Annotated in this window: 49 protein-coding genes and 1 pseudogene (2 of these 50 cut by a window edge); 34 read left to right on the top strand and 16 right to left on the bottom strand. The window is 66.7% G+C overall.

Annotated elements, in window-relative coordinates:
- The 5 genes and pseudogenes from ACEN9N_RS08950 to fabG all read left to right on the top strand — a co-directional run.
- Positions 1–741, top strand: the final stretch of a protein-coding gene (locus ACEN9N_RS08950) for an MMPL family transporter (protein ID WP_495655880.1). The gene continues 1,653 nt to the left of window position 1, outside the view; 741 of the gene's 2,394 nt are visible here — the last part of the coding sequence; its start codon lies off the left edge, out of view; the stop codon is at positions 739–741.
- Positions 741–1,580 carry a polysaccharide deacetylase family protein gene (locus ACEN9N_RS08955; RefSeq protein WP_007837848.1) on the top strand — a complete coding sequence of 280 codons (840 nt, stop codon included), beginning with the start codon at positions 741–743 and terminating at the stop codon, positions 1,578–1,580. Before ACEN9N_RS08950 ends, ACEN9N_RS08955 begins: the two co-directional genes overlap by 1 nt.
- A pseudogene (locus tag ACEN9N_RS08960) lies at positions 1,577–2,318 on the top strand (class I SAM-dependent methyltransferase). Before ACEN9N_RS08955 ends, ACEN9N_RS08960 begins: the two are co-directional and overlap by 4 nt.
- Complete coding sequence (locus ACEN9N_RS08965; protein WP_007837846.1) at positions 2,315–2,788, top strand: hotdog family protein; 474 nt, start codon at positions 2,315–2,317, stop codon at positions 2,786–2,788. The pseudogene ACEN9N_RS08960 and the gene ACEN9N_RS08965 overlap by 4 nt, the downstream one beginning before the upstream one ends.
- Positions 2,785–3,516: a 3-oxoacyl-ACP reductase FabG gene (gene fabG / locus ACEN9N_RS08970; protein WP_130426171.1), complete on the top strand. Its 732-nt coding sequence runs from the start codon at positions 2,785–2,787 to the stop codon at positions 3,514–3,516. Before ACEN9N_RS08965 ends, fabG begins: the two co-directional genes overlap by 4 nt.
- Positions 3,517–3,538: 22 nt before the next feature.
- Here fabG and ACEN9N_RS08975 read toward each other — a convergent pair whose 3' ends face one another.
- From ACEN9N_RS08975 to ACEN9N_RS08990, 4 genes are all read right to left on the bottom strand, one after another.
- Positions 3,539–4,231, bottom strand: coding sequence for a P-loop NTPase family protein (locus ACEN9N_RS08975; protein ID WP_495655881.1), 693 nt, complete (start codon positions 4,229–4,231; stop codon positions 3,539–3,541).
- Positions 4,232–4,295: 64 nt separating this feature from the next.
- On the bottom strand, positions 4,296–5,588 hold the full coding sequence (locus ACEN9N_RS08980; protein WP_495655882.1) for a type II toxin-antitoxin system HipA family toxin: 1,293 nt from the start codon (positions 5,586–5,588) through the stop codon (positions 4,296–4,298).
- Positions 5,585–5,899, bottom strand: a complete 315-nt coding sequence (locus ACEN9N_RS08985; protein WP_495655883.1) for a helix-turn-helix domain-containing protein — start codon at positions 5,897–5,899, stop codon at positions 5,585–5,587. Before ACEN9N_RS08985 ends, ACEN9N_RS08980 begins: the two co-directional genes overlap by 4 nt.
- Before the next feature lie 73 nt (positions 5,900–5,972).
- Complete coding sequence (locus tag ACEN9N_RS08990) at positions 5,973–6,683, bottom strand: hypothetical protein (protein WP_495655884.1); 711 nt, start codon at positions 6,681–6,683, stop codon at positions 5,973–5,975.
- A gap of 173 nt (positions 6,684–6,856) precedes the next feature.
- Here ACEN9N_RS08990 and smc point away from each other — a divergent pair, with 173 nt between their 5' ends.
- The 5 genes from smc to def all read left to right on the top strand — a co-directional run bounded on the left by smc (position 6,857) and on the right by def (position 14,724).
- Complete coding sequence (smc, locus tag ACEN9N_RS08995) at positions 6,857–10,372, top strand: chromosome segregation protein SMC (protein ID WP_495655885.1); 3,516 nt, start codon at positions 6,857–6,859, stop codon at positions 10,370–10,372.
- 14 nt (positions 10,373–10,386) lie between these two features.
- Positions 10,387–11,490 carry a cell division protein ZipA C-terminal FtsZ-binding domain-containing protein gene (locus ACEN9N_RS09000; RefSeq protein ID WP_056590574.1) on the top strand — a complete coding sequence of 368 codons (1,104 nt, stop codon included), beginning with the start codon at positions 10,387–10,389 and terminating at the stop codon, positions 11,488–11,490.
- Between the two features lie 25 nt (positions 11,491–11,515).
- Positions 11,516–13,603, top strand: coding sequence for an NAD-dependent DNA ligase LigA (ligA, locus tag ACEN9N_RS09005; RefSeq protein ID WP_495655886.1), 2,088 nt, complete (start codon positions 11,516–11,518; stop codon positions 13,601–13,603).
- A 116-nt stretch (positions 13,604–13,719) separates the two neighbouring features.
- On the top strand, positions 13,720–14,148 hold the full coding sequence (locus tag ACEN9N_RS09010; protein WP_007837832.1) for a hypothetical protein: 429 nt from the start codon (positions 13,720–13,722) through the stop codon (positions 14,146–14,148).
- A 36-nt stretch (positions 14,149–14,184) separates the two neighbouring features.
- Positions 14,185–14,724 (top strand): peptide deformylase, encoded by a 540-nt coding sequence (gene def / locus ACEN9N_RS09015; RefSeq protein WP_056590568.1) that lies wholly within the window; start codon positions 14,185–14,187, stop codon positions 14,722–14,724.
- Positions 14,725–14,730: 6 nt separating this feature from the next.
- On the opposite strand, the gene ACEN9N_RS09020 is transcribed toward def, so the two are convergent.
- Positions 14,731–15,126 (bottom strand): DoxX family protein, encoded by a 396-nt coding sequence (locus tag ACEN9N_RS09020; protein ID WP_007837829.1) that lies wholly within the window; start codon positions 15,124–15,126, stop codon positions 14,731–14,733.
- 173 nt (positions 15,127–15,299) lie between these two features.
- Here ACEN9N_RS09020 and ACEN9N_RS09025 point away from each other — a divergent pair, with 173 nt between their 5' ends.
- The 4 genes from ACEN9N_RS09025 to ACEN9N_RS09040 all read left to right on the top strand — a co-directional run bounded on the left by ACEN9N_RS09025 (position 15,300) and on the right by ACEN9N_RS09040 (position 20,014).
- A complete protein-coding gene (locus tag ACEN9N_RS09025; RefSeq protein ID WP_007837828.1) occupies positions 15,300–16,334 on the top strand; it encodes an amino acid ABC transporter substrate-binding protein in 1,035 nt (344 codons plus the stop codon).
- Positions 16,331–17,329 carry an amino acid ABC transporter permease gene (locus ACEN9N_RS09030; RefSeq protein ID WP_495655887.1) on the top strand — a complete coding sequence of 333 codons (999 nt, stop codon included), beginning with the start codon at positions 16,331–16,333 and terminating at the stop codon, positions 17,327–17,329. Before ACEN9N_RS09025 ends, ACEN9N_RS09030 begins: the two co-directional genes overlap by 4 nt.
- The gene (locus ACEN9N_RS09035; RefSeq protein WP_413313546.1) at positions 17,326–18,381 is read left to right on the top strand and encodes an amino acid ABC transporter permease; all 1,056 of its coding nucleotides are present in this window, start codon (positions 17,326–17,328) and stop codon (positions 18,379–18,381) included. Before ACEN9N_RS09030 ends, ACEN9N_RS09035 begins: the two co-directional genes overlap by 4 nt.
- A 271-nt stretch (positions 18,382–18,652) precedes the next feature.
- On the top strand, positions 18,653–20,014 hold the full coding sequence (locus ACEN9N_RS09040) for a homoserine dehydrogenase (RefSeq protein ID WP_495655888.1): 1,362 nt from the start codon (positions 18,653–18,655) through the stop codon (positions 20,012–20,014).
- A 49-nt stretch (positions 20,015–20,063) separates the two neighbouring features.
- Here ACEN9N_RS09040 and pgm read toward each other — a convergent pair whose 3' ends face one another.
- Complete coding sequence (pgm, locus tag ACEN9N_RS09045; RefSeq protein ID WP_495655889.1) at positions 20,064–21,728, bottom strand: phosphoglucomutase (alpha-D-glucose-1,6-bisphosphate-dependent); 1,665 nt, start codon at positions 21,726–21,728, stop codon at positions 20,064–20,066.
- The gene (locus ACEN9N_RS09050; RefSeq protein WP_413313543.1) at positions 21,725–22,402 is read right to left on the bottom strand and encodes an HAD family hydrolase; all 678 of its coding nucleotides are present in this window, start codon (positions 22,400–22,402) and stop codon (positions 21,725–21,727) included. The genes pgm and ACEN9N_RS09050 overlap by 4 nt, the downstream gene beginning before the upstream one ends.
- Before the next feature lie 186 nt (positions 22,403–22,588).
- On the opposite strand from ACEN9N_RS09050, the gene ACEN9N_RS09055 reads away from it, so the two are divergent.
- Both ACEN9N_RS09055 and ACEN9N_RS09060 read left to right on the top strand, forming a co-directional pair.
- Entirely contained in the window at positions 22,589–22,933 is a 345-nt protein-coding gene (locus tag ACEN9N_RS09055; RefSeq protein WP_413313542.1) for a hypothetical protein, read from the top strand.
- 122 nt (positions 22,934–23,055) lie between these two features.
- A complete protein-coding gene (locus tag ACEN9N_RS09060; protein WP_413313541.1) occupies positions 23,056–24,405 on the top strand; it encodes a putative bifunctional diguanylate cyclase/phosphodiesterase in 1,350 nt (449 codons plus the stop codon).
- 19 nt (positions 24,406–24,424) lie between these two features.
- Here ACEN9N_RS09060 and ACEN9N_RS09065 read toward each other — a convergent pair whose 3' ends face one another.
- Genes ACEN9N_RS09065 through map form a run of 3 tightly spaced genes read right to left on the bottom strand, consistent with a single transcriptional unit; the run spans position 24,425 to position 28,959 of the window.
- A complete protein-coding gene (locus ACEN9N_RS09065; RefSeq protein WP_413313540.1) occupies positions 24,425–25,462 on the bottom strand; it encodes a sensor domain-containing diguanylate cyclase in 1,038 nt (345 codons plus the stop codon).
- A gap of 43 nt (positions 25,463–25,505) precedes the next feature.
- Positions 25,506–28,112 carry a [protein-PII] uridylyltransferase gene (locus ACEN9N_RS09070; RefSeq protein WP_413313539.1) on the bottom strand — a complete coding sequence of 869 codons (2,607 nt, stop codon included), beginning with the start codon at positions 28,110–28,112 and terminating at the stop codon, positions 25,506–25,508.
- 22 nt (positions 28,113–28,134) lie between these two features.
- Positions 28,135–28,959: a type I methionyl aminopeptidase gene (map, locus tag ACEN9N_RS09075; protein WP_007837809.1), complete on the bottom strand. Its 825-nt coding sequence runs from the start codon at positions 28,957–28,959 to the stop codon at positions 28,135–28,137.
- A gap of 156 nt (positions 28,960–29,115) precedes the next feature.
- On the opposite strand from map, the gene purL reads away from it, so the two are divergent.
- Positions 29,116–33,084: a phosphoribosylformylglycinamidine synthase gene (gene purL, locus ACEN9N_RS09080; RefSeq protein WP_495656363.1), complete on the top strand. Its 3,969-nt coding sequence runs from the start codon at positions 29,116–29,118 to the stop codon at positions 33,082–33,084.
- Between the two features lie 160 nt (positions 33,085–33,244).
- Here purL and ACEN9N_RS09085 read toward each other — a convergent pair whose 3' ends face one another.
- From ACEN9N_RS09085 to ACEN9N_RS09110, 6 genes are all read right to left on the bottom strand, one after another.
- A complete protein-coding gene (locus ACEN9N_RS09085; protein WP_413313534.1) occupies positions 33,245–34,030 on the bottom strand; it encodes a peptidylprolyl isomerase in 786 nt (261 codons plus the stop codon).
- Between the two features lie 71 nt (positions 34,031–34,101).
- Positions 34,102–34,374: a BolA family protein gene (locus ACEN9N_RS09090; protein ID WP_007837802.1), complete on the bottom strand. Its 273-nt coding sequence runs from the start codon at positions 34,372–34,374 to the stop codon at positions 34,102–34,104.
- Positions 34,374–34,916, bottom strand: a complete 543-nt coding sequence (locus tag ACEN9N_RS09095) for a septation protein A (protein ID WP_007837800.1) — start codon at positions 34,914–34,916, stop codon at positions 34,374–34,376. Before ACEN9N_RS09095 ends, ACEN9N_RS09090 begins: the two co-directional genes overlap by 1 nt.
- Positions 34,913–35,323 carry a peptide-methionine (R)-S-oxide reductase MsrB gene (gene msrB, locus ACEN9N_RS09100; RefSeq protein WP_007837799.1) on the bottom strand — a complete coding sequence of 137 codons (411 nt, stop codon included), beginning with the start codon at positions 35,321–35,323 and terminating at the stop codon, positions 34,913–34,915. The genes ACEN9N_RS09095 and msrB overlap by 4 nt, the downstream gene beginning before the upstream one ends.
- Complete coding sequence (locus ACEN9N_RS09105; RefSeq protein ID WP_413316121.1) at positions 35,320–36,801, bottom strand: protein adenylyltransferase SelO; 1,482 nt, start codon at positions 36,799–36,801, stop codon at positions 35,320–35,322. The genes msrB and ACEN9N_RS09105 overlap by 4 nt, the downstream gene beginning before the upstream one ends.
- 62 nt (positions 36,802–36,863) lie before the next feature.
- The gene (locus ACEN9N_RS09110) at positions 36,864–37,964 is read right to left on the bottom strand and encodes an AraC family transcriptional regulator (RefSeq protein WP_495655890.1); all 1,101 of its coding nucleotides are present in this window, start codon (positions 37,962–37,964) and stop codon (positions 36,864–36,866) included.
- Positions 37,965–38,177: 213 nt separating this feature from the next.
- Between ACEN9N_RS09110 and ACEN9N_RS09115 the strand changes: the two genes are divergently transcribed.
- The 17 genes from ACEN9N_RS09115 to ACEN9N_RS09195 form a co-directional block, all read left to right on the top strand.
- Positions 38,178–39,821, top strand: coding sequence for a 3-(methylthio)propionyl-CoA ligase (locus tag ACEN9N_RS09115; RefSeq protein ID WP_007837796.1), 1,644 nt, complete (start codon positions 38,178–38,180; stop codon positions 39,819–39,821).
- Positions 39,822–39,961: 140 nt separating this feature from the next.
- The gene (locus ACEN9N_RS09120; RefSeq protein WP_007837795.1) at positions 39,962–41,191 is read left to right on the top strand and encodes a branched-chain amino acid ABC transporter substrate-binding protein; all 1,230 of its coding nucleotides are present in this window, start codon (positions 39,962–39,964) and stop codon (positions 41,189–41,191) included.
- A gap of 199 nt (positions 41,192–41,390) precedes the next feature.
- Entirely contained in the window at positions 41,391–42,623 is a 1,233-nt protein-coding gene (locus ACEN9N_RS09125; protein ID WP_007837794.1) for a branched-chain amino acid ABC transporter substrate-binding protein, read from the top strand.
- A gap of 80 nt (positions 42,624–42,703) precedes the next feature.
- Positions 42,704–43,657: a branched-chain amino acid ABC transporter permease gene (locus tag ACEN9N_RS09130; protein WP_413316120.1), complete on the top strand. Its 954-nt coding sequence runs from the start codon at positions 42,704–42,706 to the stop codon at positions 43,655–43,657.
- 4 nt (positions 43,658–43,661) lie between these two features.
- Positions 43,662–44,999 carry a branched-chain amino acid ABC transporter permease gene (locus tag ACEN9N_RS09135; protein ID WP_413316119.1) on the top strand — a complete coding sequence of 446 codons (1,338 nt, stop codon included), beginning with the start codon at positions 43,662–43,664 and terminating at the stop codon, positions 44,997–44,999.
- Positions 44,996–45,766: an ABC transporter ATP-binding protein gene (locus ACEN9N_RS09140; protein WP_413316118.1), complete on the top strand. Its 771-nt coding sequence runs from the start codon at positions 44,996–44,998 to the stop codon at positions 45,764–45,766. The genes ACEN9N_RS09135 and ACEN9N_RS09140 overlap by 4 nt, the downstream gene beginning before the upstream one ends.
- Before the next feature lies 1 nt (position 45,767).
- Complete coding sequence (locus tag ACEN9N_RS09145) at positions 45,768–46,463, top strand: ABC transporter ATP-binding protein (protein WP_093240316.1); 696 nt, start codon at positions 45,768–45,770, stop codon at positions 46,461–46,463.
- 239 nt (positions 46,464–46,702) lie between these two features.
- Positions 46,703–48,811, top strand: coding sequence for a 3-hydroxyacyl-CoA dehydrogenase NAD-binding domain-containing protein (locus ACEN9N_RS09150; protein ID WP_413316117.1), 2,109 nt, complete (start codon positions 46,703–46,705; stop codon positions 48,809–48,811).
- A 24-nt stretch (positions 48,812–48,835) separates the two neighbouring features.
- Positions 48,836–50,311 (top strand): M20 family peptidase, encoded by a 1,476-nt coding sequence (locus ACEN9N_RS09155; protein WP_413316116.1) that lies wholly within the window; start codon positions 48,836–48,838, stop codon positions 50,309–50,311.
- A gap of 46 nt (positions 50,312–50,357) precedes the next feature.
- Entirely contained in the window at positions 50,358–51,533 is a 1,176-nt protein-coding gene (locus tag ACEN9N_RS09160; RefSeq protein WP_413316115.1) for an acetyl-CoA C-acyltransferase, read from the top strand.
- Positions 51,534–51,675: 142 nt separating this feature from the next.
- Entirely contained in the window at positions 51,676–53,529 is a 1,854-nt protein-coding gene (locus ACEN9N_RS09165; protein ID WP_495655891.1) for an acyl-CoA dehydrogenase, read from the top strand.
- Positions 53,529–53,795, top strand: a complete 267-nt coding sequence (locus ACEN9N_RS09170) for a hypothetical protein (RefSeq protein ID WP_413316113.1) — start codon at positions 53,529–53,531, stop codon at positions 53,793–53,795. The genes ACEN9N_RS09165 and ACEN9N_RS09170 overlap by 1 nt, the downstream gene beginning before the upstream one ends.
- Positions 53,796–53,806: 11 nt before the next feature.
- Complete coding sequence (locus tag ACEN9N_RS09175; RefSeq protein ID WP_007832728.1) at positions 53,807–54,109, top strand: Dabb family protein; 303 nt, start codon at positions 53,807–53,809, stop codon at positions 54,107–54,109.
- Positions 54,110–54,244: 135 nt separating this feature from the next.
- The gene (locus ACEN9N_RS09180; RefSeq protein ID WP_007832730.1) at positions 54,245–55,042 is read left to right on the top strand and encodes an SDR family oxidoreductase; all 798 of its coding nucleotides are present in this window, start codon (positions 54,245–54,247) and stop codon (positions 55,040–55,042) included.
- 1 nt (position 55,043) lies between these two features.
- Positions 55,044–55,511: a PaaI family thioesterase gene (locus tag ACEN9N_RS09185; protein WP_007832732.1), complete on the top strand. Its 468-nt coding sequence runs from the start codon at positions 55,044–55,046 to the stop codon at positions 55,509–55,511.
- A 28-nt stretch (positions 55,512–55,539) separates the two neighbouring features.
- On the top strand, positions 55,540–56,556 hold the full coding sequence (locus tag ACEN9N_RS09190; RefSeq protein WP_007832734.1) for an NADP-dependent oxidoreductase: 1,017 nt from the start codon (positions 55,540–55,542) through the stop codon (positions 56,554–56,556).
- A gap of 106 nt (positions 56,557–56,662) precedes the next feature.
- Positions 56,663–57,671 carry the 5' portion of an isovaleryl-CoA dehydrogenase gene (locus tag ACEN9N_RS09195; protein ID WP_495655892.1) on the top strand. 632 nt of this gene lie beyond the right edge of the window, so only the first 1,009 of its 1,641 coding nucleotides appear in the window; it begins with the start codon at positions 56,663–56,665; its stop codon lies beyond the right edge, outside the window.

A 57,671-nucleotide genomic window follows, 5' to 3' on the forward strand; every position in this document is an offset into this window, starting at 1 on the left:
GAGGCGACCAAGGGGATGCCGCTGCCGGCTTCGCGCCTGGGGCCGTTCCTGGCCGACATCGAGGCGGCACGCAAGCTGCCGCCGGTGGAGCGCGCCGAACTGGCCGGTGGGCCGCTCGGTTCGATCCTGAACACGCTCATGTATCAGCGTCCGGGCGGCGGATGGGGCACGCTGGTCGTGCTGCACCCCGGCGCCAAGTTCGACCAGGGCCGTCTCGAAGCAGCCTTGGCCGGCCTGCCCGAAGTGCAGGTGGTCGACGTCGGCCGCGAACTCGCGGGCCTGTACCAGCGCTACCTGCACGAGGCCTTCGTGCAGGTGCTGCTCGGCGCGCTGGCGGTGGTGGTGCTGCTCGGCATCTACCTGCGTTCGTGGCGCCGGCTGCTCGCCGTGTGCCAGCCGCTGCTGTTCGCGGTGGTGCTCACGCTCGGCGGCATGGCCTTGCTGCAGGCGGCGCTCGGCATCCTGCATCTGGTGGGGCTGCTGCTGATCGTGGCGGTGGGGTCGAACTACGCGCTGTTCTTCGACCAGCTGCGCACGACCGGGCGGGCCGACGAAGACACGCTGGCGTCCCTGATGCTGGCCAACCTGACGACGGTGGTGTCGTTCGGTCTGATCGCGATTTCGGACATCCCGGCGTTGTCGTCCATCGGTCGCGTGGTTGCGCCGGGCGCGCTGCTGGCGCTGCTGCTGTCGGCGGCGTTTGCGCGGAGTGTGGCGCCTGCGAAAGCGGCGCGCCCCTGATGGGAAAATCGGCCCCCATGTCTTCCGTTCCTGCGTCCAAAGAATCCTGGCCCTGGCCGCCGGCCATTCGCGCCAGCGCGGCATGGCACGTCGCGGCCATCGGCGCGGGCGTGCTGGTGCCGGGCGCGTTGCCGTGGGCCATCGGCGCGATCGTGCTGAACCATGCGCTGATCACCGGCGCCGGCCTCACGCCGCGCAGCAGCCTGCTCGGCCCCAACGTCACGCGGCTGCCCGAAGCAGCTGCCGCGCGCCGCGAAGTGGCGATCACCATCGACGACGGGCCGGAGCCCGAGGTGACACCGCAAGTGCTTGACCTGCTCGATGTGCACGGCCAGCGCGCCACGTTCTTCTGCATCGCCGAGCGGGTGCTGGCGCATCCCGAACTGGCGCGCGAGATCGTCGCGCGCGGCCACAGCATCCAGAACCACACGGCGCAGCACCGGCACAACTTCTCTTTTCTCGGGCCGCGCGGCTTTGCAGCCGAGATTGCGCGGGCGCAGGACATCCTCGCCGACACCGTCGGCCAGCGCCCGACCTGTTTCCGCGCGCCGGCCGGCCTGCGCAACCCCTTCCTCGAACCCGTGCTGCACCGCCTCGGCCTCTCGCTCGTGAGCTGGACGCGGCGCGGCTTCGACACGCGCGAAGGCGACGCCGCCAAGGTGATGGCGCGCCTGAGCCACAACCTGCAGGCGCGCGACATCCTGTTGCTGCACGACGGCAATGCCGCGCGCACCGCCAAAGGACAACCCGTTTTGCTGGAGGTATTGCCCTTGTTGCTCGAACGTCTGCGCGCCGATGGATTGCGCGCTGTTACCTTGCCCGAAGGGCTGAAAGCATGAGCGCGGTGATGCCCTCGTCGTCGACCGACAACGCCTGGCGCGAGCTGCACGAGGCCGCGACCGTTCCCTACCAGAAGGGCGGCAGCTTCGCCTGGCACTTCGCACGCGGCAAGCTGGGTCGCGATCCGGTGTTTCGCGGCTTGCTCGAACATCGGCTGGTCGGCGCGCAGCACAGCCGCGTGGTCGACATCGGCTGCGGCCAGGGCCTGTTCGCAAGCCTGCTGGCGTCGATGAGCACGATGCAGAAGCAGGGCCGCTGGCCGTCGTCATGGCACGCCACCACGCACGGCGCAGACTACACCGGCATCGAGCTGATGCCGAAGGACGTGGCGCGCGCCGAGGCCTCCATCGGCCATCTGCAGCCTGCGCCGAAGCTGGTCTGCGCCGACATGTGCTCGGCCGCCTTGCCGGACTGCGACCTTGTCGTGATCCTCGACGTGCTGCACTACGTGAACCTTGAAGCGCAGGAAGGCGTACTGCTGCGCGTGCGCGACGCGCTGCGACGTGGCGCCAACCCGCAGGCGCAGCAGCAGCCGCGGCTTCGCGATCAGCCAGTGGGTCGATCGCACCGTCACGCGCATCCGCGGCCACAAGGTCTCGCCGACCTGGGGCCGGCCGCTGGCCGACTGGACGGCGCTGCTGCGGCGCCTGGGCTTTCGCGTGCAAAGCATCCCGATGAGCGCGGGCACGCCCTTCGCCAACGTGCTGCTGGTGGCCGACCTGGAAGGGGCCGCATGACGGTGCCGCAGACGCTCGACCGTGCCGGCATTGCGCAGCGCATTCCGCACAGCGGCAGCATGTGCCTGCTGGAGCGGCTGGAGAGCTGGGACGCCGAGGCCATTCGCTGCAGCACCACCACGCACGCACAGGCCGACAACCCGCTGCGCACCGAGAGCGGACTGCTCGCGCCCAACGCCATCGAATACGCGGCGCAGGCCATGGCACTGCATGGCGGCCTGCTGGCTGCCGAGGGCAGCACGCCGTCGGCGGGTTTCCTGGCGAGCGCGCGCAACGTGAAGCTGGCGGTGGCGCGCCTCGACGACGTGCCCGGCGCGTTGCAGGTGGGAGCCCGGCGCCTGTCGGGCGACGACCGCCAGATCCTCTACGAATTCACGGTGAAGGCGGACGATGGCCGCATGCTGGCCGAAGGCCGCGCCGTGGTGGTCCTGAACACACCGCTTGCTGCAGAAAGCATGACATCGCCATGAGTCTCGAAGGAAAACGCGCGCTGATCACCGGCGCCAGCGGCGCACTTGGCGCCGCCATGGCCGAACGCCTTGCGCGGGACGGCGCCACGGTCCTGCTACACGCCAATTCGCGGCCCGAGGCGGTCGAGCAACTGGCCGCATCGATCACGGCGGCGGGCGGCAAGGCGGAGTGCCACGTGTTCGACCTGTGCAGCGACGAAGCCTCGGCGGCGGCGTGCGCGCGCATCCTGGAAGGCGGGCCGGTCCAGATCCTCGTCAACAACGCGGGCGTGCACGACGACGCCGTGCTGCCGGGCATGCGTGCCGAGCAGTGGCACAAGGTGATCGACGTATCGCTTAACGGTTTCTTCCGCGTCACGCAGCCGCTGCTTCTGCCCATGATGCGCACGCGGTGGGGGCGCATCCTGAATATCTCTTCCGTGGCCGCGATTGCGGGCAACCGGGGGCAGGTCAACTACGCCGCGGCCAAGGGCGCGCTGAACAGCGCGACCAAGGCGCTGTCGCTCGAAGTGGCATCGCGCGGCGTGACGGTGAACGCGATTGCACCCGGAATCATTGCATCGCCGATGGCGGATGCGGTGTTCGATCCCGCGGTCATCAACCAGATGGTGCCGGTGAAGCGCGCTGGGACGCCCCAGGAAGTGGCTGCGCTGGCCGCCTTCCTGGCGAGTGACGAGGCGGCCTACATCACGGGCCAGGTGATCTCGATCAACGGCGGGATGATCTGAAGATCTGCCGCCGGGATTTCTTTTACAGCGGCAAGGTGTCGAACGCCGCGTAGGCCGTAGCCAGCCAAGACTTCACGCGCTGCCGTTCCAGCAACCCCAGCGCATGCGGGCCTTCGCGGTCGTTCACGGCCTTCCAGAAGCTCGTGTTCTGCGCATCGATCTTGCGCATGCTCGCGTCGTGCAGGCGGGGCAGGGTGATCACGCGTGCGCCGTTCGCCGTCGCCTTCGAGAGCGATTGCGAGGCCAGCAGCATCCCGAAGTCGCTGCCGCGGCCGTAGTTCTGCACCACGATGTAGTTGGGCCGGTTGCCGAAGGTGTCGATGAGTGCGCCGAGCAGGTCGGTCGAGTCCTTGCCGTCGTCCAGCACGTGCCAGAAGTTGACGGTGACACCGATGTCGGCGAACACGTCGAACAGGTCCGACTCCTTGATCCAGCGCGACAGCGGTGCCAGCGTTTGCGCGGCAAGGTCGACGATCACGCTCTGCTGCGGGTTGGTCTCGAAGCCGTTGACGACCGTGTCGAGCCCTTCGAAGCTGTCGACCACCACCTGCGAGGCGAAGCCTTCGTAGAAGCGGGTGAACGAGCTGTGCGAGCGGTCGGTGTCGAAGCCCGTGAAAGGGTGGCTGTGGTCGATGAAATACTGCGCCAGCACGCGCGCCGTGACAGACTTGCCGACACCGCCTTTTTCGCCGCCGATGAAATTGATGGAGCTCATGAGTTGCTGCTGCCTCGAATGGGTTGAGGGGTGGAGGGCGGATTCATTCTAGGGGCCAGTTTTTCTACCGGCCGCGTTTTGCCATGGCTTGCAGCAAGGGATGTGCCTGCAAGCGCTGCTGCAGCCGCTTCTTCCACGGCGCCGGCAGCGCCGAGGCGTCGATCATTGCAGGCCATTTGTCGCGGGCCAGCCGCGCGGTGTCGGCGACGACACGGCGCACCAGCGGCTCGTGCAGTCCCGTCGAGAAGCAGAAGGCGCGTACGTTGGCGGGCGTGAACAGGGCGGTGCGCCGGGCCGGGACCGCCGGCTCAGGCAACAGCGGCAGCGCGTGGCCGCCGACACCCTGCAGTGCGGCGTACGCGACGATGTCGTAGGCCGGCGCGAATCGCGGTGCAACGCCGTCGGGGTACAGCACGCCGAAGTTCTTGAGATGCGCGTCGGGGTTGCCGAGCAGGTCGTTCACTGCAAGGCGCCGCAGGAGCTCGAGCACCGCTTCGTCGCCCAGCGACGGAAACGCGCGCATCGCGAGCGCCATTTCGAGGTAGCTGCCGCCGTACTTGCGCATCGGGTCGATCGCCAGCACCTGCGCGAAGTCTTCGAAATGGATGCGGCGTGCGCCGTCGCGGTCGAAGCGCGTGACCGCCAGGAATTCGGGCTCGTCGGGCAGCGCATAGCTGTGCTCCGCGGCAATGGCCGAGAGCGGGGCGAGTTCCGCATGGCAAACCTCGACGCCCGCCGCGCCGGCCATCTGCAGCGACAGCATCTCGAGCTGCGGCATGTGCGGTCGGCCGGCGACCGGCAGCTTGGCGATCACCCGGGTGCTTGCGCCGGCCCGCGTGCGGGCCACGTACCGCCCGCCCTGGCGGCGCAGGCCCAGCTTGGGCTGTACGCCCGAGACCGATATGCCTTGCGGCATCGGCAGTTCGACCACCGACATCTCCAGCGCATCCTGGTCCTGCGTGATGAGGCGCTGCAGCGTGCCGCGGTCCACCGACACGGGCCGGGCACTCACTGCGCCGGGCAGGTCGCCGCCGCAGGCAGCGAGCAGTTCGAAATGATCGTTCTCGCGGCAGCCGCGCAGCTGCGCGATATGGCTGCGCAGCACGCCTTCGGGCAGCAGGTTCTGGAAAAAGCCCGGCAGCTGGCCCCCCTGGGCGTTGAACAGCGGGTTCTTGACGTCGCTCCAGAGTGCCGACTGGGCCGCGGGGTCGCTCGCCACCATCGAGAGCGACAGCACCTCGGCTGGCGGATTGGCGACCAGCTCGGGCTCCGCGACGAAGCGGCACAGGTCGGCGTACTGGAACAGCTTGCCGAAGCGGCGTGTGCCGAGCGAAATCTCGAGGATCTTGACGTTCATGGCGGCGAACGGCGCTTGTTGATGGGCGCGCCGGGCGCCTGCGCCACTGCATGGCCTACGCGCGTGGCCACGGGGCGATAGCCGGGATCGGTGGCCGTGGTTTCGCCAAAGCCCTTGGGCGCAAGCTGCAGTTCGAGACCCAGCGCATCTACCAGCGCCAGCAGGGACGACAGCTGCGGGTTGCCCTGCAGGCTCAGGGCGTTGCGCACGGAGCGCTCGGTGAGTCCCGAGCGCAGAGCGATTTCAGCATTCGAGATGCCGGCGGCATCGCGGCGAGCGGCCAGGGCGATGATGAGTTCCTGTTTATTCACGGAAATATATTACCGCAAATGAGGATTTAGGAAACATCTTTCCTAAAAACCTTCGCCGCTTCTTCCGCCGCTTTCACTTGGGTATCAGCGTGAAGAAGGGCATGACCACGCCCATCACCCAGTTCTGGCCGAAGTCGAGCGCCGCCCGGCGGTATTTCTCGTCGGCCTGCGCAGCTAGCAGGTCGAGCCGCGCCACGACCTTCGACAGTTCGCGGTCGGCCACGAGGTTGCGGCCGCGGTCGCTGATTTCGGTGGCCAGCAGCAGTGGCTGGCCATCGGGGCCGGTCTTGGAGGAAATGAGCCAGAGCGATATCTCGAAGTTGCGCGCGGCCCTGAAGCTGTTCTCGGCATTGATGCCGTCGATCATGGTCTGGTCCCAGGTGTCGCCGTTGGCCTGCTTGAGCATGGTGGCCCAGCCGTACACCAGCGCCGCGACGCGGTCGCCCTGGTAGCCCTGCGGCCCGGTATCGAAGGCCAGGCGGATCGCATCGATGCCGGTGGCGCCCTTCAATTCGGGCAGGGGCGGGCCCTTGAGCACGGCGTCCCAGGCGCGCTGGGCGGCCTCGTCCATGCTGGCTGCCGACTTGCGCCATTCGCGCGGGTTGCGCTTGTAGAGTGTGCTTTGCACGCGACGCACCGACTGCAGGTTGTCGCGCAGCGACAGGTTGGCGATGCGGTTGGCGCCGGACTGCATCCATTCGTGGCTGCTGTAGGGCTCGGCGCGCTGGGTGTCGCGCGTCGACGAGCAGCCTGCAAGGCCAAGCAGAACAACCGTGCCCGCCAAGATGCCTCCAAGGAGGCAGGTACGTCGCATGGCGAGGGGAGAAACCAGGGAATCGCTCATGCCCTGACGTTATCATCCACGGCTGGGGCGGCGGCCTGCTGCAAGCTGCAGGCCCGTGCAATTTTCCTTACAAATCAATACCTTGGCGCTAGAGCCAAGCAGGCCGACAAGTCGTGCGTCTTAATTCCATCAAGCTTTCGGGCTTCAAGTCGTTCGCCGAACCCACCAACTTCCTGCTGCCGGGCCAATTGGTCGGCGTCGTCGGGCCGAACGGTTGCGGCAAGTCGAACATCATGGACGCGGTGCGCTGGGTGCTCGGCGAGTCGCGTGCGTCGGAGTTGCGCGGCGAGTCGATGCAGGACGTGATCTTCAACGGCACGACCACCCGCAAGCAGGCCAGCCGTTCGAGCGTGGAACTGGTGTTCGACAACGCCGACCACCGCGCCGGCGGCCAATGGAACCAGTTCGGCGAAATCGCCGTGCGCCGCGTGCTCACGCGCGACGGCACCAGCAGCTACTACATCAACAACCAGCCGGTGCGCCGCCGCGACGTGCAGGACGTGTTCCTGGGCACCGGCCTCGGGCCGCGTGCCTACGCCATCATCGGCCAGGGCACGATCAGCCGGATCATCGAATCGAAGCCCGAAGAGCTGCGCCTGTTCCTCGAAGAGGCTGCGGGCGTGTCCAAGTACAAGGAACGCCGCCGCGAAACCGAAAACCGCCTGGGCGATACGCGCGAGAACCTCACGCGGGTCGAGGACATTCTTCGCGAGCTCAACGCCAATCTCGAAAAGCTCGAGAAGCAGGCCGAGGTGGCTGCGCGCTACAACATGCTGCAAGGCGACGCCACGAAGAAGCAGCACCAGCTGTGGTTCTTGAAGCGCAGCGAAAGCAACGCCGACCAGGCCAGGATCAAGTTCGATTCCGAAAAGGCGATCAACGACCTCGAATCGCGCACGGCCGACCTGCGCCACATCGAGGCCGAACTTGAAACGGTGCGCCAGGCCCACTACGGCGCCGGCGACCAGGTCAACCAGGCGCAGGGCAAGCTCTACGAGGCGAGCGCCGAAGTCGGCCGGCTCGAGGGCGAGATTCGCTTCGTGGTCGAAGGCCGCCAGCGCGTCGAGCAGCGCCTGGTGCAACTGCGCGAGCAGATGGGCCAGTGGGGCCGCCGCCGCGAAGAGGCCGAGGCCGAGATCGAAACGCTGGCCGGTGCCGGCGTGGACGCCGAGGAGCAGGCCATTTTGCTGGCCGCCCAGCTCGAAGAGCACGACGCGCGCATGCCCGAGCTCGAGGAAGCGGTGCAGCGCGCCCAGGACGAGGCCAACACCCAGCGCACGACCGTGTCGCAGGTACAGCAGCAGATCCAGGTGCTGGCCGCCGACCAGCGCAACATCGAAGAGCAGAGCCGCCAGCTCACGCAGCGCAGCGAGCGCCTGCGCGCCGACCAGAACGCGCTGGCCGCGCCAGACGAAGCCCGCCTGCTCGAAATGCAGGAGCAGCACGCGATGGCGCAGGAGGCCGCGAGCGAAGCCGACGCCCGCCTGCATGAGCTGCAGGAAGCCGTGCCGCAACTCGACGACGACCGCCGTGCGAAGCAGCAGGCCGTCAACACCGAAGGCGCCCGCCATGCCGAGTTTTCGGCCCGCCTCGAAGCGCTGCGCGCGCTGCAGGAAAAGGTCAAGACCGACGGCAAGCTGGCGCCCTGGCTCGCCAAGCACGGCCTCGACGGCCTGCAGGGCCTGTGGAGCCGAATCCACGTCGAGCAGGGATGGGAAAACGCGCTCGAAGCCGCGCTGCGCGAACGCCTGGGTGCGCTCGAAGTCAGCCGCCTGGAGATGGTGCGCGCCTTCGGCAACGACGCGCCGCCCGCCAAGCTTGCCTTCTACAGCCCGCCCACAGCCGGAGCGCCCGAAGGCACGGCCGCGCTGCCGCGCCTGTCCAGCCTGCTTCGCCTGAACGATGCCGGCCAGCAAGCCCTGCTGAACGGCTGGCTGCATGGCTGCTATACCGCCGCGAGCTTCGAGGAAGCGCTGGCCCAGCGTGCTGCGCTGCAGCCTGGCGAAGTCATCTACGTGCAGAGCGGCCACGCCGTGTCCTCGCACAGCGTCAACTTCTACGCGCCCGACTCCGAACAGGCCGGCCTGCTGGCCCGCCAGCAGGAAATGGAAAACCTGGATCGCCAGCTGCGCGCCCAGACACTCATCAACGAAGAAGCGCGTACTGCCTTGGTCCGCGCCGAAGCCGCCTACGCCGATGCCGCACAGCGCCTCGTGACCGCACGTCGCGAAGCCGCCGAGACCCAGTCGCGCGCGCACGAACTGCAGGTCGAGACCCTGCGCATGACACAGCTCGCCGAGCAGACCCGCGCGCGCAGCCAGCAGCTGGCCGCCGACCTCGGCGAAGTCGATGCGCAGCTCGAAGAACTGCAGGAGAGGCGCATCGCCGCCGAAGGCCGGTTCGAAGAGCTCGACATGCAGCTGGCCGACAGCCAGGAGCGCCACGCGCAACTCGACGAGCGCGTGATCGAAGCCGGCCGCGCGCTGAGCGCGAGCCGCGAGCAGCACCGCAGCCTCGAGCGCCAGGCGCAGGAAGCGACCTTCTCGCAGCGCACGCTCGAAGCCCGCCGCGGGGAGCTCAACCGTTCCATCGAAACCGCGGCGCAGCAGATCGTGGCGCTGACCGACGAAGACGAGCGCGCCCGGGCCGAACTGGCCCGGCTGTCCGATGCCGCTGCGCAGGCCGGCCTGCAGGATGCCCTGTCGCTCAAGCTCGAACGCGAAGCCGCGCTGGGCTCGGCGCGCAGCCAGTACGACGACCTCACGCTCAAGCTGCGCGCGAGCGACGAGCGCCGCCTGCAGCTCGAACGCGAGCTCGATCCGCTGCGCCAGCGCATCACCGAGTTCCAGTTGAAGGAACAGGCCGCGCGCCTGGGTGTCGAGCAGTACCAGCAGCTGCTCGACGATGCCGGCGCCGACCTCGAAGCCATCGAGCAGTCGATCGAAACCGAAAAGGTCAAGCTCACGGGCCTGCAAGGCGAAATCGACCGCCTCAACCGCGAAGTGGTCGCGCTCGGCGCGGTGAACCTGGCGGCGCTCGACGAACTCGCCATCGCGAGCGAACGCAAGACCTTCCTCGACGCGCAGTCGGCCGACCTGAACGAGGCCATCGGCACGCTCGAAGACGCCATCCGCAAGATCGACGCCGAAACGCGCGACCTGCTGGGCGGCACCTTCAAGGTCGTCAACGAGCACTTCAGCCGCATGTTCCCCGAGCTGTTCGGCGGCGGCAATGCCAAGCTGATGATGACGGGCGACGAAATCCTCGACTCCGGTGTGCAGGTGATGGCGCAGCCCCCGGGCAAGAAGAACCAGACCATCCACCTGCTGTCGGGCGGCGAGAAGGCGCTCACGGCCATTGCGCTCGTGTTCGCCATCTTCCAGCTCAACCCGGCCCCTTTCTGCCTGCTCGACGAAGTGGACGCGCCGCTGGACGACGCGAACACCGAGCGCTATGCCAAACTCGTGACAGCCATGAGCCGCGAAACCCAGTTCCTCTTCATCAGCCACAACAAGATCGCCATGGAAATGGCCGAGCAGCTGATCGGCGTGACGATGCAGGAACAGGGCGTGTCGCGCATCGTTGCGGTCGACATGGAGTCGGCGGTCTCGATGGTCGAAGCCGCGTAAGCCGAGCGGCACCCATGAGCAGCCTCACTCTCGCCCTGACCATCCTCGGCGGCCTCGTTCTCGCGGCCGTCGTTGCCTACAACACGCTGATGTCGCGCCGCAATGCGCCGCGCCAGCCCGACGCGATCGACATTGCGCTCGATGAAGCCGAGCGCGCTTTGGCGGAGAGCGGCGGCGGCATGGAGCCGATGCTGCATGCCGATCCGCACCAGATACAGGGGGCAGACCGCCACGAGCCCCTGTTCGATCCCGACCTGCCGGCGCCCAGCGGCGTGCCCGTGGCGACCGGTGAACGCCGCGGCGGGCTCGACCCGCTGATCGACGTGATCGCACCGATCTCGCTCGACGGCCTCGCCTCGGGCGATGCCGCCATCGCCGCCATGCCGCCGACACGGCGCGCGGGCAGCAAGCCGGTGGCCATCGAAGGCCTGAACGAACACACTGGCCAGTGGGAGCCGCCCGTGGCCGGCCAGCGCTACAGCGCTTTCCAGGTCGGCGTGCAGCTGGCCAACCGCACGGGTGCGCTCAACGAGATCGAGTACTCCGAATTCGTGGTCAAGGCCCAGGCCTTCGCCGACGCCGTCAACGGCGCGCCCGAGTTTCCCGAGATGCTCGACGAAGTGGCGCGCGCCCGCGAGCTCGACCAGTTCGCCAGCGCGCACGATGCGCAGCTGGGTTTTGTCCTGCGCGCGTTGCATGCGGCCTGGAGTCCGGGCTATGTGCAGCAGAACGCGGCGCGGCTCGGCTTCGTGGCCGGCATCATCCCGGGGCGCATGGTGCTGCCCACCAGCGAAGCCGGCCTGCCGCCGATCCTCGGGCTGGCCTTCGACACGCAGGCGGCGCTGGCCGACGACCCGGCCCAGTCGGCCATCCGCGAACTCAGCCTGAGCCTCGATGTGCCGCAGGTCGACCGCGGCGAAGAGCCGTTCCGCCGCATGCGCGAAGCTGCCGCCACGCTGGCGCGCGAGATGGACGGCGTGGTCACCGACAGCGACGGCCAGCTGCTGCGCGACGAAACCATGGACGTGATCGGCGCCGACCTCGAGCAGCTCTACGACACGCTCGATGCGCGCGACCTCGCTGCGGGCTCGCCGCTGGCACGGCGCCTCTTCAGCTAACAACTCCGACCTCCGGGAGACACCCATGACGACGCGCGACGAAGCGGCACGCGAAGCCGCCGCACTGAGCGAACAGCTCCACCGCCACGCCCATCTCTACTACGTGCTCGACACGCCCGAACTGCCGGACGCCGAGTACGACAGGCTCTTCCAGCGCCTTCAGGCCATCGAAACCGAGTTTCCCGACCTGCGCACGCCCGATTCGCCGACACAGCGAGTGGGCGGCAAGGTGCTCGACGGTTTCGTCAAGGTGCGCCACAGGGTGCCGATGCTGTCGATCCGCACCGAGACCGACATCACGCCCGGCGGCGCGAGCGCCTTCGACGCGCGCGTGCGCAAGGAACTGGGTCTGCCCGAGGACGGACCGCAGGTCGCCTACGTCTGCGAGCTGAAGTTCGACGGCCTTGCCATGAACCTGCGCTACGAAAACGGTGTGCTGGTGCAGGCCGCCACGCGCGGCGACGGCGAGGTGGGCGAAGACGTCACGCAGAACATCCGCACCGTGCGCGAGATTCCGCTGCGCCTCAACGGTACGGCGCCGCCCGTGGTCGAGGTGCGCGGCGAGGTCTACATGAAGCGCGCCGATTTCGACGCGCTCAACGAGCGCCAGCGCCAGAAGATCGCGGATGGGCAAAAGAACGAGAAGGTGTTCGTCAACCCGCGCAATGCCGCCGCCGGCGCGGTGCGCCAACTCGACCCGGCGATTGCCGCGGCGCGGCCCCTGAGCTTCTTTGCCTACGGGCTGGGCGAGGTGACGCCAGCGGCCGAGGGCGGACCCGACTGCCCGACGCAATTCGACTGGCTGCAGCAGTTCGATGCCTGGGGCTTTCCTGTGGCCAGGCAGACGGCGCGCGCGACAGGTGCGATTGAACTTATAGCTTTCCACGAGAACATCGGCCGCCAGCGCGACGCCTTGCCCTATGACATCGACGGCGTCGTCTACAAGGTCGACAGCATCGAACTGCAGCGGCAACTGGGCTTTGTCTCGCGCGAGCCGCGCTGGGCCGTGGCCCACAAGTACCCGGCACAGGAGCAACTGACCGAGGTGGTCGGCATCGAGATCCAGGTCGGCCGCACCGGCAAGCTCACACCGGTCGCCAAGCTCGCGCCGGTGTTCGTCGGCGGCGTGACGGTGACGAATGCCACGCTGCACAACGAAGACGAGGCGCGCCGCAAGGATGTGCGCGTGGGCGACACGGTGATCGTGCGCCGTGCCGGCGACGTGATTCCCGAAGTGGTCGGCGTGGCACCGGACAGCCTGGCCAGGCCCGACGATCAGCGCGGCGCAGTCTTCACCATGCCGCACAAGTGCCCCGTGTGCGATTCGGAAGCCGTGCGCGAGGAGGGCGAGGTCGATTACCGCTGCAGCGGCGGCCTGTTCTGCGCGGCGCAGCGCAAGGAAGCCATCCTGCACTTCGCGGCGCGGCGTGCGGTGGATGTCGACGGACTGGGCGACAAGCTGGTCGAGCAACTGGTCGATGCCAACCTGATCCGCACCTTGCCTGATCTCTACAAGCTGGGTTTCACCACGCTGGCCGGGCTGGATCGCATGGCCGAGAAGTCGGCGAAGAACCTCGTCGACGCGCTCGAGGCCTCGAAGAAGACCACGCTGCCGCGCTTCCTGTTCGGCCTTGGCATCCGCCACGTGGGCGAAACCACCGCGAAGGACCTGGCCAAGCACTTCGGCAAGCTCGACGCGATCATGGACGCGAGCGAGGAGCAACTGCTCGAAGTGAACGACGTGGGTCCGGTGGTGGCGCAAAGCCTGCGCACCTTCTTCGATCAGCCGCACAACCGCGAAGTGGTCGAGCAATTGCGCGCCTGCGGACTGAGCTGGGAGGAGGGCGAGCCCGCCGCCAGGGCGCCGAAGCCTTTGGCGGGTCTGACCTTCGTCATCACCGGCACGCTTCCTACGCTGAGCCGCGACGAAGCGAAGGATAAATTGGAGGCAGCCGGAGCCAAGGTTTCCGGCTCGGTCAGCAAGAAGACCCATTACCTCGTGGCCGGCGAAGAGGCCGGGAGCAAGCTCGACAAGGCGCGTGAAAACGGCGTCGAGATCATCGATGAGGCGCGTATGCTGGAGATACTCGCCAACGGTGTTCCGACGGAGTAAGCCGCAGAGGTGCCGGACAGGCCCTTTACCGGCCGTTACGCGACTTCATCTGAGCGCAGTCAACAGGGTCTACAACCTGGCGTTGAAAACTAATCGAAGGCCACAAGGAGTCCCTCATGCAAAAAATTCGTGTTCTTGGTGCTTGCGCCGCGCTCGGCGGCGTTGCGTTGCTGAGCGGCTGCGTGGGCGTGCCCGCCGATCCCTACTATGGTGGCTACTCGTCGGGGCCTTACTACAGCGAGCCCGCGCCCGTGGTCGTTTCGCCCGCGCCGGTCTACATCCAGGGTGGCGGCTACTACGAGCAGCGGCGTCCGTACTACTACGACCGTCCGTACTACGGCCGTCCGGGCTATCCGGCCGTGCGCCCTGTCTATCCGAGTCCCGGCGTGGTCGGACGACCGTCAGGCAACTGGGGCGGTGGCCACCCGGGCGTCGCACCGCGCCCGCCCATTGCCGGTGGAGGACCGGGCTCCATCCCGACGCCGCCGCGCGGCAATGCGCGCCTGTGGACTTCGCCGGACTCCAAGACCCAGACCCCTCCCTGATCGCGGCGGCTGCGGGCCTGTCGCGATAATCCCGCCATGGCCATCCGCGAAATCCTGAAAATGGGCGACCCCCGGCTGCTGCGCATTGCGCAGCCGGTCGCCGCCTTCGACACCGACGAACTGCACCTGCTGGTGCGCGACATGTTCGAAACCATGCATGCAGTCAACGGTGCTGGCCTCGCCGCACCGCAGATCGGCGTGGACCAGCAACTGGTGATCTTCGGCACCGATGTCGTGAATCCCCGCTATCCCGATGCGCCACCGGTGCCGCGTACCGTGCTGCTCAATCCCGTCATCACGCCGCTGGACGACGAGGAGGAAGAGGGGTGGGAAGGATGCCTGTCGGTGCCGGGCCTGCGCGGCGTGGTGCCGCGATTCGCCAACATCCGCTATACCGGGTTCGACCCCTACGGCGACCCGATCGACCGGGTCGCCACCGGCTTTCATGCGCGCGTTGTGCAGCATGAAGTCGATCATCTGCTGGGCAAGCTGTACCCGATGCGGGTGCGCGATTTCTCGCGCTTCGGCTACACCGAGGTCCTGTTTCCGGGCCTCGATGCGGCCGATGACGATTGAGCCCGCTCAGTTGTATTTGCTGCTGAGCGCGAAGCGGCCGCCGCCCATGAAGGCGAGGGCGAGCGCCGCGAACAGGAACATGCCCTGCGTTTCCAGCGCCCAGCCGCCTTGCTTGCCGAGCGAGGTCAGGTCCTTCGCGTGGACCAGCGTGAAAGCCACGAGCATGTTGATCGCGACGATCCATGCCGCCGGCCGCGTGTAGAGGCCGATGATCAGCAGCACGGGCGCCACCACTTCCCCGATATAGACCAGATAAGCCAGCGCGCCCGGCAGCCCGTGCTGGGCCAGCATGCCGGAAATGAAGCCGACGCCGCCCTGGAGCTTGGCGATGCCGTGCAGCAGGATCAGGACGCCAAGCGCGACGCGCAGGATGAACTTGCCGGTGTCGTCGGATTTGACCATTTGTGTGGATTCCAGTTGAAGTGATTCGAGGGCCGTATGGTAGTGAACCTGCAGCGTCTTCGGGCACCGGATTTGCGTCGGGCTACGGGCATATGCATCAAACCCGTGGTTCTTTGGCAGAGTCTCGTGTCGGCCCGTACACTGCCTTTTGCCTACTGTTGAGGAGAACACCAATGAACAATCGTTTCCGCCCGGCATTGCTTGCCGCCGCCTCCGTCATCGCACTCGCCGCTGCCGCGCCGGCCTTCGCCGGCAAGACACTCGACGCGGTCAAGCAGCGCGGCACCGTCAAGTGCGGCGTGACCAACGGCGTGGCGGGCTTCTCCGCACCGGACACCCAGGGCAACTGGTCGGGCCTCGACGTCGACACCTGCCGCGCCATCGCGGCCGCCGTACTCGGCGACGGCAAGAAGGTCGACTTCGTGCCGCTCAATTCGCAGCAGCGCTTCTCGGCCCTGCAGGCCGGCGAGATCGACATCCTCGCGCGCAACACGACCTGGACGCTCACGCGCGACGCTTCGCTGGGCTTCAACTTCACCACCATCACCTACTATGACGGCCAGGGCTTCCTGGTGCCGAAGAAGCTCAAGGTCACGAGCGCCAAGCAACTCAAGAACGCCACCATCTGCACGCAGTCGGGCACCACCAACGAGAAGAACGTGTCGGACTACTTCCGCGCGCAGAACATCCCGGTAAAGACCGTCGTCTTCGAAAGCTTCGAGGCTTCGTTCAAGGCTTTCTTCTCGGGCCGCTGCCAGGCCTTCACGACCGACGCCTCGGCGCTGGCCGGCCTGCGCAACAAGGAAGCGCCGAACCCCGACGACTACGTCATCCTGCCCGAGCTGATCTCCAAGGAGCCGCTCGCGCCGCTGGTGCGCCGTGGCGACGACGAATGGTTCGCCATCGCCAAGTGGGTGCCCAATGCGCTCATCGAGGCCGAGGAGTTCGGCGTCACGCAGGCCAATGCCGACGAACTCAAGGCCAGCAGCAAGGATCCGGCGCAGCAGCGCCTGGTCGGCACCGGTGAAGACCTCGGCAAACTGCTGGGCCTCGACAAGGACTGGTCGTTCCGCGCGATCAAGGCCGTGGGCAACTACGGCGAGATGTTCGAGCGCAATGTCGGGCCGAAGTCGGTGCTCAAGCTGCCGCGCGGCTCCAACAACCTCTGGAACAAGGGCGGCCTGATCTACGCACCCCCGGTTCGATGAGCGCCAGGGCCTCGCGCCGCGGGGTCTGGCTGGCATGGGCCGTCCAGGCGCTGCTGGTGCTGGCCGTCGTGGCCGGCGCGGTCTGGGTGGTTCACCATGCACTCGAGGTGCTGCGTGCACGCGGCGTGCGCTCCGGCTTCGACTTTCTCACCGAGCCCGCGGGCTTCTCGATCAGCGAAGGCTGGCTGAACTTCGATGCGAACCAGCCGTTCTGGCGCGCGTTTCTCGCGGGGCTGATCAACACGGTGCGCGCGGCGGTGCCGGCGGCCATCTTCTCGGTCGTGCTCGGCACGCTCATCGGCATCGGCCGGCTGGCGCCGCACGTGCTGCTGCGCGGCATCTGCACCGCATACGTCGAGTTGCTGCGCAACGTGCCGCTGCTGGTGCAGCTGCTGATGCTGGCCTTCGCGATGGCCAACCTGCTGCCCGACCCGACGGAGCCTGTTCGGTTGTTGCCCGGCGTGTGGCTCAGCAAGGGGGGGCTCAGCGTGCCGTGGCCCGTGGCAGGCGAGGGCGGCTGGTGGCCCACGCATTTCGAGTTTCCCGAGCGTGGCGACTTCGGTGTGAGCGGCGGCGCTGCGCTGAGCCCCGAGTACGTGACCATCGTGGCGGGCCTGACCTTTTATTCGGCCGCGTTCGTGGCGGAGATCGTGCGCGCGGGCATCCTGTCGGTCTCGCAGGGGCAAGTGCTTGCGGGGCAGGCGCTGGGCCTGTCGCCGGTGCAGCAGCTCCGCATCGTGATCCTGCCGCAGGCGCTGCGGGTGATCGTGCCATCGCTCACCAACCAGCTGCTGAGCCTCACCAAGAACTCGTCGCTTGCTGTGGCCGTGGGCTATCCGGAGCTGGTGTCGGTGGCCAACACCACCATCGGTTCGAATGGCCGGGCCTTCGAGTGCATCGCGATCATCATGGCGGTCTATCTGCTGTTGTCACTGCTGATTTCGTTCGGCATGAACCGCTACAACGTGCGCGTTGCATTGCGAGGCTGGCAATGAGGAGCGCCACGCAGGAACCCATTGCGTGGCGCAGCGAACTCTGGGGTTCGCCGATGCGGGCACTGGCGACGGTGCTGCTGCTTGCGCTGCTCGCGTGGGGCGGCTTCCACGCCGTCGAGTGGGGCATCGTGCATGCGGTGTTCCGGCCCGACGCCGAGGCCTGCCGGGCCGTGCAGCATGGCGCCTGCTGGGGTGTGGTGGCCGAGAAGTGGCGGCCGATGCTGTTCGGACGCTTTCCGTATGAAGAGCAATGGCGCCCGGCCATCGCGGTCGTCGTGCTGTCCGCCGTCACCGTGCTCAGCGCCTGGCCGCGGAGCTGGCGCTGGTGGCTCGTGCCGCTGTGGATCGGTGCGCTGCTGCTGTTCGTGCTGCTGATGCGTGGCGGCGTCCTGGGACTGAGCCATGTACCGACGAGCCGCTGGGGCGGCCTGCCGCTGACCATCGGGCTCGCGGTGGTGGGGCTGGCGCTGGCCTTTCCGCTGGCCTTGTTGCTGGCGCTGGGCCGCCGCTCGGGCTGGCCCGTGGTGCGCACGCTGAGTGCGAGCTACATCGAACTGGTGCGCGGCGTGCCGCTGATCTCGGTGCTGTTCATGGCCTCGTTCCTGTTGCCGCTGCTGTGGCCGGCCGGATGGCAGCCCGACGTGCTGGTGCGGGTGCTCGCGGGGCTCACGCTGTTTGTGGCGGCGTACCTGGCCGAGATCATCCGCGGCGGCCTGCAGGCCGTACCGCGCGGGCAGACCGAAGTGGCGATGGCGCTGGGCTTCGGCCGCTGGCCGGTGCAGCGCGACATCGTGCTGCCGCAGGCGCTGCGCCTCGTGGTGCCGGCGCTGACCAACAGCGTGGTCGGTACGCTGAAAGACACCTCGCTCGTCACCGTGGTCGGCCTGTTCGAGCTGACCGGCGCGCTGGGCCTGGCGCTGGGCGGTGATCCGACGTGGCGGCCGTTCTATCTCGAGGGCTATCTCTTCATCGCGGCTGTGTACTGGGTGCTGTGCTTCGGGCTCTCGCGCTACAGCGTGTGGCTCGAAAAGCGGCTGTCGGCCGTGCGCTGAGCGGGGCACGGCCGGGCTCCTGTACACTCCGGGCCTTCATGTCGAGCCACGATTTCCACCCCGCATCCCACGCAGCCCTGATGGCTCGCATGATGCCGCCTGCCTCCGCGCAGGCGATGGTCGTTGCTCGAATGATTACCACCATTACCACCGCGGCCACCTGAGCACGCGCAGGTGGCCGTTACGGCAGCCACCTGGTGTATCGCTCTCTCCCCGAACGAATGAACCCAGCTCTGGCAGCTGGGTTTTGTTTTTTCGTCTGGAGATGTCCATGTACCGCGATCCCGTTGAATCCCTCGAGCCCCTGCACAGCCGCCCTGCGCTGAACCGTACCCTGCGCGTGGGGATGATCGGTATCGGAACCGTGGGCTCGGGCACCTTCCGCGTGCTCGTGCGCAACCAGGCCGACATTGCGGCGCGGGCCGGCCGGGCTATCGAACTCGTGATCGTTGCCGCGCGCAACCTGGCGCGCGCCGCCAGCATCGTGGGAGAGGGCGTTGCGCTCACGGCCGACCCGATGCAGGTCGCCGCGCATCCCGACGTCGACGTGGTCGTGGAGGTGGCCGGCGGCACCGGGCCCGCACGCGACTGGGTGCTGGCCGCCATTGCGCATGGCAAGCACGTGGTCACGGCCAACAAGGCATTGCTCGCGGTGCACGGCGCCGAGATCTTCGCCGCCGCGCGAAAACAGGGCGTGGCCGTGGCCTACGAGGGGGCGGTGGCCGTGAGCATTCCCATCGTCAAGGCGCTGCGCGAAGGCCTGGCGGCCAACCGCATCGAGTGGGTGGCCGGCATCATCAATGGCACCACCAATTTCATCCTGAGCAAGATGCGCGATGAAGGCCTCGACTTCGCCGCCGCGCTCGCGCAGGCCCAGGCGCTGGGCTATGCGGAGGCCGATCCGAGCTTCGACATCGAAGGCATCGACGCCGCGCACAAGCTGTCTTTGCTGGCCGCCAACGCCTTCGGCATGCCGCTGCGCTTCGCCGATGTGCAAGTGGAGGGCATCACCGCCCTGCAAGGGCTGGACGTGGCCTGCGCCGAGCAGCTGGGTTACCGCATCAAGCTGCTGGGCGTGGCACGCCGGCAGGCGTCGGGTGTCGAACTGCGCGTGCAGCCCGCACTCGTGCCCGCCACGCATCTGATGGCACAGGTGAACGGTTCGATGAACGCCGTCATGGTCAAGAGCGATGCGGCGGGCCTGACGATGTACTACGGTGCGGGCGCCGGCTCGGAGCAGACGGCCTCGGCGGTGATCGCCGATCTCGTGGACGTGGCGCGGCTCGACGGCGTGAATGCCGCGCAGCACGTGCCGCACCTCGGCGTGCATGAGCACGCGACGAACGCGTTGGCGGTGTTGCCGCGTGCCGCCGTGCACACCTCGCACTACCTGCGGGTGCCGGTGCGCGCGGTCAGCCAGATCCAGGCGGTCACGGCCTGCCTCGCAGAGCAGAAGGTGCCGGTGCGCCAGGTCGCGCTGGCGGCCGAACGCCCCGGCGTCGGCCCCCAGGTCTTGGTGCTGACGGGGCCGGTAGCGCAGGGCACGCTGGACCTTGCCGTGCATGCGTTGCAGGCGCGTTCCGAGGTGGCAGGCGTGGTGGCGACGCTGTGCGTGGAGCTGCTCGAAGGTTGAGCCACGAACGCCGCGAGCGAAGCGCGCAGAAAGTCGCGCCTGCATTCCTTCAGGGCGCAGAGAGGGCCCCGTCCACCACGTGCTGCGCTTCTTCAAGAATGCGCGCGAGGTGGTCCTTGCCCTTGAAGCTCTCGCCGTAGATCTTGTAGATGTTCTCGGTGCCGGAGGGGCGCGCCGCGAACCAGCCGCTCTCGGCCACGACCTTCACGCCACCGATGGCCGCGCCATTGCCCGGCGCATGGCTCAGCACGTTGACGATCCGGTCGCCCGCCAGTTCGGTCGAGCGGATCTGCTCGGGCGACAGGCTCGACAACCGCTTCTTCTGTTCCACCGTGGCTACTGCATCCACGCGATCGGACACCGGCTGGCCCAGCGCCTGCGTCAGTTCGGCGTAGCGCTCGCCGGGGTCGCGCCCGGTGCGCGCGGCGATCTCGGCCGAGAGCAGGGCGGGCACGAGGCCATCCTTGTCGGTGGTCCACACCGAGCCGTCCTTGCGCAGGAAGGTCGCGCCCGCGCTTTCTTCGCCGCCGAAAGCCAGCGACGCATCGACCAGCCCGTCGACGAACCACTTGAAGCCCACCGGCACCTCGTACAGCCTGCGCCCGAGCCGAGCCGTCACGCGGTCGATCATCTGGCTGCTGACCACCGTCTTGCCGACGGCTGCCTGCGCCGGCCAATGCGGGCGGTGCGTGTAGAGGTAGTCGATCATCACCGCGAGGTAGCTGTTGGGCTGCATCAGGCCCGTGCTGCCCGCCACGATGCCGTGGCGGTCATGGTCGGTGTCGCAGGCGAAGGCGATGCCGAAGCGGCCCTGCAGTTCGATCAGCTTGTGCATGGCGTCGGGCGACGACGGGTCCATGCGGATGCGGCCGTCCCAGTCGAGCGACATGAAGCGGAAGGTCGGGTCGACCTCCTGGCTCAGCACGTTCAGCCGCGCGAGCTTGTAGCGCTCGGCGATCGCGGGCCAGTAGCGCACGCCTGCGCCGCCCAGTGGGTCGACGCCCAGCTCGATGTTCACGCCGCGAATGGCATCCATGTCGAGCACCTGCGCCAGGTCTTCGACATAGGTGTTCAGGTAGTCATGCCGGTGTGTGGTCGAGGCGCGCAGCGCCTGCGCGAGCGGCATGCGCTTCACGCCTTCGAGCCCGTTGGCCAGCATCCTGTTGGCGGCCGTCTCGACGGCCGAGGTGATGTCGGTGCCGGCCGGCCCGCCGTTCGGCGGGTTGTACTTGAAGCCGCCGCTCTCGGGCGGGTTGTGCGAGGGCGTGATGACGATGCCATCGGCCAGCCCCCCGGTGCTTCCGGTGCGTCCACGGTTGTAGACGAGGATCGCGTGCGACACGGCCGGCGTCGGCGTGTATTCGTCGTCCTTCGAGATCATCAGCTCGACCCCGTTGGCCGCGAGTACCTCGACCGCGCTGTTGAAGGCCGGTGTCGACAGCGCATGCGTGTCGATCCCGAGGAACAGCGGCCCGTCGATGCCTTTCTGCTTGCGGTAGTCGCAGATCGCCTGGCTGATCGCCAGCACGTGCCATTCATTGAACGCATCGTCGAACGAGGAGCCGCGGTGCCCCGAGGTGCCGAAGGCCACGCGCTGGCTCGGCACCGACGGGTCGGGCCGTCCGGTGTAGTAGGCGGAGATCAGGCGCGGTACGTTGACCAGCAGTTCGATGGGTGCGGGCTGTCCCGCGAGAGGGTTGATTGCTTGGCTCATGCGGGTGGAAAGTCGAGGTTGATGATGTCGCCGATGCGCTCGATGGCGATATCGGCGGGCGCATAGGCGGCGTTGGCCTGCGTGTCGAGCGCATAGTGCCCCTGCCGCACGAAGACCGTCGTCAGGCGCGATCCCCAGATGGCCTTCATGGCCGAGAGGATGCGCAGCTTGTCGTCGATCATCACGTAGTGCCGCGCGGGGTAGCACTGCTCGACGGCGTCGAGCATCTGTTCCTTGTGCACGTAGATCAGCACGCGGCCCTCGGTGGCGTCCCAAAGGCCGGAGCGCTGCACCTTGCGCGGCTGGAACACGACGTCGCCGTCGGACAGGATCACCGTGGGCCCGCGCTGGCGCAGGTGCTTCAGCGTCTCCAGCGCGCCGGGGTAGAGCCGGTCGGCAAAGGGGTAGTCGATGAGAAATTCCGACATCAGCAGCAGCCGCGAATCGCTCATGCCGCGGCTGCTTTCCTCGGCGCGGTAGCGCTGCAGGGCGCCGAGGTAGTCGACATAGCCGAGCTCGCTGCGCAATTGCTCGAAGGCCGTCCAGTAGCGGCTGGCGCTTTCGGCACCGAAGGACTGTTCGAGATGGGTGCGAAGGTCGGCAATGATGCCGTCGTTGTCGAGCAGGGTGTTGTCGACGTCGATCAGAAAAACGGTGGCAGAGGGCGGTGTCATGGTGTGTGGCGGATGGGCCTGAACTGCGCGCGTCGCTTCCAGCATACGCTTCGAATGCGACCCCGGACGGCCGCAGCGTGATTTTGTTGAGGCTCCGAGATCCATTGGCTTGAGCCGTGCCGGGGATTGGCCTCGGAATTGAATAAGCTCCTGCTCAGGTTGCAGTTTGAAGAAGGAGCAAGACAGATGCGCATCACCAACGGTCGCCACTGGATCGGCCTGCCGGCCATGGCCATGGGCCTTTTGCTGGCTGGCTGCCAGACGCCACCGGCCGACCGCCCCCTGACATCGGAAGTCCCCGAACCCCCGAGCTTCGTCACGCCGCCCGAAACCTGCCAGGCTGCTGCCGTGCGGTTTGGCCTGGGCCTGCGCGTCAGCCAGCAGTTGCTGGAAGAGATGCGCCAGCGCGCCGGCGCCCGCCTGGCACGTACGGTGCCCGCCGCGGAAAAAGCCGATCCGATGCAGGACACGGCGAGGCTCAACGTGCAGGTCGAACCGACCGGCCGCGTGGTGGGGGCCTATTGCGGCTAGGAGACGCGGCGTGGGCTCGGGTGTTGTGTGAATGCAGCGCTCATGTAACTAATATTAGCTAATAGGCACGCAATCGCCCCAATTGGGGGAACAATAGCCCGCGACCTCCGGAGCCCAGTCTTTTGTCGAACAAGCAACCCTCAGTCTCTTTGCCGTCGTACTACGACGGGTCGGCACGTCTCCCGCCGGACGAGGTGCTGCGCCCGTTGATGGACGACTGGGCCCGTGCAGGCAAGCGCCTGGCTGCCGTCTGCTACATCGACGTGGACCGCTTTGCCTTGCTGAATGACCGCCTTGGCATGGTGGCGGGCAATGTCGCCCTCAAGGAGGTGGCCCGCCGCATCAAGGCTCAGCTGCCGCGCGAGAGCGTGATGGCCCGCGTGGGCGGCGACGAATTCGCGGCCCTGTTCGCCGGCCTCGGAACCTCGCAGTGCACCCAGGTGCTGGAACGCATCCAGGCTTCCCTCGCCGAGCCCTGGAGCTGGCATGACCAGGCGGGCAGCATCGACGCGAGCATCGGCGCCATGCTGCTCGACAGCAATGGCCCGCCCCCTGAAACCGCGCTGCGCCAGGCGCAGCACGCCGCCTTCTTCGCCAAGCGCGCGGCCGACGGCAAGGTGCATTACTTCGACGCGCCGCAAGCGCGCGCCGACGAGCAGGTGGTGCGCGAGCGCCAGCGGATCCAGGAAGGCCTGCTGCAGGGCGAGTTCTTCCTGGTCTACCAGCCCAAGGTCGACATGCAGCGCGGCGTGGTGGTCGGCGTCGAGGCGCTGTTGCGCTGGCAGCACCCCGAGCGCGGCCTGCTGCCGCCGGCCCAGTTCGTGCCGCTGATCGAAGACGACGCGCTGGTCGAGCAGGTCGGCGACTGGGCCATCGCCACGGCCCTTTGGCAGGCGCACCAGTGGCGCCTGGCGGGCCTGCAGATGTCGGTGAGCGTGAACGTGGCACCACGCCACATGATGCGCTGGGACTTCGTCGAACGGCTCGCGCGGCACCTGTCGCAGTTTCCGAAGCTGGGTGCGGGCATGCTGGAGCTCGAGATCCTGGAAACCACGGCGATCAGCCAGTTCGCGAACGTCGCGCTGTTCGTCGAGGCTTGCAAGACGCTGGGCGTGGGCGTGACCATCGACGACTTCGGCACCGGCTACTCCTCGCTCACCTATCTGCGCCAGCTGCCGGTGTCGACCGTGAAGATCGACCAGTCGTTCGTGCGTGGCATGCTCGACAACGGCCAGGACCACGCCATCGTGCAGGGCATCATCGCGCTGCTCCACGCGCTCGGACTCACGGCGGTGGCTGAAGGCGTCGAAACGGTGAAGCAGGGCGAAGAGCTGCTCGCCCTGGGCTGCACGCTCGCCCAGGGTTACGGCATTGCCATGCCGATGGCGGCCAAGGACATCGTGCAATGGGTGGCGCAGTACGAGCGGGCTCCCCTGTGGGGTACCCACGCGGCGGCGCTGCCCGGCGCCTGAGCGCTGCGGCGGCGTCCGTTCAGCTGGACGCAGGAACCACGGCGTCGCGGACCATGGCCCGGCGGCTTTGCTTGACGGCGCGCATTGCGGTGTCGGCCTGGCGCAGGGCGGCCTCGGCAGAGACGGTGCGGGGGTCGACGGCCACCACGCCGACACTGGCGCCGCCGTAGTCGATCGTCAGGTGCCGCAGCTTCAGCTCGAAGATGGTGTTTTCCGCCAGACGGTCGGCCATGGCCCGCGCGCCCGTGCGCGGCGACTCGTCCAGCGCGGGCCCGAGGCCGATCACCACGAATTCGTCGGAGCCGAAGCGCGCCAGCATGTCGCTCGCGCGCACCGAGGCCGAGAGCTGTTTCGCCATGGCCGACAGGAACTCGTCGCCGACCTCGTGGCCGTGTGTGTCGTTGATCTTCTTGAAATTGTCCATGTCGATGAAGCCGACCAGCACGCTCTGGCCGCCGCGCGCGCCCTGCGCCAGCATGCGCTGCAGTTCGTCGGTGAGCGCGCGGCGATTGGGCAGGCCGGTGAGGGCGTCGGTCGCGGCGTGGGTGGCGAGCTGGGCCTGGGCTTTCTTGAGCTTTGCGACGAGCAGCTCGCGCTCCACCTGCTGGCCGATCAGCCGCGCGAAAAGCCGCAGCACCGGCTCTGCATGGGGCGGCAGCGGCAGCTTTTGTGAGCTGGCACCGCACAGGACACCGAAGAGGTCGCCGCTTCCGGCCGTCACCGGTGCGCTCACACAGGTCTGGATGCCGAGCCGGCGGGCGGCGTCGGCATCGCCCCAGCAGCCGCCGGCGTCGTCCGTATAGATGCGGCCTTCCTCCATGGCATGCCGGCAGAGCGTGTCGGCCCAAGGCACCGGCGCACCCTCGGGCAGGGACAATTCACCGGCGTTGTGGGCGAACAAGATGTGCTGTCGGCCCTTGTCGAGGTCGATGGTCGTGAGGTAAGCCGACTCCAGGCCCGTCGCCGTCTCGAGCATTTCGAGCATTGGGCGTGCGAGGTCTTCCAGCGTCTTGGCCGAGGAGACGGAGTCGGAAAGCTGTTCGATCAAGGATTCCATGGCCGACATTCTGATGGCATCGGTTGCGTTCGGGAGGGCAATTTCAAGAGGCCAGGGCTTCCATCAGCTCGGTTTCGATGGCCAGTTGCGTTTTTTGGCCCTGGAGTTCGGGGCCGCTGATCAGGAAGGTGTCTTCCACCCGCTCGCCCAGCGTCGTGACCTTGGCGAGCTGCAGGTTCAGGTGATGGCGCGCCAGCACCCGGGCCACCGAGTACAGCAGGCCGGCACGGTCGCTGGCCGAGATGTTGAGCAGCCAGCGCTGCGCCTTGTCGTCCGGCAGCAGGCTGATGCGCGGCTTGATCGGAAAGCTGCGCACCCGGCGCGAGACCCGGCCCATGCTGGGCGGGGGCAGGGCACCGGCCTCGGTGAGCGTCTGCGCCAGGCCCGACTCGACCATGCTGATCAGGTCGCGGTAGTGGTCCGGCACGAAGGTGGTCACCACCTGGAAGGTATCGAGCGCGTAGCCGTTGCTCGCGGTGTGCACCTTGGCGTCGAGGATGCTGAAGGACGCCTGGTCGAAGTAGCCGCAGATGCGCGCGAACAGGTCGGGCTGGTCGGGCGTGTAGACCACCACCTGCAGGCCTTCGCCCACCGGCGACAGGTGCGCGCGCACCACAGGCGGCGCCTTCGGGTCGACCGGCACGTTACTGGGCGGCACGAAGCGCGAGAGCTGCTTGGCGTGCCAGGCGATCTCGGTGGCGTCGTGGCGCATGAAGTAGCCCACGTCGAGCGTGTCCCACAGCGCCTTGTGCGCCTCGAAGCGCTGCGCGTGCAGGGCCAGTTGCACGAGCGCCTCGCGCTTGCGCGACTCGACCTCGGCATCCGGATCGGGCATGCGTCCGCCCAGTGCGCGCAGCGTGTAGCGGTACAGGTCTTCGAGCAGCTTGCCTTTCCAGGCATTCCACACGCGCGGGGAGGTGCCGCGGATGTCGGCGACGGTCAGCAGGTAGAGCGCCGTCAGGTAGCGCTCGTTGCCTACTCGCTTGGCGAAAGCGCCAATCACTTCGGGGTCGCTCAGGTCCTGCTTCTGCGCGACCTGGCTCATTACCAGGTGCTCGGCCACCAGAAATTCGATGAGCCTGGAATCTTCGCGGGCGATGCCGTGCTGCTTGCAGAAACGCTGAACGTCGCGCGCGCCGAGTGTGGAGTGATCGCCGCCGCGGCCCTTGGCGATGTCGTGGAACAGGGCGGCCACGTACAGGATCCAGGGCTTGTCCCATCCGGCCGCCAGCTGCGAGCAGAACGGGTATTCGTGCGCATGCTCGGCGATGAAGAAGCGCCGCACGTTGCGCAGCACCATCAGGATGTGCTGGTCCACCGTGTAGACGTGGAACAGGTCGTGCTGCATCTGCCCCACGATGCTGCGGAACACTCGCAGGTAGCGCCCCAGCACCGAGGTCTGGTTCATCAGCCGGAATGCATGCGTGATGCCGTAGGGCTGCATCAAGATCCGCATGAATGTGTCGTGGTTGACCGGGTCGTTGCGGAACTTGCTGTCCATGACGTGGCGCGCGTTGTAGAGCGCGCGCAGCGTGCGCGCCGACAGGCCCTGCACGCCGATGGTCTTCTGGTACAGCAGGAAGGTTTCGAGCACCGCATGCGGCTCGCGCTCGTACAGGTCGTCGCTGGCGATCTCGATCAGGCCGGCACGTTCGTAGAAGCGCTCGTTGATCGGCGTGTGCTGCTCGTCGATGGGCTGCAGGCGCTCGGCAATATTGAGCAGCAGGATCTGGTTGAGCTGCGACACCGCCTTGGCCGCCCAGTAGTAGCGCCGCATCAACGCCTCGCTCGACTTGCGCTGCGACTCGCCTTCGTAGCCGAAGCTTGCCGCCACGGCCGTCTGCAGGTCGAACACCAGCCGGTCTTCGCGCCGGTTGGCAATCACGTGCAGCCGGGCGCGGATCAACGAGAGCAGCGCCTCGTTGCGCTTGATCTGCTGCGCCTCGAACGGGGTGGCCAGGCCGTTCTTGGCGAGGTCGTCCCAGCGGCCGCCGTAGCCGGCGGCCTTGGTCATCCAGAGGATGGTCTGCAGGTCGCGCAGGCCACCCGGCGATTCCTTGCAGTTGGGCTCCAGCGCGTAGGGCGTGTTGTCGAACTTCTGGTGGCGATGCCGCATTTCCTGCGACTTGGCCACGAAGAAGGCCTGCGGGTCGATGGCGCGGGTGAAGCGGCGGCGGAAGGCGGTGAAGAGCTTCTTGTCGCCCACGATCAGGCGTGCTTCGAGCAGCGAGGTCTGAACGGTGACGTCCTTCTCGGCCTCGGCCAGGCATTCCTCGACCGTGCGCACGCTGGAGCCGATCTCGAGGCCCGCGTCCCAGCAATGGCCGATGAAGGCCTCGATGCGGGCCGGGTCGATTTCGCTCTCGTGGCCCTCGGGCGGCAGCAGCAGGAGCACGTCGACGTCGGAATACGGAAACAGCTCGCCGCGCCCGAAACCGCCCACGGCAGCCAGCGTGAGCGAGTCGCCGAAGCCGGCCTCGCGCCACAGGGTGCAGAGCGTCTCGTCGGCGAGCGCCGAGAGCTGGCGCAGCACCGCGTGCACGCTGCGGGTCGGCGCGCGCGCAAAGCGCAGGGTGTCGAACAGGGCGAGCTTCTTGGCGCGATAGGCTTCGCGCAGCGTCGCTACGTCGATCTTGGCTGCTTCGATCACGGCCGGGGAGCGCGTGTGCGCGTCAGGTTTTGGTCGAGGTGACGAAGGAGGGCGGCGGCGGGCTGCCCGCGGACAACGTCAACACCTCGTAGCCGGTCTCGGTGACGAGCACCGTGTGCTCCCACTGGGCCGACAGCGAATGGTCGCGAGTGACGATGGTCCAGCCGTCGTATTGGCCGCCCTTGAAGTCTTCCTTCACGTCGCGCTTGCCGGCGTTGATCATCGGCTCGATGGTGAAGATCATGCCGGGCTTGAGTTCTTCCATGGTGCCCGGGCGGCCGTAGTGCAGCACCTGGGGCTCTTCATGGAAGCGCTGGCCCACGCCGTGGCCGCAGAACTCGCGCACGATCGAGAAGCCCTGGCCTTCGGCGAACTTCTGGATCGCGTGGCCCACGTCGCCCAGATGCGCGCCGGGGCGCACCTGCAGGATGCCGTGCCACATGGCTTCGTAGGTGATGCTGCACAGGCGCTTGGCGGCGATGGAGGCGTCGCCGATCACGAACATGCGGCTGTTGTCGCCGAACCAACCATCCTTGATGACGGTCACGTCGACGTTCATGATGTCGCCCTTCTTCAGGGGCTTGTCATTGGGAATGCCGTGGCAGACCACGTGGTTCACCGAGGTGCAGAGCGACTTCGGGAACGGGACGCTGCTCGCGCCCATGTAGCCCACCGTGGCGGAGGTGGTGCCCTGCTTGACCATGTACTCGGCGGCCAGCCGGTCGACATCGTTCGTTGTGATGCCGGGCTTGATGAAGGGGGTGAGGTAGTCCAGCACCTCGGAGCCAAGGCGGCAGGCGACCCGCATGGCTTCGATGCCCGCAGCGTCTTTGTAGTTAATGCTCATGCCCGAATTATCCCATTCACCAAGCTAAAATTCCGGGTTAACGCGGATGACCCCAGTCAGCGGCCATCCGCCTCGATTCCTTGAATTCCAACGCGGCCCCCGAGGCCCCCATCGACCGTGACGCAGCCCGCACCTCAAGCCCTTCCTGTCGTAACCATGTTCGAGGGCGGCAGCGCGCTCAGCGACTTCCGCGCGCGGCAGCTGCTGCCGAAGCTGCAGGCCATCGAGCCGCGCATCGAGGGCATTTCGGCCCGTTTTGTGCACCTTGTGGTCACCGATGCGGCGCTGGATGCGGCCGGCCGCGAGCGCTTTGCCGCGCTGCTGGCCTACGGCGAGCCCTTCGAGGCGCCGGCCAAGGCGGGCACCTCGGTGGTGGTCACGCCGCGCCTGGGCACCGTGTCGCCCTGGGCTTCCAAGGCCACCGACATCGCCCACAACTGCGGCCTGGCATTGCGCCGGGTCGAGCGCGTCACGCAGTACCACCTGAAGCTCAAGGCCCCGTTGATCGGCAAGGCGCCCGTGATCGAGGGCGACACGCTCGCCGCGGTGGCCGGCCCGCTGCACGACCGCATGACCGAATCGGTGCTGGCCACCGTCGAGCAGGCGGCCAGTCTGTTCAGCGAGCTGCCGGCCCAGCCGATGGCGCAGGTCGACGTGCAGAGCGGCGGTCGCGACGCGCTGGTGGCGGCCAACACCGGTTTCGGCCTGGCGCTGGCCGAGGACGAGATCGACTACCTCGTTGACGCCTTCACTCGCCTCGGGCGCAACCCCAGCGACGTCGAACTGATGATGTTCGCGCAGGCCAACAGCGAGCACTGCCGCCACAAGATCTTCAACGCCCAGTTCACCATCGACGGCAGGGCCCAGCCCCAGAGCCTGTTCTCGATGATCCGCCACACCGAGAAGCAGAACCCGCAGCACACGGTCGTCGCCTATGCCGACAACGCCTCGGTGATGGAAGGCGCGACCATCGAGCGCTTCATTCCAGCACACGGTTCGCAGAGCTATCAAAAAGATAGCGCCCTGAGCCACGTGCTGATGAAGGTCGAGACGCACAACCACCCGACCGCGATTTCCCCGTTCCCGGGCGCCTCGACCGGCGCGGGCGGCGAGATCCGCGACGAAGGTGCCACCGGCCGCGGCTCCAAGCCCAAGGCGGGCCTGACCGGCTTCACCGTGTCCAAGCTCTGGCCGCAAGAGGGCCACTACGGCAAGCCCGAACACATCGCGAGCCCGCTGCAGATCATGACCGAGGGCCCGCTGGGGGGCGCCGCGTTCAACAACGAATTCGGCCGGCCCAACCTGCTGGGCTACTTCCGGGAATACGAGCAGACCGTGGCGAGCGACCTTGATACCGTGCAGCGCGGCTACCACAAGCCCATCATGATCGCGGGCGGCCTCGGCAGCATCGACGCCACCCAGACGAAGAAGATCCAGTTCCCCGCCGGCTCGCTGCTGATCCAGCTCGGCGGCCCCGGTATGCGCATCGGCATGGGCGGCAGCGCCGCCAGCTCGATGGCCACCGGCGCCAACGCGGCCGAGCTCGACTTCGACTCGGTGCAGCGTGGCAACCCCGAGATCGAGCGCCGCGCGCAGGAGGTCATCAACCACTGCTGGCAACAGGGCGCGGCCAACCCGATCCTGGCGATCCACGACGTGGGCGCGGGCGGCCTGAGCAATGCCTTCCCCGAACTGACCAACGACGCCGGCCGCGGCGCGCGTTTCGACCTGCGCGCCGTGCCGCTCGAAGAGTCGGGCATGGCCCCCAAGGAAATCTGGTGCAACGAAAGCCAGGAGCGCTACGTGCTGGCTATCGCGCCGGAATCGCTCGCGCAGTTCAAGGCTTTCTGCGAGCGCGAGCGCTGTCCGTTCTCGGTGGTCGGCGTGGCGACCGAGGCGCGCCAGCTGCTGGTGGCCGACGAAGGCGCCGAGGTGCAGCCTGTCGACATGCCGATGGACGTGCTGCTGGGCAAGCCGCCCAAGATGCACCGCGACGTGAAGAGCGTGGCGCGCACGTTCAAGCCGCTCGACCTCACGGGCGTCGACCTGCAGAAGGCCGCCATCGACGTGCTCTCGCACCCGACCGTCGCCTCCAAGCGCTTCCTGATCACCATCGGCGACCGCACCGTGGGCGGCATGAGCCACCGCGACCAGATGGTCGGCCCGTGGCAGGTGCCTGTGGCCGACTGCGCCGTGACGCTGGCCGACTACAAGGGCTTTGCCGGCGAAGCGATGAGCATGGGCGAGCGCACGCCACTGGCCGCGCTCGACGCGCCGGCTTCGGGACGCATGGCCGTGGCCGAGGCCATCACCAACCTGCTGGCGGCGCCCATCGAGCTCTCGCGCGTCAAGCTCTCGGCCAACTGGATGGCCGCCTGCGGCGAACCCGGCGAAGACGCTGCGCTGTACGAGACCGTCAAGGCCGTGGGTCTGGAACTGTGCCCGGCGCTGGGCGTGTCGATCCCGGTCGGCAAGGATTCGCTGTCGATGCGCACGCAGTGGAAGGACAACGGCGAAGCCAGGAAGGTCACCTCGCCCGTGAGCCTGATCGTCACCGCCTTCGCCTCGCTGGCCGATGTGCGCGGCACGCTCACGCCGCAGCTCGACGCCGAAGAAGCCGACACCACGCTGGTGCTGATCGACCTGGGCCGCGGCCAGCACCGCATGGCCGGCAGCATTCTGTCGCAGACGCTCAACCAGAGCGGCGACACCGTGCCCGATCTCGACGACCCGGCACAATTGGTCGCGCTGGTCGATGCCGTGAACGCGCTGCGCGCCGAGGGAAAGATCCTCGCGATGCACGACCGCAGCGACGGCGGCCTGTTCGCCACCGCTTGCGAAATGGCCTTTGCCGGCCACGTCGGCGTGGCGCTGAACGTCGACATGCTGGTCACCGAAGGCGATGGCATTTCCGACAGCCGCATGGAAACCGGCGACGCCAAGAACTGGGCGCAGCAGGTCAGCGCGCGGCGCGAAGAGCTCACGCTCAAGGCGCTGTTCAACGAAGAGCTGGGCGTGGTGCTGCAGGTGCGCACGGCCGAGCGCAACGACGTGATGCAGGTGCTGCGCGCGCACGGCCTGAGCGCTCACAGCCATTTCGTCGGCAAGACCCGGCCTGCGAGTTCCACGATGGATGCCGGCAAGGGCAAGCTCGAAGTCTGGCGCGATGCCAAGCCGGTGTTCAGCGCGAGCCTGCACGACCTGCACCAGGTATGGGACTCGGTCAGCTGGAAGATCGCCCGCGAGCGCGACAACCCCGCCTGCGCCGATGCCGAGCATGCCGCGGCAGGCGTGCCTTCGGACCCCGGCATGCATGTGTTTCTGCCGAATGCGCAGCCCGCGGCGCCGGCCGTCCTGCAATCGCGCCCCAAGGTCGCCATCCTCCGCGAACAAGGCGTCAACTCGCACGTCGAGATGGCCTACGCCTTCACCGAAGCCGGCTTCGAGGCCTTCGACGTCCACATGACCGACCTGCAGACGGGCAGGGCGGACCTCGCCAATTTCAAGGGCGTGGTCGCCTGCGGCGGCTTCAGTTATGGCGACACGCTGGGTGCCGGCATCGGCTGGGCGCGCAGCATCACCTTCAACCCGAAGCTGGCCGAGCAGTTCAAGACCTTTTTCGGCCGCGCCGACACCTTCGGGCTCGGCGTGTGCAACGGCTGCCAGATGTTCGCCGAGCTGGCCGACATCATTCCGGGTGCAGAAGCCTGGCCGCGCTTCACCACCAACCAGAGCGAGCGCTTCGAGGCCCGCCTGTCGATGGTCGAGGTGCTCGAATCGCCGAGCATCTTCTTCCAGGGCATGGCCGGCAGCCGACTGCCGATCGCGGTCGCGCACGGCGAGGGCTATGCCAACTTCAAGCACCGCGGCGACGCCGCCAAGGCCATCGGCGCGATGCGCTTCGTGGACAACCACGGCCAACCGACCGAGCAGTACCCGTTCAACCCGAACGGCAGCGCGGGCGGCCTGACCTCCGTGACCACGCCGGACGGCCGCTTCACCGCCGTGATGCCTCATCCGGAACGGGTGTTCCGCAACATCCAGATGAGCTGGACGCCGAGCGACCGCAGCGAGCTGAGCCCGTGGATGCAGATCTGGCGCAATGCGCGCAAGTGGGTCGGCTGATCGACGCAGCAAGCCCGTTCGGCGGGCAACAAAAAAGCGGCCCACGGGGCCGCTTTTTTATTTCCAGAACACCGCGGAACCGGCTTTGCCGGGCCGCAGGTGTTGCCCCCTGCAAGGGGTGGCGTAGCGACGCGAAGTGCGCGAAGCCTGGGGGTGTGCCTTATTCCACCTTTGCCTTCGCGCGCAATTCTTCCTGATACTTCTGCAGGCGCTGCTGCTGCAGCTGCTGCGTGATCTGCGGCTTCACTTCTTCCAGCTTCGGCAGCTGGGCCTGGCGGATGTCGTCGACGCGGATGATGTGCCAGCCGAACTGGGTCTTGATCGGAGCGGGGGTGGTCTCGCCCTTCTTGAGCTTGATCATCGCTTCCGAGAACTCGGGCACGAAGCCCGCGGGGTTGGCCCAGTCGAGGTCGCCGCCGTTGGCGCCCGAGCCCGGGTCCTTGCTCTGCTTCTTGGCGATGTCTTCGAACTTGGCACCCTTCTTCAGGTCGGCCATGATCTTCTTGGCCTGGTCTTCGGTCTCGACCAGGATATGGCGCGCCTTGTATTCCTTGCCGCCGTTGGCAGCAACGAACTTGTCGTACTCGGCCTTCACGTCGGCGTCCGAGATGGGGTTGGTCTTGCGGTAGTTCTCGAACAGTGCGCGGATCAGGATGGCCTGGCGGGCGAGTTCGAGCTGGTTCTTGTAATCCTCGCTGGCGTCCAGGCCTTGCTTCTGGGCTTCCTGCATGAACACTTCGCGCGCCACGATTTCCTCACGCAGCTGGCTCTGCATCTCGGGCGTCACCGGGCGGCCTGCGGCGGCCAGCTGCTGCGCCAGAACTTCCATGCGGGCCTTGGGCACCGGCTTGCCGTTCACGATGGCTGCGTTCTGCGCCAGAGCCGCCACCGGAATGGCACCGATCAACGCTGCGGCCGCAACGGCCTGCAAGATGTGTTTTTTCATGAAATGAATATCAGGCTGGAGAAGAAATGCGCGTGTAGGAATAAGCGCGTGAAAGAAAGCGGGCAGAGGGCTCAAAGCACCTCGATGGCGATGGCGTGAAGGCCCTGCGCGATAAAAACCTGGAGGGCATCATACACAAGCCGATGCCGCGCCACGCGGGGCTTTCCGGCGAACAGCGGCGAGGCGATGCGCACTCGGAAATGGCTGCCCCGTCCTTGTGCATTGGCACCGGCGTGGCCCGCGTGGGCGCTGCTTTCGTCGATCACTTCGAGCTGCGTCGGGGCCAGCGCCTCGCGCAACGCGGCTTCGAGGTCGGCGGCGGTGGGGAGGGAGGCGGTGCGCATCAGGCGGTCGGCTTGTCGTCGCCCTTGATGTGCGGCGCAATATAGAGACCCTGCGCCACCAGGAAGACGATCGGGAACACATAGCCCCAGAGCTTGAAGTTGACCCAGGCCTCGGTCGTGAAGTACGCCGCCACGTAGCCGTTGATGAGCGCCATGAACAGGCAGTAGCCGATCCACGCCACGTTGAGCCGGCCCCAGATGCGGTCGGGCAGCTCGAGCTGCGAGCCCAGCAGCATCTTGAGGAAGTTCTTCTTCAGCGCCCAGAGCGCCACCGCCAGCGCGATGGCCATCGCGCCGTACAGCACCGTCGGCTTCCACTTGATGAAGCGGTCGTCGTGCAGCACCAGCGTGAGCGTTCCGAACAGCAGGATCAGCACCAGCGTGGCCTTCTGCATCGCCTGCAGCTTGCGCTCCATGGCATAGATGATGGCCATCTGCACCACGGTGGCGGCCATGAGCACGCCGGTGGCGGTGTAGATGTCGGCGAGCTTGTAGGCGCCGAAGAACAGGAGGATGGGAAAGAAGTCGAGGAGCAGTTTCATTTTTTATGGAAGTCGAGCGACGCCGAGTTCATGCAATAGCGCAGGCCGGTTTCGGTCGGGCCGTCAGGGAACACGTGGCCCAGGTGGGCGCCGCAATTGGCGCACACGTTCTCGGTGCGCACCATGCCGTGCGATCGGTCGACGATGTTCCTGATGGCGCCGGGCACCGCTTCTTCAGAGAAGCTGGGCCAGCCGCAGCCGGCATCGAACTTGGTCGATGATTCGAACAGCTTGGCGCCGCAGCACACGCAGTGGTAGGTGCCGTCGTCCCAGTGCGCTTCGTACTTGCCGGTGAAGGGGCGTTCGGTGGCCGCGTGGCGCGTCACCTCGAAGGCCGCGGGCTCGGCGCCTTTTTCAGCGAGCAGGGCTTTCCATTCGGCGTCGGTCTTCTGTACGGGAGTGGTCATGATGAGCAGCTGATTTCGATCGTGGAGGCCCAGTCGGGCGGGAAGCCGGCGAGTGCGTCGGCGTCGGGATGTTCTTCAAATGGGGTCTCGAGCACAGCCAGCAAGGTTGCCACACCCGAGTGGTCTTTTTGCTGACTTGCTTCGATCGCTTGCTGCCCCAGGTGGTTGCGCAGCACGAACCTGGGGTTGGATTTGAGCATCAGATCGGCGGCTTGCGTACGTCCAGTGGTCGTATGGCGCTCCGAAAACGCTAGCAGCCACGCGTCGAAGCCCTCGCGGTCCAGGAACAGGTCGCGCACCGGCTCGACGTTGCCGTCGGCCATGTGGTTCGAGAGCCGGCGCCAGAAGATGGTGTAGTCGACCTTGCCGGCGGCCAGCAGCTTGAGCACGCCTTCGATCAGCGCGCGGTCGCCTTCGGCCGGGCTCGCGAGCCCGAGCTTGGCGCGCATTCGGCCCTCGAACTCGTTCGGGAACACGGTCTTGTACGACTCCAGTGCGGCCACCGCGACTTCCTGGTCGCCGATCAGCGGCAGCAGCGCCTGTGCGAGGCAGAACAGGTTCCAGTAAGCCACGTTGGGCTGCTGGTTGAAGGCGTAGCGCCCGCTGGTGTCGCTGTGGTTGCAGATGTGGCGCGGGTCGAAGCCATCGAGGAACTGGAACGGGCCGTAGTCGATGGTGAGCCCGAGGATGCTCATGTTGTCGGTGTTCATCACGCCGTGGCAGAAGCCCGCGGCCTGCCATCGGGCGAGCAGGGCGGCGGTGCGCTCGCTCACGGCTTCGAGGAAGGCGGCATACGCGTTGCCGCCGAAGCGCCCGGTGGTGCGGCACGCCGGGTAGTAGCGGTCGATGACGTAGTCGGCCAGCGCGCGCAACTCATCTTCGCGCTGGTTGGCCGCGAAGTGCTCGAAGTGGCCGAAGCGGATGAAGCTCGGTGCGACGCGGGTCACGACGGCCGCGCTTTCCGGCTCCTCGCGGTACACGCGGGCGTCGGACCCCGTCACGCACAGCGCGCGGGTGGTCGGGATGCCGAGGCCGTGCATGGCCTCGCTGCACAGAAACTCCCGGATGCTGGAGCGCAGCACCGCGCGGCCGTCGCCGCCGCGCGAGTAAGGCGTGCGGCCCGCGCCCTTCAGCTGCACTTCGAGCCCGCCTTCGGTCTCGCCGACCGTGATCGCACGTCCGTCGCCGAGCTGGCCTGCCCACACGCCGAACTGGTGGCCGCTGTAGACCGTCGCGAAGGGGCGGCTGCCGGCGACGGGCAGGTTGCCGGTCAGGGCAGCGAGCGTGCCGTCCGACGAATGCCAGCCGGCCGGCAGCCCGAGTTCGCGTGCTACGGCTTCGCTGCGGCCCACCCAGTACGGATCGGGCAGGGGCGTCGGCCTCAGTTCAGTGAAAAATGCCGGGCCCAAGGCGGCGAAACCGGGTTTCCAGCGCAACCCCAGGTCCGCGACCTCGGTGTCTTCAGCAAGCAAGCTCATGCCCGGATTGTCCGGCACAGCGCGTAACCCCTTGCCGAACGGGCCATCGCGGCCCGCGGCCCTCAGGCCGCGAGTGCGGCAGGCCCATTCCAGATGCGCGCCCGGTATTGCGCTGGCGGCACGCCGAACCAGCGCTTGCAGGCGCGAAAAAAGTTGCTGCTGTCGACGAAGCCCAGCCTGTCGGCTACTTCGGTCAATGTATGTCGGTCGTCGGCAAGGTACTGCTGCGCCAGCTCGCGACGGGTGCGGTCGAGCAGCGACTGGAACGACACCGACTCCTCCTGCAACCGCCGCTGCAGCGTGCGCTCGGCCAGGCCCAGACCCGAGGCCACGTCCTGCCGGCGCGGCTCGCCGTGCTGGAGCCGGCGCGCGATCTCGGCGCACACCAGGCTGCTTGTGGTGGCCTGGCCCAGCAGGTCGAGTTGTTCGTCCAGCAGATGCTCCTGCATCTCGCCGAGCGTCTCGTGGTAGGTGGGCAGCGGCATTGCCATGTCGGCGCTCGACAGCAGCAGGCGGTTGGCCGCTGCATTGAAGCGCACCTCGCAGCCGAAGGCCTCCCGGTGCAGCCGGTCGCTGGTCGGCGCGGGATAGACGAACTCCATCGCCAGCGGCTGCAGTTCGCGCCGCGTGAGCCACTGGCACTGCATCAGCGTGGTCAGCAGGGCGTATTCGACGCGCTGGCGCGGAATCGGCAGGCTGCCGCCGGTGTGTTCCATTGACAGCCAGCAGCCGCGCGGCTCGGGATGCAGCGAGAAGCCGGTCGCATCCGAAATCACGGCCATGTAGCGCGCCAGCCGCGCGAGCGCCGCCCCGAGCGTGGCGCTGCACGACATCGCGTGGCCCACCGTTCCCAGTTTGCTGTGCGTGGCGGCCAGGTCGCGTTGCAGGCCCAGCGTGGGCTTGCCGGCGCGGGCTACCGCGAGCTGCCACATCACCGTGACCTCGTCGACCGGGATGCGCGTGTTCTGCCGGTGCAGCGAATCGGGATCGAAGCCGGCGTCGCGCAGCAGCGAGGGCACGTCCAGCCCCTCGGCCTCGAACATCGAGAGCACGCCTTCGAGCCAGGCGGCCGAGCTGGTACGCAGCTCAGGCTGCGGGATGCCGCCGGTCGGCCGGCGTTGCGGCCCACGCTGGCGGTGCGGCTCGGAGGCTCCTGAAGTCATTCGTTTGGCTTCCTTGCGATAGGGGTGAAAACGGCGCCGGTTCCTAGAATTTTCCGCGTGCTCGGCGGCCGGAAGTATGGGGGGTCGCGCACCGGGCCAGGAATTCGAGGCCAGATTCCGCAGTGCGGGTTTGTGTCATTGTGAAAGTCGCCGAAGCTTGCGTGAATCCGATGTCCGCAAGTTCATGAAGTCATTTCTTTCAGGAGTCCGTAGATGCTGGGTTTGATGCAAGACCAACCGCTTTTGATCTCGTCGCTGATCGAGTTTGCCGAGCGCCACAACGGCGACGGCGAGATCGTCTCGCGCCGGGTCGAGGGCGACATCCACCGCACGACGTGGGGCGGTATCGCATCGCGTGCCCGGCAGGTGGCCAATGCGCTGGACGGCGAGCAGCTGCTGTTCAGCGACCGCATCGCCACGCTGGCCTGGAACGGCTACCGCCACCTGGAGCTGTACTACGGCGTGAGCGGCAGCGGCCGCGTGCTGCACACCATCAATCCGCGCCTGCACCCCGACCAGATCGCGTGGATCGCCAACCATGCCGAAGACCAGATCCTGTGCTTCGACCTGAGCTTCCTCCCGCTGGTGCAGGCGGTGCACGCCAAGTGCCCCACGATCCGGAAATGGATTGCACTCTGTGATGCCGACAAGCTGCCCGCCGACAGCGGGATTCCCAACCTCGTGAGCTACGAGGGCTGGATGGGCGCGCAGTCCAATGACTACGAATGGCCGACTTTCGACGAGAACTCAGCGTCGAGCATGTGCTACACGAGCGGCACCACGGGCAATCCGAAGGCCGCGCTCTACAGCCACCGATCGACCATGCTGCATGCCTATGCCGCGGCCCTGCCAGACGTGATGCGCCTGTCGGCGCGCGACTCGGTGCTGCCGGTGGTGCCGATGTTCCACGTCAATGCCTGGGGCATTCCGTATTCGGCCGCACTGGTGGGCTGCAAGATCGTGTTTCCCGGCCCCGCGCTGGATGGCAAGTCGGTGTACGAGCTGATCGAATCCGAAGGCGTGACCTTTGCGGCCGGCGTGCCCACCGTGTGGCAGATGATGCTGGGCCACATGCAGGCGAATGGCCTGAAGTTCTCGAAGCTCAACCGCACCGTCATCGGCGGCTCGGCCTGCCCGCCGGCCATGATCAAGGCGTTCCAGGACATCTACGACGTCGAGGTGCTGCACGCCTGGGGCATGACCGAGATGAGCCCGCTGGGCACGCTGTGCACCCTCAAGAACAAGCACCTGTCGTTGCCGGCCGACGCCCAGCTGCAGATCCGCATGAAGCAGGGCCGTGCCATTTTTGGCGTCGACATGAAGATCGTCGATGGCGACGGCAACGAACTGCCGTGGGACGGCAAGGCCTATGGCGACCTGCTGGTCAAGGGCCCGTGGATCGTCAAGGAATACTTCAAGGGCGAGGGCGGCAACCCGCTCATTCCCGATGCGCGCAATCGCGGCTGGTTCCCCACCGGCGACGTCGCCACCATCGATGCCGAGGGCTACCTGCAGATCACCGACCGCAGCAAGGACGTGATCAAGTCCGGCGGCGAGTGGATCAGCTCCATCGAGATCGAGAACATCGCCGTCGCGCACCCGGCCGTGGCCATGGCCGCGTGCATCGGCGTGTTCCATCCCAAGTGGGACGAGCGGCCGATCATCGCGGTCGTGAAGAAGCCCAATGCCGAGGTCACGCGCGAGGAACTGCTGAAGTTCTATGAGGGCAAGACCGCCAAATGGCAGATCCCGGACGACGTGGTGTTCGTCGAAGCCATCCCCATCGGCGCCACCGGCAAGATTTTGAAGACCAGGCTGCGCGAACTGCTCAAGGACTACAAGCTGCCGACCCTTTGAAGACCCGCGCGAGCCCTGCCGCGCTGTCGCGCAGGCGATAGGAATTCCGCCTCGGCGGCCAAGCTTGCGGGCAATCCCTGTGCGGCGAAAAAAAGGGCGCTTGTAGGCTGGCACTCCGCCTTACAAACTGGAGACTCTTCATGCAATTTGCTATCAAGTCAGTAGCTGCCTGTGCAATGTTGGTGAGCCTGACCGCTGCATTCGCTCAAAAGGGCGAGACCGTCAAGATCGCCTGGCTCGACCCGCTTTCCGGCCTCATGGCGGCGGTCGGCACCAACCAGCTCAAGACCACCCAGTTCCTTGCAGAAGAGTTCAACAAGAAGAACCAGTCGGGCGTGAAGTTCGAGATCATCGCGCTCGACAACAAGCTCAGCCCGCAGGAAACCACCGCCGCGCTGCGCTCGGCGCAGGACCAGGGCGCGCGCTACATCATGCAGGGCAACGGCTCCGGCCCCGCGCTCGCGATCATCGACGCCATCGAGAAGAACAACGCGCGCAATCCGGGCAAGGAGCTGCTGTACATGAACTACGCGGCCGTCGACCCCGACCTGACCAACAGCAAGTGCAGCTACTGGCACTTCCGGCTCGACGCCGACACCTCCATGAAGATGGAGGCGCTCACCACCTGGATGAAGGACCAGCCCGACATCAAGAAGGTCTACATCCTCGGCCAGAACTACGCCCACGGCGTGCAGGTGTCCAAGTTCGCCAAGGAAGACCTGAAGGTCAAGCGCCCCGACATCCAGATCGTCGGCGACGACCTGCATCCGCTGGCCCAGGTGCGCGACTTCTCTCCCTACATCGCCAAGATCAAGGCCTCGGGCGCCGACACCGTCATCACCGGCAACTGGGGCTCCGACCTGTCGCTGCTCATCAAGGCCGCCAACGACTCGGGCCTGAACGTCAAGTTCCTGACCTACTACGCGCCGGGCGCCGGCACGCCTACGGCCATGGGCGCCACGTCGGACGGCAAGGTCTACACGGTCGCCTACGCCCACTACAACATGGGCGGGGAGATCCAGAGGCTGCTCGGGGGCTACAAAAAGCGCATGAACGACGACCTCACGCAGTCCTCGATCTACCACGTGTTCGCGTTGCTCGACGCGGCCTTCGCCGCCACCAAATCGACCGACCCGGTCAAGGTGGCCGCGGCGCTGGAAGGCATGAAGATCAAGAGCTTCAACGGCGAGGTCGAGATGCGCAAGGCCGACCACCAGCTGCAGCAGGGCCTGTACATCGCGCGCTGGGAGAAGGCCAGCGCCAAGTACCCGTACGACGCGGAGAACACCGGCTACACGAATGTTCCCGTGAAGTACTACGAATCGTACGTGGCGAGCACGCCCACCACCTGCCAGATGAAGCGCCCATGAGCGTCTTTGCGAGCGCGTTTCCTACCCGCGGGTAGCAGACGTCTACCCGTGGGTAGCAGCTTGGAGAAACGCGGTGTCGCATGCGCGATAGAAACGGGCCTTTGCGGCACCCCTCTTACGGGCATTCCCTGAGGGGAGGGGCTGCAAACGCTTGTACTCTCGTGCGGCGTTTCGAATCGGTTTGACCAGGAGATATAGATTGAATTTCGCTCTGAAAATCGCCGCCGCAGCCGTCATCGCTGCCACCGCCACCGGCGCCCTTGCCCAGAAGGGTGAAACCGTCAAGATCGCATGGCTCGACCCGCTGTCGGGCCTCATGGCCGCGGTCGGTACGAACCAGCTCAAGACCTTCCAGTTCTTCGCCGAAGAATTCAACAAGAAGAATGCGGCGGGCGTGAAGTTCGAGATCATCGGCATCGACAACAAGCTGAGTCCGCAGGAAACCACCAGCGCACTGCGCTCGGCCCTCGACCAGGGCGCGCGCTACATCGTGCAGGGTAATGGTTCCGGCCCCGCACTGGCCATCATCGACGCGCTCGAGAAGAACAACGCGCGCAATCCCGGCAAGGAAGCGCTGTACCTCAACTACGCCGCGGTCGACCCCGATCTGACCAACAGCAAGTGCAGCTACTGGCAGTACCGCTTCGACGCCGACACGTCGATGAAGATGGAAGCGCTGACCACCTACATGAAGGACCAGCCGGAGATCAAGAAGGTCTACCTGCTCAACCAGAACTACGCGCACGGCCAGCAGGTTTCCAAGTTCGCCAAGGAAGACCTGAAGCACAAGCGCCCCGACATCCAGATCGTCGGCGACGACCTGCACCCGCTGGCCCAGGTGCGCGACTTCGCGCCCTACGTCGCCAAGATCAAGGCCTCGGGCGCCGACACCGTCATCACCGGCAACTGGGGCTCCGACCTCGCCCTGCTGATCAAGTCGGCCAACGATTCGGGCCTGAACGTCAAGTTCTACACCTACTACGCCGTGACCACGGGCACGCCGACCGCCATGGGCGCCGCATCCGACGGCAAGGTTTATCAGGTCAGCTATGCCCACTACAACATGGGCGGCGACATGCAGAAGTACGCCGAAGAGTTCAAGAAGAAGTTCAACGACGACCTCTACACCTCCGACATCTACACCGTGTTCCAGGCCCTGACCGAAGCCTTCGTGAAGACCAAGTCGACCGACCCCGTCAAGGTGGCGGCCGCGATGGAAGGGCTGAAGTTCAAGAGCTTCAACGGCGACATCGAGCTGCGCAAGACCGACCACCAGGCACAGCAGGGCCTGTACATCGCCAAGTGGGAGAAGGCCAGCGCCAAGTATCCGTACAGCCCGGAGAACACCGGCTACACGCTGGCGCCCGTGAAGTTCTACGACGCCTACGTGGCCAGCACGCCGACCTCGTGCCAGATGAAGCGTCCCTCCTGAGTACGGGAACGCGCCAAAGCGGTCGAGGCCCGACTTCAACACTCGGGCCTTTTTTCTTTTCTTACTGACACGAAAGACCGATGAACGTCGAATTCTTCGTCATCTCGCTGCTCAATGGCGTGAGCTACGGCTTGCTGTTGTTCATGCTGAGCTCCGGCCTCACGCTGATCTTCAGCATGATGGGTGTGCTCAATTTCGCGCACGCCAGCTTCTACATGCTGGGCGCCTACTTCGCCTACACGCTGTCGGGCATCGTCGGCTTCTGGCCGGCGCTCTTCATTGCGCCGCTGCTGGTGTTTGCGCTGGGTGCGGCCTTCGAGCGCTACTGCCTGCGCCGGGTCCACAAGTTCGGCCACGTGCCCGAACTGCTGGTGACCTTCGGCCTTTCGTACCTCATCCTCGAACTGGTGCAACTGGTGTGGGGCCGCTCCACGGTGCCGTACGGCCTGCCGTCGGCGCTGCAGGGGCCGCTCTTCACGCTCTACGGCACGCAGTTTCCCAAGTCGCGCTCGTTCATCATGCTCGTGGCGGTCCTGATGCTGGTGTCGGTGTGGCTGCTGCTCACGCGCACGCGCATCGGCCTGGTCATCCAGGCGGCGCTGAAGCACCCCGACATGGTCGAGGCGCTGGGCCACAACGTGCCGCGCGTGTTCATGCTGGTGTTCGGCGGCGGTGCCGCGCTGGCGGGCCTTGCGGGCGTGGTCGGCGGCAACACCTACGTCACCGAACCGGCCATGGCGGGTTCGGTCGGCTCCATCATCTTCGTGGTGGTGGTGGTCGGCGGCATGGGGTCGCTGGCGGGAGCCTTCCTGGCCTCGCTGATCATCGGCATCGTGCAGACCTTCGCCGTGGCCATGGACCAGTCGCTCGCGACCGGCCTGCAGGCCTTTGGCGTGGCAGTGAGCGACCAGACCTTCGGCTACGAACTGCTGAAGCTCACCATCTCGCAGGTGGCGCCCATTCTTCCGTACCTGTTCCTGGTGCTGATCCTCATCTTCAGGCCCAAGGGCCTCCTCGGGACGCGGGAGGACTGACGCCATGAACACCGCAACGACAACCACACCAGCCGCTTCAGCCAAGGCGCCGACCCGGTATTACCGCTTCAAGCCGCTGAACATCGGCCGCATCCTGATCTGGTCATTCTTCGCGCTGCTGCTGATCGTGGCGCCGATGATCTTCACCAGCAGCCTGGCGCTGACCATGCTGTCGCAGATCGGCTATCTCATCATCATCTGCCTGAGCTACAACATGCTGCTGGGGCAGGGCGGCATGCTCAGCTTCGGACATGCCGTGTACGTGGGCCTGGGCTCCTTCATCGCCATCCACGCGATGAACCTGGCCGGCGCCGGCAAGCTGCCGATTCCGCTGGTGTTCATTCCGCTCGTGGGCGGCCTCGGCGGCATGTTCTTCGCCATGGTGTTCGGCTATGTGTCGACCAAGAAGTCGGGCACCACCTTCGCGATGATCACGCTCGGCCTCGGCGAACTGGTGGCCGCCATGGCGCTGATGTTCCCGAGCTTCTTCGGCGGCGAGGGCGGCATCACCACCAACCGCGTGTACGGCGCCTCGTTCTTCGGCATCAACTTCGGGCCGCAGAACCAGGTGTACTACCTGATCGCCGTGTATTGCTTCATCTGCACCGGGCTGATGTTCGCCTTCACCGGCACGCCGCTCGGGCGCATGCTGAACGCGGTGCGCGACAACCCCGAGCGCGTGGAGTTCATCGGTTACAACACGCAGCGCGTGCGCTACTACGCCTTCATCATCGCGGGCTTCTTTGCGGGCATCGGCGGCGGGCTGGCGGCCATCAACTTCGAGATCGTGAATGCGGCCGACAGCCTGAACGGGCTGCGCTCGGGCAGCTACCTGCTGTTCACCTTCCTCGGCGGTGCGACCTTCTTCTTCGGGCCGATCATCGGTGCGGCGCTGCTGGTGTTCGCGCTGGTGCTGCTGTCCGAACTCAGCAAGGCCTGGCTGCTGTACGTGGGCCTGGTGTTCCTGCTGATGGTGATGTTCGCGCCGGGCGGCGTGGCCAGCCTGATCATGATGAACGTGCGCGTGGCGCTGTTCGGCAAGATCAAGCGCTTCTACCTGCTGTACGTGGGCCTGTTCATCGGTGCGGCCATCGTGCTCGCGGGCGCGGCGGCCATTGTCGAGATGATCTATCACATGCAGCTCAACGCGGCGCTCGGGCCCATGGTGCCGTTCGCGGGCCTGCAACTCGACACCTCATCGGTCACGAGCTGGGTCGTCGCGATGGCCTTGCTGGCGGTGGGGCTGGGTGTGTTCGAAGTGTTCCGCCGGCGCTTCGCGAAGGTCTGGGGCCAGGCGCAGGAAGAAATCGAAGCCGAGATCAAGCGGCGGGAGACGGCATGACCTATTCACTCGAACTCAAGAGCCTGCGCAAGAGCTTCGGCAAGACCGACATCATCCGCGGGGTCGACCTGGCCGTGACGGCGGGCGAGCGCATCGCCATCATCGGGCCGAACGGTGCGGGCAAGTCCACGCTGTTCAACCTGATCAGCGGCCGGCTTGCACCCACCAGCGGCGAGGTGCTGCTCAACGGCCAGCGCATCGACGGCAAGCAGCCCTACGAGATCAACCGGCTCGGGCTGTCGCGCAGCTTCCAGATCACCAACATCTTTCCGAAGCTCACGGTCTTCGAGAACTTGCGCTGCGGTGTGCTGTGGAGCCTGGGCTACAAGTACACCTTCCTGCGCTTCCTCTCGAACCTCGACGATGCCAATGAGCGCACCGAGGAGCTCATCAAGCAGATCGGCCTGGAGAAGAAGCGCGACGTACACGCGGTGAACCTCACCTACGCCGAGCAGCGCGCACTGGAGATCGGCGTGACCATCGCGGGCGGCGCCAGCGTGATCCTGCTGGACGAACCCACGGCCGGCATGAGCAAGACCGAGACTTCGCATTTCATCTCGCTCATCAAGTACGTGACCGTCGGCAAGACGCTGCTGACGGTGGAGCACGACATGGGCGTGGTGTTCGGGCTGGCCGACAAGATCGCGGTGGTGGTATATGGCGAGGTCATTGCCTTCGACACGCCGGCTGCCGTTCGCGCCAATGCGCGGGTGCAGGAGGCGTATCTCGGATCGTCGGTCGCCGACGCACAGGGAGCGGGACACTGAGATGCTGAAGCTTCAAGACATCCACGCCTACTACGGCAAGAGCCATGTGCTGCATGGGGTTTCCTTCGACGTGAACCCCGGCGAAATCGTCGCGCTGCTGGGCCGCAACGGCTCGGGCCGCTCGACCACCGCCAAGGCCATCATGGGCCTGGTGCATGCCGAAGGCGGCCTGCACTGGAAGGGCCAGGACATCCTGCGCCGCAAGGCCTACGAGATCGCGCACTTCGGCATCGGCTACGTGCCCGAGAACCGCGACATCTTCCCCAAGCTCACGGTGCACCAGAACCTGCTGCTGGGGCAGAAGGGCTCGGGCAAAGGCAGCCGCTGGTCGTTCGACGACATGTACGGCATGTTCCCGCGCCTGAAGGAGCGCCAGCACACCGAGGCCGGCGTGCTCTCGGGCGGCGAGCAGCAGATGCTCACGCTGTGCCGCACGCTCATGGGCGACCCCGACCTGATCATCATCGACGAGCCGACCGAGGGCCTGGCGCCCAAGATCGTCGAGCTGGTGGGGCAATACCTGCGCACGCTCAAGGACAAGGGCATCTCGGTGCTGCTGATCGAGCAGAAGCTCACCATCGCGATGCAGATCTCCGACCGCGCGCTCGTCATGGGCCACGGCAGCATCGTGTTCGACGGCACGCCGGACAGCCTGCGCGCCGACGCGACCACTCGCAAGGAGTGGTTGGAGGTTTAGGCAGACCCCCAGGCTTCGCGCACTTCGTGTCGCTGCGCCAACCCCCTTGCAGGGGGCAACACCTGCGGCCCGGCAAAGCCGGTTCCGCGGTGTTTCCGGAAAGTCCCGCCCTCCTCATGGAAGGCCTTGTCTCTACAGCGACTGCGTGCCATTGTTTGGCCTCGCGAAACGCCTAGAATCCCCCGAAAAAGAACACTCGTGCTTTTTCTTCTTTTTCTTCTCACACCAAGGAACGCAGCATGACGGCTGAATACAAAGTGCTCGGCGATATCGCCGTGATCACACTGACCAACCCTCCGGTCAACGGTCTCGGCTTCTCGACGCGCATCGGCATCACCGATGGCCTGTCGAAGGCCAACGCCGACGACGCCGTCAAGGCCATCGTCATCACCGGCGCCGGCAAGGCGTTCTCGGGCGGCGCGGACATCAAGGAGTTCGGCACGCCCAAGGCGCTGCAGGAGCCCAACCTGCTGAGCGTGATCCTCGCGCTCGAGGCCTCGGCCAAGCCCATCGTCGCGGCCATCCACTCGGTGTGCATGGGCGGCGGCCTCGAACTGGCCCTAGGTTGCCACTATCGTGTGGCAGCACCGGGCACCAGCATCGCGCTGCCCGAAGTCAAGCTCGGCCTGATTCCCGGCGCCGGCGGCACGCAGCGCCTGCCGCGCGTGCTCGGCGTGGAAACCGCACTGAACATGATCGTCAGCGGCGAACCCGTGAAAAGCGAATTGCTCGCGAGCCTGCCCGGCCAGAAGCTGTTCGACAAGCTGGCCGACTCGCCCGAGTCTGTGTTCGACGAAGCCGTTGCCTTCGCCAAGAGCGTGGCCGGCAAGACCGGCGCCGACGCGCTGCCGCTGGTGCGCAACCTGCCGTGCAAGCACCCGCAGGGCGACGCCTACTTCCAGTTCGCCAAGAACATGGTCGGCGGCATGTCGAAGAACTACCCGGCGCCGCTGCAATGCGTGGACGCCGTGCAGGCCGCCACCAAGATGAAGTTCGACGCGGGCATGGCCGAAGAGCGCCGCATCTTCACCTCGCTGATGTTCACGCCCGAATCGCTGGCCCTGCGCCACCTGTTCATGGCCGAACGCGCCGCGAGCAAGATCCCCGACGTGCCCGAAGACACGCCCAAGCGCGAGATCAAGGCCGTCGGCGTCATCGGCGCCGGCACCATGGGCGGCGGCATCTCGATGAACTTCCTGAACGCGGGCATTCCCGTGAAGATCCTCGAGATGAAGCAGGAGGCGCTCGACCGCGGCGTCGCCACCATCAAGAAGAACTACGAAGCCCAGGTCAAGAAGGGCAAGCTCAAGCAGGACAAGTACGAGCAGCGCATGGCGCTGCTGAGCACCACGCTGAGTTATGACGACCTGAAGGACGCCGACCTCATCATCGAGGCCGTGTTCGAGGAAATCGGCGTGAAGGAAAAGGTCTTCAAGGAACTGGACCGCGTCGCCAAGAAGGGCGCGATCCTGGCCTCGAACACCTCCACGCTCGACGTCGACAAGATCGCCTCGTTCACCGAGCGTCCACAGGACGTGGTCGGCATGCACTTCTTCAGCCCGGCTAACGTGATGAAGCTGCTCGAAGTGGTGCGTGGCAAGGCCACCGCCAAGGATGTGCTCGCCACGGTCATGGCCATCGGCAAGAAGATCAAGAAGACCTCGGTGGTCTCCGGCGTGTGCGATGGCTTCATCGGCAACCGCATGATCGAGCAGTACAGCCGCCAGGCCGGCTTCCTGCTGGACGAAGGCGCCACGCCGCAGCAGGTCGACAAGGCCGTCGAGAAGTTCGGCTTTGCCATGGGTCCGTTTCGCATGGGCGACCTGGCCGGCAACGACATCGGCTGGGCGATCCGCAAGCGCCGTGCCGTCGAACGCGCCGACATGAAGTACAGCCGCACGGCCGACAAGCTCTGCGAACTGGGCCGCTTCGGCCAGAAGACCGGGGCAGGGTGGTACGACTACCAGGCCGGCAAGCGCGACGCGATTCCGTCGGAGCTCGTCAACAAGATGATCGAAGACCACCGCAAGGAACTGGGCATCACGCCGCGCAAGATTTCCGATGAAGAGATCGTGCAGCGCCTGGTGTTCGCTCTGGTCAACGAAGGCGCGCACATCCTCGAAGACGGCATTGCCTCGAAGTCGGGCGACATCGACATGGTGTACCTCACGGGCTACGGCTTCCCGATCTGGCGCGGCGGCCCGATGCACTACGCATCGCAAGTCGGCCTCTACAACGTGGCCGAGACGATGAAGCGCTTCGCGAAGAACCCGCGCGACGACGGCGAGTTCTGGCAGCCCGCGCCGCTGATCCAGAAGCTCGTGGCCGAAGGCAAGCAGTTCAGCTGAGACTGAACAGGGTCAAGACCGCTCATGTTGAAACGCATCTTCCTCGGGCTGCTGCTGGCAATCGCCTTGCTGGTGGCTGCCGTGGCGGTCAAGACCTGGACCACGCCGTCGCAGCAGCTGGCGGTGGCGCCCGCGCCCAAGCTGAACATCGACCTGCAGGCGGCCGCCAAGCGGCTGTCCACGGCGATCACGTTCCGCACGGTGTCGAGCCTGGACGACCCGGCTGCCAACGCGGCCGAGTTCGACAAGCTGCACGCGTTCCTCGAACAGCAGTTCCCCAAGGTGCATGCCACTCTCAAGAAGGAAGTGATCGGCAACAAGGCGCTGCTCTACACTTGGACCGGCACCGACCCGAGCGCCAAGCCCATCGCGCTGATGGCGCACCAGGACATGGTGCCCATCGCGCCGGGCACCGAGAAGGCGTGGACGACCGACCCCTTCGCCGGCGAGATCAAGGACGGCTTCGTTTGGGGCCGCGGCACGCTCGACGACAAGAGCAACCTGTTCGCGCAGATGGAAGCCGTCGAGCTGCTCATCGGCGCCGGCTTCAAGCCCAGGCAGACCGTCTACCTCGTGATGGGCGACGACGAAGAAGTGAGCGGCCTGCGCGGCGCGCTGCCCATTGCCGAACTGCTCAAGTCGCGCAACGTGCGCCTGGAGTGGGTGCTCGACGAAGGCCTGCTGGTGCTCGACGGCGTGCTGCCGGGCCTGAGCAAGCCCGCAGCGCTCATCGGCCTGGCGGAGAAGGGCTACGGCACCTTCTTCCTCTCGCTCGACACGGCCCCCGGCCACTCGTCGATGCCGCCGCAGCACAGCGCGATCGGCAGCATGAGCGCGGCGCTCGCGCGGCTCGAAGCCAATCCGATGCCCGGCGGCATCCGCGGCGTGGCCGGCCAGATGTTCGGTGCGCTGGCGCCCGAAATGAGCGGTGTCAACCGCGTGATGCTGTCCAACCTGTGGCTCACCGAGCCGCTGGTGCGCGGCCAGCTCGAGAAGAGCCCGAGCAGCAACGCCATGCTGCGCACCACCACCGCACTGACCATCGTGCGCGCGGGCAACAAGGACAATGTGCTGCCCGGCCGCGCCGAGGCCGCCGTCAACTTCCGCGTGCTGCCGGGCGACACCTTGGCCGGCACCGAGGCGCACCTGCGCAAGGCGCTGGGCAACGACGACATCAAGATCAAGGCTTACCCGGGCAATTCCGAGCCGTCGCCGGTGTCGCCGACCGACAGCACCGGCTACCGCGCGATCCAGCAAGCCGTGCGCCAGAGCTTTCCCGATGCGGTGGTGGCACCCGGCCTCATGACCGCTGCCACCGACTCGCGCCACTTCAGCCTCGTGAGCGACGCCGTCTTCCGCTTCTCGCCGTTGCGTGTGAAGAGCGAAGACCTGGCCCGCTTCCACGGCAACAACGAACGCCTGGCCATCTCGAACTACGGCGAGATGATCGGCTTCTATCACCAGCTCCTGAGCAATACCAACGCTGCTCCGGCGCAATGACGACAGCTCTCTCTTTTTCCTTCCATCTGCTTCAAAGGACCTCACCATGACCAGCGCCGTCATCGTTTCCACCGCCCGCACGCCGCTCGCGAAGAGCTGGAAGGGTGCCTTCAACATGACGCACGGCGCCACGCTCGGCGGCCATGCGGTGCAGCACGCCGTGCAGCGCGCCGGCATCGACCCCGCCTCGGTGGACGACGTCATCATGGGCTGTGCCACGCCCGAAGGCGCGACCGGCTCCAACATCGCGCGCCAGATCGCGCTGCGCGCCGGCCTGCCGATCACCACCTCGGGCATGACCATCAACCGCTTCTGCTCCTCGGGCCTGCAGACCATCGCCACCGCCGCCCAGCGCATCATCGCGGGCGAGGGCGACGTGTACGTGGCCGGCGGCGTCGAGAGCATCTCGTGCGTGCAGAACGAAGCCAACAAGCACATGCTGGCCGACCCGTGGCTCGTGAAGCACAAGCCCGAGATCTACTGGAACATGCTGCAGACGGCCGAGCAGGTCGCCAAGCGCTACAACATCGGTCGCGACGCCATGGACGAATACGGCGCCGCCAGCCAGCAGAAGGCCACCGCCGCGCTGGAAGCCGGCCGCTTCAAGGACGAGATCGCCCCCATCACCGTGCTGGCCGGCGTGGCCGACCCCGTGATGGGCCTGCGCACCAAGGAAGTCACCGTCGAGAACGACGAAGGCATCCGCCCGGGCACCACCAAGGAGGGCATCAGCGGCATCCGCCCGGCCATGCCCGGCGGCCTGATCTCGGCCGGCAACGCCAGCCAGTTCTCCGACGGCGGCGGCGCCTGCGTGGTGGTCGACGAAAAGTACGCGCAGCAGAAGGGCCTGAAGCCGCTCGGCCGCTTCCTCGGCTTTGCCGTGGCTGGCTGCGAGCCCGACGAAATGGGCATCGGCCCCGTCTTCGCGATCCCGAAGGTGCTCAAGCGCCTGGGCCTCACGGTCAACGACATCGACCTGTGGGAGTTGAACGAAGCCTTCGCCGTGCAGGTGATCTATTGCCGCGACAAGCTCGGCATTCCGGCCGACCGCCTGAACGTTGACGGCGGCGCCATCGCCGTGGGCCACCCCTACGGCGTGAGCGGCCAGCGCCTGACGGGCCACGCGCTCATCGAGGGCAAGCGCCGTGGCGCCAAGAAGGTCGTGGTCACGATGTGCATCGGCGGCGGCATGGGTGCCGCGGGCGTGTTCGAAGTTCTCTGACTCTCCCCCAGTCTGCGGCGCACTGCGTGTCGCCTTCGCCAACCCCCTTCCCGGGGGCAACACCGGCGGCCCGGCGAAGCCGGTTCCGCGGTGTTCCTGAGAAGGGACGCCGCGGCCTCATGACATCCACCGAAATCCGACCATGAGCCTGCGTCCCACCCTCGACTTCCTGCTCTACGACTGGCTCGATGCCGAGTCGCTCAACCAGCGCGAACGCTTTGCCGACCACTCGCGCGAAACATTCGACGCGGTGCTTGACACCTGCGAGCGCATCGCGCGCGAGAAGTACGCGCCGTTCAACCGCACGGTGGACACGCAGGAGCCGCATTTCGACGGCGAGAAGGTCATCCTGCCGCAGGCCACGCACGACGCGCACAAGGCCTTCGTCGAGTCGGGAATGATGAGTGCGGCGCAGGACTACGACATCGGCGGCATGCAACTGCCCTACACGATGCAGGCGGCGGCCAACAGCTTCTTCGCGATGGCCTCGGTGAGCATCGGCTCCAACATGCTCACGAGCGGCAACGCCAACCTGCTGATGGTGCACGGCACCGAGAGGCAGAAAGAGGTGTTCGCGAAGAATGAATTTTCCGGACGCTGGGCCGGCACCATGTGCCTGTCGGAACCGCAGGCAGGTTCGTCGCTGAGCGACGTGGCGACGCGCGCCGTGCCCGACGGCGACGACTTTCAGCAAGACCCGCTGGGCCCGCGCTACCGGCTCACGGGCAACAAGATGTGGATCTCGTCGGGCGACCACGAGCTGACCGAGAACATCGTGCACATCGTGCTGGCCAAGATCCCGGACGAGAACGGCAAGCTGGTGCCCGGCACGCGCGGTATCTCGCTGTTCATCGTGCCCAAGCGCATGGTTGACACGCAGGGCGCACTCACGGGCGAGCGCAACGACGTGGCGCTCGCGGGCCTCAACCACAAGCTGGGCTGGCGCGGCACCACCAACACGCTGCTGAACTTCGGCGAGGGCAAGTACCCGGTCGGCGGCAAGGCGGGCGCGGTGGGCTACCTCGTCGGCGAGCCTGGCAAGGGCCTGCACTGCATGTTCCACATGATGAACGAGGCGCGAATCGGCGTCGGCACGGCGGCCACCATGCTGGGCATGGCGGGCTACCACGCCTCGCTCGAATACGCCAGGAGCCGGCCGCAGGGACGGCTGGTGAAGAAGCCGGACGCCGCCGGCGCCGCGGTCGCCAAGGACTCGGCCGCGCCGCAGGTGCGCATCATCGAGCACGCCGACGTGCGCCGCATGCTGCTCGCCCAGAAGGCGTACTGCGAAGGCGCGCTGGCGCTGGAGCTGTACTGCGCCCGGCTGGTCGACGAGCAGAAGACCGGCGACGCACAGGCTGCCGACGACGCCCGCCTGCTGCTTGAAGTGCTCACGCCCATCGCCAAGAGCTGGCCCAGCGAGTGGTGCCTGGAGGCCAATTCGCTGGCCATCCAGGTGCACGGCGGCTATGGCTATACGCGCGACTTTCCGGTGGAGCAGTACTGGCGCGACAACCGCCTGAACATGATCCACGAGGGCACCCACGGCATCCAGGCAGCCGACCTGCTGGGCCGCAAGGTGCTGATGGAGAAGGGCCGCGGCCTCCAACTGCTGGCCGCGCGCATGACCGACACCATCGGCCGAGCGGCCAGGGTGCCGGCGCTGGCGGCCCACGCCGAGGCGCTGGGCGCCGCGCTGCAGCGCATCGGCAGCGCCACCGAGGCCGCCTGGTCCACCGGCGACCCGGCCGAAGCGCTGGCCAACGCCGTGCCTTACATGCAGGCCTTCGGCCACACGGTGCTGGCCTGGATCTGGCTGGACGTGGCGGCGCGGGCCCTGGAAACCGACGCGGAAAAGGCGAGGGCGGTAACAGCTGGCAAGATCGGCGCCACGGACTATTTCTTCCACTACGAGCTGCCGAAAATCGGCGCATGGCTCAACGTGGTCGAAACCCGTGATCCGACCTGTACAGCTTTGCCCGAGGACGCCTTTTGATGGCCACTACCGATTCGCCGAACGCCAACCCCAGCAACAACACCCCCTCCGTCAAGCCTCCCAAGCCGCACGCGCGGCTCGAGAAGTGGATCTGGATCCTGATCTACGGCGGCCTGTTCGTCGTGATCCTGGGCATCGCCACCGGCCGCACCGACGCCGCGCTGGGCTGGTCCATCGCCGTGCCCGGCGGCGTCGTGGCGCTGATCGGCTTCGCGCTGATCTACGTGCGCTCGCGCCTGCCCAACGACAACCCCACCAGCAAGTAACGAGGCCCACCATGCTCAAGCACATCGTGATGTGGAAGTTCAAGGAACACGCCGAGGGCACCGACAAGGCGACCAACCTGTTGAAAGCCAAGGCCTTGCTCGACGCCTGCGCCAAGCTGTCGCCCGGCACGCTGCGCTTCGAGGTGGCCATTGCCCAGCCCGGGCTCGAAGCCACCTACGACCTGATCCTGTACTCGGAGTTCACCGACGCGGCCGCACTCGCGGCCTATGCGGATCACCCGCAGCACGTGGCGTTGAAGCCCTTCATCGGCGCGGTCCGCGAGGCCCGCCAATGCATGGACTACATGGCATGACTCACCCCCAGGCTGCGCACACTTCGTGTCGCTTCGCCAACCCCCTTGCAGGGGACAACGCCTGCGGCCCGGCGAAGCCGGTTCCGCGGCATTTCCCGACCTGAACAATTCAGCCCCTGATTGGAGACATCTCTCATGACCGCACGCACCGTCCAGCAACTCTTCGACCTCACCGGCAAGACCGCCCTCATCACCGGTGGTTCGCGCGGCCTGGGCCTGCAGATGGCCCATGCGCTGGGCGAAGCCGGCGCGAAGATCATGCTGAGCTCGCGCAAGGCCGACGACCTGGAGCAGGCCGCCGCTGAGCTGCAGGCCGCAGGCATCGACGCGCGCTGGATTGCCGCAGACTGCTCGAAGGAAGAAGACACCCGCCGCCTGGCCGACGAGACGCTGCAGCGCATGGGCGCGGTCGACATCCTCATCAACAATGCGGGCGCCAGCTGGGGCGCGCCAGCCGAGAGCCACCCGGTCGAGGCCTGGGACAAGGTGATGAACCTCAACGTGCGCGGCTACTTCATCCTGTCGCAGCAGATCGCCAACGGCTACATGATCCCGAAGAAGACCGGCCGCATCATCAACATTGCCTCGATCGCCGGGTTGAACGGCAACCCTCCCGAGATGCAGACGCTGGCCTACAACACCTCGAAGACCGCGGTGATCGGCTTCACGCGCACGCTGGCTGCCGAATGGGGCAGGTACAACATCACCGTGAACGCGATCTGCCCGGGCTTCTTCATGACGAAGATGGCCGCCGGCCTCATCAAGTCGCTGGGCGAAGAGAAGATGGCCGCGCAGGCGCCGCTCGGCCGCCTGGGCGACGACGAAGACCTGAAGGGCCTGACGCTGCTTTACGCGAGCGATGCCGGCAAGCACATCACCGGCCAATGGCTGGCGGTCGACGGCGGCGTGAGCGTCGTGCTGGGTGCTGCCTGACATGTCTTCTTCTTCCGATTCCAGCGACATCAACATCCGCTCGTACACGAGCCAGATCCCGTTCGCGCGCCACCTGGGCTTTTCTCTGACGAAGTTCGAGGGCGGCGAGTCCGAGATCTGCTACACCGCCAAGCCCGAGCACCTGAACACCTTCGACGTGACGCACGGCGGCGCCTGCATGACGCTGCTCGACATCACCATGGCGGCGGCAGCGCGCAGCGTGGCGCCCGAGACCGGCGTGGTCACCATCGAGATGAAGACCAGCTTCATGCAGCCTTCGGTCGGTCCGCTGCATGCGCGCGGCACGCTCATTCACCGGACGGCGACGCTGGCTTTCACCGAGGCCAAAATCTACGACGAACAGGAGCGCGTTTGCGCCCACGCCACCGGCACCTTCAAGTATGTGAAGCGCCGGCTGCCGACCGGCCCGTCGAGCGTCAACGAGATGCGACCGCCATCGACCGACTGACACGACCATATTCCCGGAGATTTCTTTCATGCCTACCAACAAACAGATCCACCTCGACAACCGCCCCGACGGCGAAGCCGTGGCGGGCAACTTCAAGCTCGTGACAGCCGAGACCCCCGCGCTCGCGGACAACCAGGTGCTCGTGCGGCACCACTACATGAGCCTCGACCCGTACATGCGCGGGCGCATGAACGATTCGAAGAGCTACGCGCAGCCGCAGCCGCTGGGCCAGACCATGCAGGGCGGCACCGCCGGCGAAGTGGTCGAGAGCAAGCACCCCAGGTATGCCGTGGGCGACAAGGTGGTCGGCTTCGGCGGCTGGCAGGAATACAGCGTGGTCGATGCCTCGCAGCCCGGCGCGCTGAAGAAGGTCGACACCACGCACGTGCCGCTGTCGCACTACCTCGGCGCGGTCGGCATGCCCGGCGTTACCGCCTGGTACGGCCTGGTGAAGATCATTGCGCCCAAGGCCGGTGAAACGGTGGTCATCACCGCCGCCAGCGGCGCGGTCGGCAGCGCCTTCGGTGCGCTGGCCAAGGCGCGCGGCTGCCGCGTGGTCGGCATTGCCGGCGGCCCCGACAAGTGCAAGTACGTGACCGACGAACTCGGCTTCGACGCCTGCATCGACTACCGTGTGCACCCCGACGTGAAGACCATGAGCGCCGCGCTCAAGGAAGCCTGCCCCAACGGCATCGACGGCTACTTCGAGAACGTCGGCGGCTACATCTTCGACGCCGTGCTGCTGCGCGCCAACGCCTTCGCCCGCGTGGCGCTGTGCGGAATGATCGCGGGCTACGACGGCCAGCCGCTGCCGCTCGCAAACCCGGCGCTGATCCTCATCAACCGCATGAAGATCGAAGGCTTCATCGTCAGCGAGCACATGGAAGTGTGGCCCGAGGCGCTGACGGAGCTGGGCACGCTGGTGGGCACCGGCAAGCTCAAGCCGCGCGAGTCGATCGCGCAGGGCATCGAAGCCGCGCCTGAAGCCTTCCTGGGCCTGCTCAAGGGCCGGAACTTCGGCAAGCAACTGGTCAAGCTGATCTGATTGCCCCCGATGAACTGAACGCGCGGGAAAGGAGGCCGGTCATGCGCGCCGCGCCGGGCCGCCCCAAGCAAGCGCGCACCGCAGTGCGAAGCACGGAGGTATTCGAATGAATTCGACGCACGAGGTGTTCAACCAGCCCACGCCGCTGGTGGACTACAACCTCTTCGACACCAACCGGCCCCTGCGCGACGCGCTGAAGTTCAATGCGCCCGCGCTGCAGACCACGCAGCTGCACGAACTGGGCGCTGCCCTCGGCACAGCCGGCATGCAGGCGCATGCACGGCTCGCCAACATCCATATGCCGGAGCTGCACACGCACGACCGCTTCGGACGGCGTATCGACGAGGTGGAGTTCCACCCGAGCTACCACGCACTGATGACCGCCGCGGTGGGTGCAGGGCTGCACGGCACGCCGTGGACCGGCACCTCGGCCTCGCCGCACGTGCTGCGCGCGGCGGGCTTCATGCTCTTCACCGAGCTGGAGCCGTCGATTCTTTGCCCCGTCTCCATGACCTATGCGGCCACGCCCGCGCTGCGCAGCAACGCAGGCGTGTACGCCGACTGGGGACCGAAGCTCGGCAGCCTCTGGTACGACCCGGCGTTGAAGGTCTTCAAGGACAAGCCCGGCGTGACCATGGGCATGGGCATGACCGAGAAGCAGGGCGGCTCCGACGTGCGGGCCAACACCACCCGGGCCGTGCGCGACGGCAGCGATGCCTGGGGTGAGCGCTATGCGATCACCGGACACAAGTGGTTCTTCTCGGCGCCGATGTGCGACGCCTTCCTGGTGCTGGCGCAGGCGCCGTCCGGGCTCAGCTGCTTCTTCCTGCCGCGCGTGTTGCCCGACGGCACGCGCAACGGCATCCAGATCCAGCGCCTGAAGGACAAGCTTGGCAACAAGGCCAATGCGAGTTCCGAAGTCGAATTCCAGGGCGCAAGCGCATGGCTCGTGGGTGAGGAGGGCCGCGGCATTCCGCAGATCCTCGAGATGGGCACGATGACGCGGCTCGACTGCGCGCTGGGCACCAGCGGCCTCATGCGCCAGTCGCTGGGCATCGCGCTCAACCACGCGGCGCAGCGCAACGCCTTCGGCAAGCCGTTGATCGAGCAACCCT

The organism is Variovorax sp. Varisp46 (assembly GCF_059491885.1).

Coding starts and splice junctions, on each gene's coding strand:
- ACEN9N_RS08955 (WP_007837848.1), top strand. CDS start 741: ATGGGAAAATCGGCCCCCATGTCTTCCGTTCCTGCGTCCAAAGAATCC.
- ACEN9N_RS08965 (WP_007837846.1), top strand. CDS start 2,315: ATGACGGTGCCGCAGACGCTCGACCGTGCCGGCATTGCGCAGCGCATT.
- fabG (WP_130426171.1), top strand. CDS start 2,785: ATGAGTCTCGAAGGAAAACGCGCGCTGATCACCGGCGCCAGCGGCGCA.
- ACEN9N_RS08975 (WP_495655881.1), bottom strand. CDS start 4,231: ATGAGCTCCATCAATTTCATCGGCGGCGAAAAAGGCGGTGTCGGCAAG.
- ACEN9N_RS08980 (WP_495655882.1), bottom strand. CDS start 5,588: ATGAACGTCAAGATCCTCGAGATTTCGCTCGGCACACGCCGCTTCGGC.
- ACEN9N_RS09000 (WP_056590574.1), top strand. CDS start 10,387: ATGAGCAGCCTCACTCTCGCCCTGACCATCCTCGGCGGCCTCGTTCTC.
- ligA (WP_495655886.1), top strand. CDS start 11,516: ATGACGACGCGCGACGAAGCGGCACGCGAAGCCGCCGCACTGAGCGAA.
- ACEN9N_RS09010 (WP_007837832.1), top strand. CDS start 13,720: ATGCAAAAAATTCGTGTTCTTGGTGCTTGCGCCGCGCTCGGCGGCGTT.
- def (WP_056590568.1), top strand. CDS start 14,185: ATGGCCATCCGCGAAATCCTGAAAATGGGCGACCCCCGGCTGCTGCGC.
- ACEN9N_RS09020 (WP_007837829.1), bottom strand. CDS start 15,126: ATGGTCAAATCCGACGACACCGGCAAGTTCATCCTGCGCGTCGCGCTT.
- ACEN9N_RS09025 (WP_007837828.1), top strand. CDS start 15,300: ATGAACAATCGTTTCCGCCCGGCATTGCTTGCCGCCGCCTCCGTCATC.
- ACEN9N_RS09030 (WP_495655887.1), top strand. CDS start 16,331: ATGAGCGCCAGGGCCTCGCGCCGCGGGGTCTGGCTGGCATGGGCCGTC.
- ACEN9N_RS09035 (WP_413313546.1), top strand. CDS start 17,326: ATGAGGAGCGCCACGCAGGAACCCATTGCGTGGCGCAGCGAACTCTGG.
- ACEN9N_RS09040 (WP_495655888.1), top strand. CDS start 18,653: ATGTACCGCGATCCCGTTGAATCCCTCGAGCCCCTGCACAGCCGCCCT.
- pgm (WP_495655889.1), bottom strand. CDS start 21,728: ATGAGCCAAGCAATCAACCCTCTCGCGGGACAGCCCGCACCCATCGAA.
- ACEN9N_RS09050 (WP_413313543.1), bottom strand. CDS start 22,402: ATGACACCGCCCTCTGCCACCGTTTTTCTGATCGACGTCGACAACACC.
- ACEN9N_RS09055 (WP_413313542.1), top strand. CDS start 22,589: ATGCGCATCACCAACGGTCGCCACTGGATCGGCCTGCCGGCCATGGCC.
- ACEN9N_RS09065 (WP_413313540.1), bottom strand. CDS start 25,462: ATGGAATCCTTGATCGAACAGCTTTCCGACTCCGTCTCCTCGGCCAAG.
- map (WP_007837809.1), bottom strand. CDS start 28,959: ATGAGCATTAACTACAAAGACGCTGCGGGCATCGAAGCCATGCGGGTC.
- purL (WP_495656363.1), top strand. CDS start 29,116: ATGTTCGAGGGCGGCAGCGCGCTCAGCGACTTCCGCGCGCGGCAGCTG.
- ACEN9N_RS09085 (WP_413313534.1), bottom strand. CDS start 34,030: ATGAAAAAACACATCTTGCAGGCCGTTGCGGCCGCAGCGTTGATCGGT.
- ACEN9N_RS09090 (WP_007837802.1), bottom strand. CDS start 34,374: ATGCGCACCGCCTCCCTCCCCACCGCCGCCGACCTCGAAGCCGCGTTG.
- ACEN9N_RS09095 (WP_007837800.1), bottom strand. CDS start 34,916: ATGAAACTGCTCCTCGACTTCTTTCCCATCCTCCTGTTCTTCGGCGCC.
- msrB (WP_007837799.1), bottom strand. CDS start 35,323: ATGACCACTCCCGTACAGAAGACCGACGCCGAATGGAAAGCCCTGCTC.
- ACEN9N_RS09105 (WP_413316121.1), bottom strand. CDS start 36,801: ATGAGCTTGCTTGCTGAAGACACCGAGGTCGCGGACCTGGGGTTGCGC.
- ACEN9N_RS09110 (WP_495655890.1), bottom strand. CDS start 37,964: ATGACTTCAGGAGCCTCCGAGCCGCACCGCCAGCGTGGGCCGCAACGC.
- ACEN9N_RS09115 (WP_007837796.1), top strand. CDS start 38,178: ATGCTGGGTTTGATGCAAGACCAACCGCTTTTGATCTCGTCGCTGATC.
- ACEN9N_RS09120 (WP_007837795.1), top strand. CDS start 39,962: ATGCAATTTGCTATCAAGTCAGTAGCTGCCTGTGCAATGTTGGTGAGC.
- ACEN9N_RS09130 (WP_413316120.1), top strand. CDS start 42,704: ATGAACGTCGAATTCTTCGTCATCTCGCTGCTCAATGGCGTGAGCTAC.
- ACEN9N_RS09135 (WP_413316119.1), top strand. CDS start 43,662: ATGAACACCGCAACGACAACCACACCAGCCGCTTCAGCCAAGGCGCCG.
- ACEN9N_RS09140 (WP_413316118.1), top strand. CDS start 44,996: ATGACCTATTCACTCGAACTCAAGAGCCTGCGCAAGAGCTTCGGCAAG.
- ACEN9N_RS09145 (WP_093240316.1), top strand. CDS start 45,768: ATGCTGAAGCTTCAAGACATCCACGCCTACTACGGCAAGAGCCATGTG.
- ACEN9N_RS09150 (WP_413316117.1), top strand. CDS start 46,703: ATGACGGCTGAATACAAAGTGCTCGGCGATATCGCCGTGATCACACTG.
- ACEN9N_RS09155 (WP_413316116.1), top strand. CDS start 48,836: ATGTTGAAACGCATCTTCCTCGGGCTGCTGCTGGCAATCGCCTTGCTG.
- ACEN9N_RS09160 (WP_413316115.1), top strand. CDS start 50,358: ATGACCAGCGCCGTCATCGTTTCCACCGCCCGCACGCCGCTCGCGAAG.
- ACEN9N_RS09165 (WP_495655891.1), top strand. CDS start 51,676: ATGAGCCTGCGTCCCACCCTCGACTTCCTGCTCTACGACTGGCTCGAT.
- ACEN9N_RS09170 (WP_413316113.1), top strand. CDS start 53,529: ATGGCCACTACCGATTCGCCGAACGCCAACCCCAGCAACAACACCCCC.
- ACEN9N_RS09175 (WP_007832728.1), top strand. CDS start 53,807: ATGCTCAAGCACATCGTGATGTGGAAGTTCAAGGAACACGCCGAGGGC.
- ACEN9N_RS09180 (WP_007832730.1), top strand. CDS start 54,245: ATGACCGCACGCACCGTCCAGCAACTCTTCGACCTCACCGGCAAGACC.
- ACEN9N_RS09185 (WP_007832732.1), top strand. CDS start 55,044: ATGTCTTCTTCTTCCGATTCCAGCGACATCAACATCCGCTCGTACACG.
- ACEN9N_RS09190 (WP_007832734.1), top strand. CDS start 55,540: ATGCCTACCAACAAACAGATCCACCTCGACAACCGCCCCGACGGCGAA.